At 44.6% G+C, this 54596-nt stretch carries 37 protein-coding genes, 1 tRNA gene and 1 pseudogene; 16 read left to right on the top strand and 23 right to left on the bottom strand.

All coding sequences use genetic code 11. The features are described 5' to 3' along the window. Positions 1-273: pseudogene (locus tag A3EU_RS34855) on the top strand (IS4 family transposase); the annotation flags it as partial. A gap of 14 nt (positions 274-287) precedes the next feature. Here the strand turns inward: A3EU_RS34855 and A3EU_RS0120285 are convergent. Beyond that, a complete protein-coding gene (locus tag A3EU_RS0120285) occupies positions 288-953 on the bottom strand; it encodes a hypothetical protein (protein WP_020538032.1) in 666 nt (221 codons plus the stop codon). Between the two features lie 413 nt (positions 954-1366). Continuing rightward, entirely contained in the window at positions 1367-4801 is a 3435-nt protein-coding gene (locus A3EU_RS0120290; protein ID WP_020538033.1) for a T9SS type A sorting domain-containing protein, read from the bottom strand. Positions 4802-4874: 73 nt separating this feature from the next. Between A3EU_RS0120290 and A3EU_RS33115 the strand changes: the two genes are divergently transcribed. From A3EU_RS33115 to A3EU_RS0120305, 3 genes are all read left to right on the top strand, one after another. Next, positions 4875-5789: a LuxR C-terminal-related transcriptional regulator gene (locus A3EU_RS33115; RefSeq protein WP_020538034.1), complete on the top strand. Its 915-nt coding sequence runs from the start codon at positions 4875-4877 to the stop codon at positions 5787-5789. A 106-nt stretch (positions 5790-5895) separates the two neighbouring features. Continuing rightward, entirely contained in the window at positions 5896-6591 is a 696-nt protein-coding gene (locus A3EU_RS0120300) for an SDR family NAD(P)-dependent oxidoreductase (RefSeq protein ID WP_020538035.1), read from the top strand. Positions 6592-6797: 206 nt separating this feature from the next. Beyond that, positions 6798-7856: an S-adenosylmethionine:tRNA ribosyltransferase-isomerase gene (locus A3EU_RS0120305; RefSeq protein ID WP_020538036.1), complete on the top strand. Its 1059-nt coding sequence runs from the start codon at positions 6798-6800 to the stop codon at positions 7854-7856. A gap of 46 nt (positions 7857-7902) precedes the next feature. On the opposite strand, the gene rbfA is transcribed toward A3EU_RS0120305, so the two are convergent. The 3 genes from rbfA to A3EU_RS31210 form a co-directional block, all read right to left on the bottom strand. Continuing rightward, positions 7903-8304: a 30S ribosome-binding factor RbfA gene (rbfA, locus tag A3EU_RS0120310; protein ID WP_020538037.1), complete on the bottom strand. Its 402-nt coding sequence runs from the start codon at positions 8302-8304 to the stop codon at positions 7903-7905. Between the two features lie 134 nt (positions 8305-8438). Further along, positions 8439-10121 carry a hypothetical protein gene (locus A3EU_RS0120315; RefSeq protein ID WP_020538038.1) on the bottom strand — a complete coding sequence of 561 codons (1683 nt, stop codon included), beginning with the start codon at positions 10119-10121 and terminating at the stop codon, positions 8439-8441. 71 nt (positions 10122-10192) lie between these two features. Beyond that, entirely contained in the window at positions 10193-11278 is a 1086-nt protein-coding gene (locus A3EU_RS31210; protein ID WP_020538039.1) for a sterol desaturase family protein, read from the bottom strand. A 48-nt stretch (positions 11279-11326) separates the two neighbouring features. Between A3EU_RS31210 and A3EU_RS0120325 the strand changes: the two genes are divergently transcribed. Continuing rightward, positions 11327-12607 carry a D-arabinono-1,4-lactone oxidase gene (locus A3EU_RS0120325; RefSeq protein ID WP_044086260.1) on the top strand — a complete coding sequence of 427 codons (1281 nt, stop codon included), beginning with the start codon at positions 11327-11329 and terminating at the stop codon, positions 12605-12607. A gap of 184 nt (positions 12608-12791) precedes the next feature. Here A3EU_RS0120325 and A3EU_RS0120335 read toward each other — a convergent pair whose 3' ends face one another. Next, the gene (locus A3EU_RS0120335) at positions 12792-13757 is read right to left on the bottom strand and encodes a hypothetical protein (protein WP_020538042.1); all 966 of its coding nucleotides are present in this window, start codon (positions 13755-13757) and stop codon (positions 12792-12794) included. 365 nt (positions 13758-14122) lie between these two features. Here A3EU_RS0120335 and A3EU_RS0120340 point away from each other — a divergent pair, with 365 nt between their 5' ends. Next, positions 14123-17272, top strand: a complete 3150-nt coding sequence (locus A3EU_RS0120340) for a CHAT domain-containing protein (protein ID WP_020538043.1) — start codon at positions 14123-14125, stop codon at positions 17270-17272. Here the strand turns inward: A3EU_RS0120340 and A3EU_RS0120345 are convergent, their stop codons facing one another. The 11 genes from A3EU_RS0120345 to A3EU_RS0120400 all read right to left on the bottom strand — a co-directional run bounded on the left by A3EU_RS0120345 (position 17273) and on the right by A3EU_RS0120400 (position 27158). Further along, positions 17273-18556, bottom strand: a complete 1284-nt coding sequence (locus A3EU_RS0120345; RefSeq protein ID WP_020538044.1) for a hypothetical protein — start codon at positions 18554-18556, stop codon at positions 17273-17275. Positions 18557-18854: 298 nt separating this feature from the next. Next, positions 18855-19505: a hypothetical protein gene (locus tag A3EU_RS0120350; protein ID WP_020538045.1), complete on the bottom strand. Its 651-nt coding sequence runs from the start codon at positions 19503-19505 to the stop codon at positions 18855-18857. Positions 19506-19509: 4 nt separating this feature from the next. Then, positions 19510-20124, bottom strand: coding sequence for a hypothetical protein (locus tag A3EU_RS0120355; protein ID WP_020538046.1), 615 nt, complete (start codon positions 20122-20124; stop codon positions 19510-19512). A gap of 57 nt (positions 20125-20181) precedes the next feature. After that, a complete protein-coding gene (locus A3EU_RS0120360) occupies positions 20182-20529 on the bottom strand; it encodes a hypothetical protein (RefSeq protein WP_020538047.1) in 348 nt (115 codons plus the stop codon). 472 nt (positions 20530-21001) lie between these two features. Then, positions 21002-21466: a GNAT family N-acetyltransferase gene (locus A3EU_RS0120370; protein ID WP_020538049.1), complete on the bottom strand. Its 465-nt coding sequence runs from the start codon at positions 21464-21466 to the stop codon at positions 21002-21004. An 8-nt stretch (positions 21467-21474) separates the two neighbouring features. Then, positions 21475-22128 (bottom strand): SCO family protein, encoded by a 654-nt coding sequence (locus A3EU_RS0120375; RefSeq protein WP_156825848.1) that lies wholly within the window; start codon positions 22126-22128, stop codon positions 21475-21477. Then, positions 22118-22744 carry a toxin-antitoxin system YwqK family antitoxin gene (locus A3EU_RS0120380; protein WP_020538051.1) on the bottom strand — a complete coding sequence of 209 codons (627 nt, stop codon included), beginning with the start codon at positions 22742-22744 and terminating at the stop codon, positions 22118-22120. Before A3EU_RS0120380 ends, A3EU_RS0120375 begins: the two co-directional genes overlap by 11 nt. Before the next feature lie 175 nt (positions 22745-22919). Beyond that, positions 22920-23801 carry a YHYH protein gene (locus tag A3EU_RS0120385; RefSeq protein WP_020538052.1) on the bottom strand — a complete coding sequence of 294 codons (882 nt, stop codon included), beginning with the start codon at positions 23799-23801 and terminating at the stop codon, positions 22920-22922. A gap of 306 nt (positions 23802-24107) precedes the next feature. Continuing rightward, positions 24108-24380 carry a hypothetical protein gene (locus tag A3EU_RS0120390; protein WP_020538053.1) on the bottom strand — a complete coding sequence of 91 codons (273 nt, stop codon included), beginning with the start codon at positions 24378-24380 and terminating at the stop codon, positions 24108-24110. Between the two features lie 50 nt (positions 24381-24430). Then, positions 24431-25300 (bottom strand): alpha/beta fold hydrolase, encoded by an 870-nt coding sequence (locus A3EU_RS0120395; RefSeq protein WP_020538054.1) that lies wholly within the window; start codon positions 25298-25300, stop codon positions 24431-24433. A gap of 469 nt (positions 25301-25769) precedes the next feature. After that, positions 25770-27158 carry a Gfo/Idh/MocA family protein gene (locus tag A3EU_RS0120400; protein WP_020538055.1) on the bottom strand — a complete coding sequence of 463 codons (1389 nt, stop codon included), beginning with the start codon at positions 27156-27158 and terminating at the stop codon, positions 25770-25772. A 513-nt stretch (positions 27159-27671) separates the two neighbouring features. Here A3EU_RS0120400 and A3EU_RS31215 point away from each other — a divergent pair. From A3EU_RS31215 to A3EU_RS0120425, 4 genes are all read left to right on the top strand, one after another. Continuing rightward, positions 27672-28877, top strand: a complete 1206-nt coding sequence (locus A3EU_RS31215) for an alanine racemase (protein ID WP_020538057.1) — start codon at positions 27672-27674, stop codon at positions 28875-28877. A 225-nt stretch (positions 28878-29102) separates the two neighbouring features. Beyond that, a complete protein-coding gene (locus A3EU_RS33120; protein WP_169433382.1) occupies positions 29103-31031 on the top strand; it encodes a sensor histidine kinase in 1929 nt (642 codons plus the stop codon). Continuing rightward, positions 31031-31780, top strand: coding sequence for a LytR/AlgR family response regulator transcription factor (locus A3EU_RS0120420; RefSeq protein WP_026211497.1), 750 nt, complete (start codon positions 31031-31033; stop codon positions 31778-31780). The genes A3EU_RS33120 and A3EU_RS0120420 overlap by 1 nt, the downstream gene beginning before the upstream one ends. Positions 31781-31931: 151 nt before the next feature. Next, positions 31932-33965, top strand: a complete 2034-nt coding sequence (locus tag A3EU_RS0120425; RefSeq protein WP_020538060.1) for a Link domain-containing protein — start codon at positions 31932-31934, stop codon at positions 33963-33965. A 243-nt stretch (positions 33966-34208) separates the two neighbouring features. On the opposite strand, the gene A3EU_RS0120430 is transcribed toward A3EU_RS0120425, so the two are convergent. Both A3EU_RS0120430 and A3EU_RS0120435 read right to left on the bottom strand, forming a co-directional pair. Then, complete coding sequence (locus A3EU_RS0120430; RefSeq protein WP_020538061.1) at positions 34209-37733, bottom strand: DEAD/DEAH box helicase; 3525 nt, start codon at positions 37731-37733, stop codon at positions 34209-34211. Positions 37734-37752: 19 nt separating this feature from the next. After that, positions 37753-38112: a DUF1304 domain-containing protein gene (locus A3EU_RS0120435; RefSeq protein ID WP_020538062.1), complete on the bottom strand. Its 360-nt coding sequence runs from the start codon at positions 38110-38112 to the stop codon at positions 37753-37755. Positions 38113-38218: 106 nt separating this feature from the next. Here A3EU_RS0120435 and recG point away from each other — a divergent pair, with 106 nt between their 5' ends. Continuing rightward, on the top strand, positions 38219-40339 hold the full coding sequence (gene recG, locus A3EU_RS0120440) for an ATP-dependent DNA helicase RecG (protein WP_020538063.1): 2121 nt from the start codon (positions 38219-38221) through the stop codon (positions 40337-40339). Between the two features lie 244 nt (positions 40340-40583). On the opposite strand, the gene A3EU_RS0120445 is transcribed toward recG, so the two are convergent. Both A3EU_RS0120445 and A3EU_RS0120450 read right to left on the bottom strand, forming a co-directional pair. Further along, a complete protein-coding gene (locus A3EU_RS0120445) occupies positions 40584-42677 on the bottom strand; it encodes a WG repeat-containing protein (RefSeq protein WP_020538064.1) in 2094 nt (697 codons plus the stop codon). 145 nt (positions 42678-42822) lie between these two features. Next, on the bottom strand, positions 42823-44898 hold the full coding sequence (locus A3EU_RS0120450) for a WG repeat-containing protein (protein ID WP_020538065.1): 2076 nt from the start codon (positions 44896-44898) through the stop codon (positions 42823-42825). Between the two features lie 169 nt (positions 44899-45067). On the opposite strand from A3EU_RS0120450, the gene A3EU_RS0120455 reads away from it, so the two are divergent. Continuing rightward, positions 45068-47053, top strand: a complete 1986-nt coding sequence (locus tag A3EU_RS0120455) for a WG repeat-containing protein (RefSeq protein ID WP_020538066.1) — start codon at positions 45068-45070, stop codon at positions 47051-47053. A 79-nt stretch (positions 47054-47132) separates the two neighbouring features. On the opposite strand, the gene rfbC is transcribed toward A3EU_RS0120455, so the two are convergent. Then, positions 47133-47663 carry a dTDP-4-dehydrorhamnose 3,5-epimerase gene (gene rfbC / locus A3EU_RS0120460; RefSeq protein ID WP_020538067.1) on the bottom strand — a complete coding sequence of 177 codons (531 nt, stop codon included), beginning with the start codon at positions 47661-47663 and terminating at the stop codon, positions 47133-47135. Between the two features lie 109 nt (positions 47664-47772). Between rfbC and A3EU_RS0120465 the strand changes: the two genes are divergently transcribed. Then, positions 47773-49587: a vWA domain-containing protein gene (locus tag A3EU_RS0120465; protein WP_020538068.1), complete on the top strand. Its 1815-nt coding sequence runs from the start codon at positions 47773-47775 to the stop codon at positions 49585-49587. A 470-nt stretch (positions 49588-50057) separates the two neighbouring features. Further along, complete coding sequence (locus A3EU_RS33125; RefSeq protein WP_020538070.1) at positions 50058-52229, top strand: carboxypeptidase-like regulatory domain-containing protein; 2172 nt, start codon at positions 50058-50060, stop codon at positions 52227-52229. A 55-nt stretch (positions 52230-52284) separates the two neighbouring features. On the opposite strand, the gene A3EU_RS0120480 is transcribed toward A3EU_RS33125, so the two are convergent. Continuing rightward, positions 52285-52764 (bottom strand): regulatory protein RecX, encoded by a 480-nt coding sequence (locus A3EU_RS0120480; RefSeq protein WP_020538071.1) that lies wholly within the window; start codon positions 52762-52764, stop codon positions 52285-52287. Positions 52765-53071: 307 nt separating this feature from the next. Here A3EU_RS0120480 and A3EU_RS0120490 point away from each other — a divergent pair, with 307 nt between their 5' ends. Both A3EU_RS0120490 and A3EU_RS0120495 read left to right on the top strand, forming a co-directional pair. After that, a complete protein-coding gene (locus tag A3EU_RS0120490) occupies positions 53072-53881 on the top strand; it encodes a mechanosensitive ion channel family protein (protein ID WP_020538073.1) in 810 nt (269 codons plus the stop codon). A 176-nt stretch (positions 53882-54057) separates the two neighbouring features. Then, a tRNA-Ile gene (locus tag A3EU_RS0120495) sits at positions 54058-54131 on the top strand. The last annotated feature ends 465 nt before the right edge of the window (positions 54132-54596 follow it).

Consider the following 54596-nt stretch of genomic DNA (forward strand, 5'->3'; position numbering starts at 1 on the left):
TTCAAGTGGATCAAGCAGCACTTGCGCATCAAGAAGTTCTGGGGAGAAAGCCCCAACGCTGTCAAAACCCAAATCTGGATCGCGGTCTGCACCTTTGTGCTGGTCGCTATTCTGAAGTATAGGCTGAAAAGTCTACACTCTTTGAACGAAATTTTACAAATAATGAGCGTTTCTGCTTTTGACAAAACGCCTGTAAATCAGTTGATTATGAAAATTGAATCCAAAAACCAGAACCCCGGAAGTCATAACCAATTGAATATCTTTGACTTATAACCGGACACTACTGACTAGGGATAGTAAGTTAACTGCTGCTCATTTTTCTTTAGCCAATAGTCCGTTACTGACTGTAAACGGGCTTTGAATTCCGCAAAATTTTCTTCTTCAAAATTCCGGCTATCGATGGTGATTTTTTGATTGTAGAAGGAGAAAATGTAGCTCTTTTTCTCGTTATAAATGCAGTTCCTCAAATCCTTCATCAGGATCGTTTTTTCTTGATTAGGTGCTTCAAACAATAGGAGTCTATCTTCTAGAAGAACTAGTCTAATCTGCGGCCTTTTTTTCGTTGAAAGAAACTCTAATACTCCATTAAGCAACCAATAGATTCCCAAGATCAATATTAATACTCTCAAGTTCATAGGATTGGTTGAGGCTACTACTCCATTAAAGAGGAGTGCTAGGCCAGCAAAAAGAGACATCCTAAACCACTTTTTTCGTTTATACTTTCCTCCTCTTAATTCGACTACAATACCCTCTATTGGCTGCGCTAATTTTGCGTCAAAGGCCTCTTTTCTGTTATTGTCCAATAAATGAGTTAACACCATCCAAATCAACATAAGCACCACTAGCCACCCCAGAGAAATATCTTCACATTTCAAATATAAAGTTGTAATGGCTACTATGTTGAGCACAGAAATCATAGTAGAAAACCATTTAGAGCGCGCTTGTTTTTCCATTCCTAATGTCAATTACAAGAGTAAGATAGGTACTATTTAAGAATCGCTCATGTTAGTTCTCAAACTAACATGTTATATCCCGCTGGTCTCCCGACCAGCAATCAGTATTAGTCCATTTTACGCTGGTCAGGAGACCAGAAAGATATAGTCCCGACCAAGAAGGTCGGGATAGTCTGGGGACTACGACGAGCCGACATAATTTAAATGTACCCCAATCGCAGGCCCAGTCTACACTTAGACATCAAAAAAACGGGTTTTCGCTTACCCTTTACGGTAAACAAAAACCCGCGAGTGCAACGAGCACCTCCCGCGACCCGATTTATCGGGAGAGCACCACCACCATTCCGATGCAATCGGAATGGTACCCCCGCAAGTGCAACGAGCACACNCACGAGTGAAGCGAGTACCCTACCCTACGGCATCACCACCAATTCCTTGCTATACACCTTCCCATCCAGCTGCACCTTTACGATGTACATGCCGGCAGGCAGGCTGCGTGTATCTAATTGCTCTAACTGCTCGGCACTGCCAACGATGGTTTGGCCCGTTTGGAAAACCCGACCAGTCATGTCCACAATTTGCCATTCTACCTGCTCGCCGGAGAAGCCAGTAAGTTCTAGGGTCGTACTTTCCCGAGCGGGGTTGGGATAAAGGCTGAAACGACGTGGGTTCTCGAGTTCTTCTTCTGTTCCTACAGCTTGAGGAATGATAAAATCATAGTGCAGATCACCACCGAAATCAGGATTGAAGGTTTGCACAGAAGCGAAAAACGTCTGGGTCAACTGGCGTCTTAGGCTTACGTTGCCCGTACCTACATTTTGGCCTACAGCAGCCCAGTACCAGAAGTCGAGGCCATCACCGCCATCATCTTCTACCGTCAGGCTATAACAACCTGGTGGTAGCATGATCTCGTCGCGGTACGTCGTTGCTGTACTCATATTGCTACGCTCCAATACCACATCACCGCTGCTGTTTTTGATCGTGTAACGGTTTTCACCCGGGCGGTTATTGGTTTTAATCTGAATAAAGAGACTTTCGTAGTCCATGATATCCGCAGGCGTGAAGGCCGAGCGCATCATGTTGTTGGCGGCGTACTCATCCTCGCCTTCGTTGGGGCCAAAGACGTCTACGATGAACTGAGGATTTTCGTCAGACGTTTCCCAAAAGAGGTAATCGTCTACCGGTAGTTCAATCTCTACGGTTTCGCCGAAAGGCAAATTACCTGACCAATTGTAAGTGGTCGTATTGCCATTCACAACGCCATAATTAATCCCTAAAGAAGTGATGGTCGTTGTACCATTGTTTTTAACCACTACGATAGGCTGCTGACAAGCCGGATTAAAACGCTCATATTCGACCTTCTGGCTGGGGCGCATAACATCTACAACTGCTGCGTCGAGCGTAAAGTTAGGAGCACCATAACTTACCAACTGAGCCGCTACAAGATAATTGGCTTCTGCCATAAAGGCGCCGTTTACACCATAGTCTACTTCAATGGTTTCGCCAGCGTCTTCTGGCACCATAAACTCGTGAACATCGGTAGCCATGCCTGGGCACCAGCCTGCACGGTCGAAGATCCAGGTACCGCCTTGAGGGTAGATCGGGTTTTCGCCACAAGCTTTCCATACATCAAAACGAAAATCCTGGCTACCACCATTGACGTTGAGGTAGTGCTCACGAGAAACAAATTCTCCATTCTGGCCGTGCCCGGTGACACTAGCCCGCAACTTATAGGTGTCCGCATCAGGGTTGAGGCGTAGTGTGCGTGGCTCGAAAACGTTATTTGCCTGAATAGCATCAAACCACCCGCGCGCGAAAGGCCATACATTTTCAATCGACAACACATCGCGCGTAGGAGTACCAGTGATAAACAGAAACTCAATGTCCATTTCCTCCTGATTTTGGCCACCCATTTCCATACTCAAGAAGCGTTCTCCTTTCAGGATGGGACTAAAGTCCGTAATATCAAAAGTAAAGGTCTTTCCTGCCGCTCCCAAGCTCAGGCCGTTGCCGTAAGGGGTGACCAAGGACAGAATCTCAAATTTCGCGGGGCGTTTAATGTGGTAGGTGAGCTCCTCAATATTGATCGTTCCTTCTGGAGTCAGCGGGTAGGTTTCGAGGATATTACCGTCTTCGTCGTAGAGGTAAGTCCCTGTAGCTGGATAAGTTTCGTAAGTATTGGCTACTACGAGGTTATTCCCACTGTCTACAGCATACTCCACGACCGTGCTAGGATACACCAAGCTAGAATCTATGGCCGGTACTGTTTCGTTGACAGTCGTATGCACGCCTTGCTCAAAGCGAGCAGAGAAACGGTAGTTGATGCTCGTCCAATCGTAGTAGAGTTCTGCACCTCGGTAGGTTTGCCAATTTGGGCCAACCAAGCTGGCGTCAAAACCGTTGGCAACATCTTGTGCCACTAAACCGGTTCCTTCATTGAAGGGGTAATGTGCAATCAACGAAGCAATGGCTGGATGGCTACCAGGGATGTCTTCGGTGTACATAATGGCTTGAATCTCTTCGGCAGTCAGGGCACGTTGCCACATACTGAGGTTATCCAGGTTGCCAGGATAAACATTAGCACCATTAATATTTGATCCTACTTTCATGCGAGTTGCCATAATGGGGCGATTCATACCCGTACCGCTGTGCCATAATTCTCCATTGAGGTAGATAGCCATAGTGCCGGCGGTTGCATCTTTGGTAAATGCCCAGTGGTTCCAGCGACCTTCAAAATCAGCCGTATTCGCTGGTTTTTCTATCCGGTCATATCCGCTACCATCGTTGCCACAATCCCAGTAGATAGTGCCATTGCTCCAAGGTAAGTGTACGTTCATCTGGCGGCGGTTAGCACCATCTACTGCCTCAAAAACAGAGGTATTTGCAGGCAGTGCCTCTTCCAGGCCGTAAGACCAGAAAGCGACGGTTACGCCTTGTGTCATTCCCAATGCTGCTGTTGGTATATCTACTTGCCCGGTGCCTCGCAAGCCCAGGTAGTATTGATCTACGGGGGTAGCGCCAAGTCCCGTAAGGTTGGTCGTTTCAGTTCCTGCAAAACGCAATAGTGGTGCTGAATTTTGGCCGGTCTGACTCACATCCAGCAATACATCACTGGTGCCATCCCATTCAAAAGCCTGATAGAAAGGCAGGCTAGTCCACCCCGTTTCGGTAAAAGTCGTAGACTGAAAATAAACTTCCGTAAAATCATCAATGGCAGGAGAAGTCGCGTCGAGGTTATCCTGATCCACCGCTTTCATTCGCAAGCGCAAAAAGGGCAGGGTTCCACCTGTTTCAAGCACCTCCAACTGTAGCGCCGTGATGGGGCCAGCGCTCAGACCAGCGGCCGATAATTCTTCGGCGCCGTAGAGGTACTGCGCACGGGCACGGTCTTCCAGTGTTCCTATGTTGAGTGGCGCAACCCCTTCTCCTATCTGCCCCACTGTGAGGCTGGTCGTATCCGAAAAGGTCGTTTGTTGCTGGCCATATTGCGTGTAGGTATAAAAAGGTTGGCTTGTAAAGGGAAAGTCTTCTCCAGCAAACCCACTGACCAGATGAGAAGGATGGCGACTCAGGGAAGAGTCTTGGAGCGTAGGGTCGGTAATGAAAGTATTACAGCTATAATCCCATTCCCGGCAGCCTACATTGCCACTACCTACGGCGTTGTCATGACAGCGCATATTGTAGCGCATGAGAATCTTTTCGTAAGTCTGTGTTGCATCATCAGGAAATTGGAAAAATCCGGAGCGAGCATCATCTGCCCAAGTCAGGGTTTGTACCCGAACAGTATCCTGTGCATTGAGGCTGCAAAAGGTAAAAAATAGAAAGCTTAAGAGTAGAAATTGCTTCATTGATCGTTGTTTTGCTCTCAAGATAGGGCTTATCTCTTTTTCTTTAAATTTGGGTCTCAAATTCGTCCATCCCATGACCGAAAAAAAATACTTCCAACCCCTTTACGAGATTGCCCGCCACCTAAACCAAGAGTTTACGTTGGAAGCTGCTTTGCGCAAAGCACTAGAAAAAACGGTGGAGGTCCTTGACTTGGAAGGTGGATGGATATGGCTGGTACAAGCCGATAAAAAGAATGTTTACCTAGCTGCCTCTCATCAATTGCCTAAAGCCTTGAGTCAGCACCCAGAACGCCTTTCTGGCTGGTGTTACTGTATCGACAAGTACCTTTCCAGTAGCCTAAACCAGCCTAGCAACATCAGTGAAATTGCTTGCTCCCGACTCAAAAATCTCGCTGAAGTAGAGGATGGACTCAAATTTCACGCTTCGATACCTATCAGTTCTAATGCCGAAAAAATTGGCATTCTCAATGTATTGCACCAACAAAATCAACAACTTGATCAGGGGCAATTACAATTATTACAAACCATTAGTGAACTCTTGGCCATTGCCGTACAACGCACCCGGGCGCAATCCTTGGCAGACAACAGTAGCTCCCAAAGCAATGGCGAACAAAAAGTGCTCCAACAATTAGTACAGCCTGCATTGGTAAAAATACAGCGCCAGCTCAATGAAGAATCCAATGTTGACCTAACCGCCCTGAAAAAGGATTTAGCGGCCTTGCAGAAACAACTCAGTACAGTGCAGAAGGAGCTCCCTGAAATGGATGCGCCTTCCTCTGAGATACATTACCCCAACTCTCCACTCACTCCCCGAGAAAGGGAAGTATTGGTGTTGGTCAAACAAGGGCTCACCAATCCACAAATCGCCAGCCAGCTATTTATTAGCGAGCGGACCGTCAAATTCCACCTTAGCTCTATTCTTGCGAAATTGGATGCTCAAACCCGAACAGAAGCTGTTTTGGTGGGTACTCAACGGGGTTTATTCTGATTTAAACGGCTTCTTACCTGTACCATCGTCCAGGCACCAATCGGGCCAATAGGTCGTGGTTTTAGCAGGGCAGTCCCCTGATCTTTGTTCTAACAAAACAGAGATTATGAAAAATAACAAAACAGCACTGATCACAGGTGCTTCTCGCGGATTAGGTTATGCTTTAGCACTGGCTTTGGCCAAAAATGGTTGGCAATTACTTATCAATGGTCGTAATGCAGAGACCTTACTGAAAGCCCACAACGAGCTATCCAAACACACCAAAGTAGTCGCCATTTCGGGTGATGTACGCGATGAAATTCACTTACTCCAATTACGCAATACACTTCGCGACCAGCAATGGCAACTTGATCTGGTAGTCAATAACGCTTCTGCCTTAGGGGTATCTCCATTGGCTTCTTTACTTGAGCATCCGGTGGATAATTTACACAAAGTCCTTCACACCAACCTCATTGCGCCTGTTTCCCTTTTGCAAAAAGTACAAGCTCACTTTACAGACCAACCTACAATCATCAATATCAGTAGCGATGCGGCAGTAGCGGCTTACCCAACTTGGGGGGCCTATAGCAGCAGCAAAGCAGGGCTCGATCACCTCAGCGCTATTCTTGCGCAAGAGCACCCCCAATGGAAAGTGTATGCTTTTGATCCTGGCGATATGCGTACACAAATGCATCAAGCAGCCTTTCCTGGCGAAGACATTACGGATCGGCCATTACCTGAGGAAGCTGCGTTACCTGCTTTACTTAGACTTTTGCGAGCGGAGGCACCTAGTGGTAGGTATACCATTGATGCAGTAGCGTAGTTTCCCTAACCTCCCCCCTCTTTCCAGGTGGCGTTGGATTGGTTCTACAACTTTACCCAAAGAACTACCACCCAAGTCCAAGTCAAAATAATTTCACCTTCGTAATCAGTGGTGTTATTGCTACTAGCACCATCAAAATGTGTCCCTTTGGAGGGACCGATCCTCAGGATCGAGGGAGGGTAGCTCTAAACACAAACCTATTTATTATGACAATGACAACCTCCCCCATTCATTTTGAGCTACCACAACAACTCTCCTGCCCATTACCGACAGAAGAAAGAGGCGTTGCACGCGACGAAGTGCGCCTACTCGTAAGTAACCATAATGGTGAGGATATTCAGCATCGAAAATTCAAGGCCCTGACGGATTATTTGACGAAAGGTGATGTCTTGGTGGTCAACAACTCGGCCACCGTGGCGGCTGCGCTACCCATCATCTTAGAGAGTGGCCAAGCAGCCCGCCTCCATCTAAGCACCCAATTGGATGATCTTCACTGGCTCGCCGAAATCAGAGCCGTTCATAGCAACCAAAGTGAACGCTGGCGGAATGGTACTGCTGGGCAGGCTTTCAATCTACCAGAAGGCGGCTTGGCAACTTTAATCACCCCGTTCTATCAAAATGCTCAACAACTGCACCTATGGAAAATCAGCTTAAAATTGCCTTTGCCCTGGCAGGAATATTTGCACCAGTACGGCTCACCCATAAAGTACCAAAATCTGGATCAGGGCTATCCGCTAAATTACTACCAGACCTTTTTCAGCAGCGTTCCTGGTAGTGCTGAAATGCCTTCCGCCGCAAGAGGATTTACACCGGGGATAATCGAAGGACTCCTACAAAAAGGGGTGCAAATCATACCCATCACCTTACACACCGGTGTATCAAGCCTGGAAACCGGAGAAATGCCCTACCCTGAATCTGTTATCGTTTCGCCCTTAAATGCGGCGCGGATCAACCTGGCGAAAGCGAAGGGGAAACACATTATTGCGGTAGGCACCACAGCCGTCAGAGCTATAGAAACCGCCACAAACGCTCAAGGTCTAGTGACCGCCTTTAACAGTCAAAGCGAGCTATATATCCAGCCGGGCTATCAAATGAAAATTATCGACGGACTCCTCACCGGTTTTCATGAGCCAGAGGCCTCTCATTTGTATATGCTTCAGGCTTTAGCTAGCAAAAAGCATCTGCGTAAAGCCTACGAGGCAGCCATTCAGCAGGGGTACTACTGGCACGAGTTTGGTGATTTACACCTCATCCTTAATCATTAGGCAAAAAAAAATCAGAAGCTAAGCTTCTGATTTTTTTGCGAGTAGATCAGCTCTCTTCCTCCTCTTTATTCTCATCCTCTGCTTTCCCCATTTGATCTTCTTCGTGGAGGCGGTTAAACAGCGTTTCTACGCGATACATTTCGTCGATGGTTTCATCTTCATAGATGCCTATATTCGGTATACGGCGTACGTGTCGCTTGAGGCGATTCGCCAAGGCTGTACGCAGTCGAGGGGCTTCTTCTTCCAACTGGAGTAACACTGCCTGCTTGTTATCCGTATTCCAGATACTGAGGTAGATTTTGGCCAAGCCCAAATCTGAAGACATTTTCACTTCCGTAACCGTAACCAAAGGCTGGCTACCGTAGATATAGACGCCAATTTCCTGCAACACTATGCTAAAATTCCGCTTCACGAGTTCGGCAACTTGCCGTTGGCGCTTCGTTTCCATTCTTTGTTATTTTTATAAAGATATAGGTATAGTCTGCTAAGTCAGAATTTACAAACCCTGCCTTGGAAGACTATAGACGCCTAAAAGTACTTTCAGCCGCCTACTAATACACAAAGGAACTGAAAAAAGTTCGCTTATTCGCAATCATTGCTATTGTACAAACGGATAGCATCTTTCATCCGCCGTTCATTCCGTTTATACTCCCCTGCCCTGATTTGCTCTTGTAATGCTTCACAGTCGGGAAAGTAAGCAGCAAAGGATTTACGCCAGTTCGTAAACGACAGGTTGAATAAACTCAGTGGTTCTGGCTTTTCGCCTGTTTTATGAATAACAAGAACAGCGTCCGGCTCGTTTTCTTTGTTTTCATTTACACGAAAGGGGTAGTAACGGTAGAGGCTTAACTTTGCTCCTCCTTCCAGCACTTCCATGATATTCTTTTTTGTCCCCAAAGCAAGCAGGGGAGAATAATCAATGACAATAAAAGTACGCCCTTGAAATCCTGCTTTCGTGGTTTTGTCAGGGTCAAAAAACAGGCTTTGGGTCTTTCCATCTTGTTCGTAAACAAAGATCGTATTTCCCGATTCATAAAAACTTGGCTCGCGGAATTCGCCGTCTGAAAAAACAAAATTCCCCGTAAGTGAATCACCACTATTGGTAATGATATAACCTTCATATTGAACGGCACGATCCCGGCGGCCATTGATCTTAATATACTGTGTATAATCAACTCCCTCAGGGCCGACGGCATCGCTCAAATCAATCACAAAATGCCGTGATGGTCGTTCGTTTTCCACTAAACTGGCTTCGATATCGTCTAAAGTACCGGTTAGCTGATTGGTCATTCTATTGTTCTCTCCTAATGCTTCACAAGCGGCCAGATAGGTACGCGCTTCGTCAAACTGTTCCAGATGAGTGCTTACCAAGGCCAGATTGTACAAACAAGCGTAGTGTACTTTTCTTAAGCGTTTGTTATCAGTAGGCAGTAAAGGAAGTTGTGCTTCCCAAAAAGCCTTCACGGGTGCCATTTCCTCTTGCAAAGGCGCCAATGCGCCGTCGGCTGTCATTTTACTCAGGATACTCGCAGCCGTAGCAATATTAGCATCATGCTCGTCGCCATTTGGTATCTTCTTGCCCTTGGGCCACTGGAGGTCTATTTTTTCTGTGGCAACGCGGGTATCAAAGTTTGCTATCAATAATTCCTGATACTTTCCAAAAGTTCGGGGGATCAAGTGTTCACGAAATCCATTCAGGACGTCTTCCTTTTTCTTTTCCCAACTGGCGTCTAGCTCTTTGATCGTGGGAAAATAGCTGGCTTTGTTTTTTTTGAATTCGTACACCATCCCGTTGGAACCATTGTTTTCAACTTTTCGCAGTAACACTTCCCCTGAAGGGGCTAGTACCTGAAGGGTGATAGGATATCGGTAGACCACTTTTTTGTAATAACTGATGGTTGTCGTCTTGACGCTGTCTTTGGTCGTAGTGGTTTTGCGTTCTTCATTCGTCAGTTGAGTAATGTTCAGTTCACCGATCTGAACATTAATATGAAAATGCCCGCCTGCAATCAATTGCCGAAAAGATTCAAGCTGCAAATATTTTTCAATTAGCAACTGCGGAGAAGTTTCTGGTTTTAACTTACTCAAATCCTGATCACCAAGCACGTTCACAGATACTGAATATGTATTGGAGGTTAAAGGAAAAGGCTGTTCCGGCAACCCACGATAAGTAATCCTTACCGATTCGTTGTTGACGCGCTGAGCATTAAGGCTAAAGCCTATCAAGAGTATCGACAGGCAGATGATGGAGCTTTTAAAATTCATTAATAGGGGTGTTATTTGAAATAAAGATACTGTTTTTCACTACCACTAAAAAAGACTTACCAAGCCGGCGTTTAGCTGTTCTTCAAATGGGAATCATCACAAAAAGGAGCTGCACTGGTACGCTTGCAATTACAAAGTCGGACCGGGCCGCTCCGCTGGGCAGTAAAAAGTAAGGGCTTCGACTTCGTTCCATGATGCGAGCCGTCACAAAAAGGTTGATTTTGACTCCTGCCGCATTGGCAAAACAGGTAGCGTTCTCCTTCCTTTAGATTCATCATGGCAGGCTCATTCGTTCGAGTATCTTTTTTTGTAAACCCTCGGGATATTTCCGAGCGAGGGTCATCTGACGCTACCAACGGATAAAGGTAAGCTGCTGTCCAAGGTTCCTTGGGGTCATTTTCGAGGCCGTACAAGGTTGGAAATTCACGACTATAATGAGCTGTTCCGAACAATTGATCCCAGATAGAAAACATATTACCAAAATTGCCATTGGGGTCGCTGATCCCATCGCGGCGGCTTTTGCCATGATGTGCGTGATGAAAGGCCGGGGTAATAAAAATGCGCTCCCAAACACTCGCCAAGGGCTGCAAAAACTTGTTACGGTAAAGCACTTTATCGTAAGGAATAGTGCTGTGTGAACTGATGATCACAAGCTGTTTCAGCACCAAGCCCAAAGCCACCGCTTTTGCTCCTCCCAGAAAAGTAAAGAGGCCAATCCACCAGATATTTGGCATAAACAGGTAGTAAATGGCCGCATTGCGATAAGACACAAAAAAGCCCATTTCTTCTGCCTGATGATGAGGGCGGTGGAGCTTCCACAGAAACTCATATTCATGAGCAAAACGGTGGTACCAATATTGCAGAAAGTCATCAACAAACAGAAATATCAACAAACTCCTCCACAGCGGCAATTCCGCTAAAAGTGCCTGTTGATCAGGAAAAAACTGACTCCCCAAAAACAACACCAATAACACCAGCGCTGGCTTCGTGAGCAATGATAGTACCATAAAAGCACCAAACTCCTGTATCCAATCACTGTTTGTACGTTGCGTTTTTTGCCAATAGCCACCAATGACTTCCAGTACAATAAAAAAGACGAGTATCCCCATTATCAGGTAAACATCCATGTTAGGAACACCGAAAAGAGCATTATTCATAAGATGAGAATGTTTGTAATCAGACTGAATATAGTAATTTTAGGGATTATGAAGAACTGGTCAAACTACCATCAATGGACACCTGCGGAAATCGCCACCCCTCGCAGCGAAGAAGAAATACAGCAGCTTGTTCGCCAAGCCTGCGAGCAAGGTAAGAAGGTCCGTATTATCGGCAGTGCGCACTCTTTTATGCCACTTTGGACCACCAAGCAAACACTGATCAACCTGGATCAATACCAGGGCATCGTATCCATTGACCATGGGTTACAGCAGGCTACCGTACGGTCAGGCACCAAACTCTACACCCTCGGAGATGCGCTATTTGCCCACGGCTTGGCCATGGAAAACCTAGGAGATATCGACCGACAATCCCTTGGGGGCACCATCGGGACAGGGACGCACGGGACCGGTTTGCAATTTGGCTCCATCAGTACGCAGGTCGTAAAATTGCGTATGGTAAATGGCCTTGGCGAGGTCATAGAATGTTCTCCTACCCGGAATGCCTCGCTCTTTAAAGCTGCGCANGTATCGCTGGGTGCGCTGGGCATTATCACGGAGATCACGCTGCAATGTGTACCCGCCTACCGGCTGGCGTTGCAAAACCTCAAAGAGCCACTAGACACCGTATTGCAAGAATTAGAAGACCGCTATCGGCAGGAACGAAATTTTGAATTCTACTGGTTTCCTTACACTGATTCCGCCTGGACGAAGACCTCAAATATTGTTACCGACCAGGCGGACAAGGTATCCTGGCTCAATCATTTTACGGAGTATGTTTTGGAGAACTATGCGTTTAAGGTTTTGTGTGAAGCGGCGTATCACTTTCCTAAACTGAACGAAAATGTGGCCAAGCTCTCTGCGGCGGCCATTGCGCCGGTGCGTAAGGTTTTTGCCAGCCATAAGGTTTACGCCACGCAGCGGCTGGTGAAGTTCAACGAGATGGAATACAGCGTTCCCATTGCTGCGCAGCGCGAGGTACTTCATGACATTCGTAGGCTCTTTGCGCGCAAGCGGTTTCCGATTCATTTCCCGATCGAAAACAGGGTAGTCAAGCAAGACGATATTTATCTCAGTCCGGCACAAGGCCGTGATTCGGCCTATATCGCCTGCCATGCTTATGCGAAAAAAGACCCACTGCCCTATTTTTCTGCACTAGAAGAAATCTTCCAGGCATACGAAGGGCGACCGCACTGGGGCAAGATGAATACCTTTACCAGTGAACAGGCTACGGAGGCTTATCCTTACTTTAATAATTTCTTACGCCACCGGAAAGAGCAAGATCCGGAAGAGGTTTTTCTTAATGACTATCTGGCAAAATTATTGCCCTAGTCATACTTAGGCTTCTTCGATCTCTTTTCTGCCTTCTTTTCTTTAGGTGTTTTAACAGGTTCTTTTTTCACTGCTTTCTTTGAATCCTTACTCTTTGCCATAACTAATTGGTGTTTGGTTAATTAAGCTGTCTCAAATGTACAATCATCCAAGACAACAATAGCTAATTAATAATAGTATTTTCTTATTCCCAAAGGGCGCGTAATCCTCTTAGTCCCATATCCACGACCTTTTCACTTTGGCTACTATTCGAGGCATCAATATCCCATTCATCATTGCCGTTGGTATCGATCCACTCAAAGCTGCCATTGGTGGAAAACGACAAGGTCATGTACACATCTTCCTGCTCTTCCCATGATACCTTCAACGGAATATCAAAACTCCCCGCTACCACGCAAGAACCTCTGGGGATAGGAGCATTCGCAAAAGGATTGACGACCGTGGTAGCATCGGCAGGTGCTTGCCCCGTAACAATTTGGTTATAACTGCTGTACGGCTCCGACAACTTGGTCTCAAAGCCCCAAAACCCCTGAAGTTTGGGTGCATTAACAGCGACCTCTAGTTCATCCACCTGCAAACTATTGATGTACGTATTGTACCCCACAAACGAAGCTATTGTTCCGGATTGTTGGGGCAAGGAGTTGATGACAGGAACGTTGTTCAAATTATACAGCACCTCATAATTTTGATAAGCAACCGACACTCGAATATGATGATAAATACCGGTATCAATAGCTGACAAAGGAATCTCTAGAAACACTTCCTCTTCGGCAGTCACCAATGCTTTATCAAAATCAATGGCCGTGGTAAAGCCATAAGTGTTTGTGTTATTTGCCGATACTTCTTCGCCTTTATAGAGAAATGCCCCTTGCTGGTAAGGCGTAAACTCATCGCCCACCAATTCAATAAAATGAGCACTCATCGTATTGAAGCTGGGCGTCTGTGTAGCATTGGCCGCTGGCACAACCGAGGGATTACCAAAGCTATCCAGCCGCGCTTGATCGGGGTCAAATCGAACCCTTATTTTGAGCATTTTATCGGTGATACCGGAAGGCGGTAGGTCTTCTTTGTTGCAGGTGGTGAGGACCGTGGCAAGTAAAAACCAAAGGAGTACCGCTCCGCTATAGATGAATGCTTTCCCGTTTTTCATAGGTAGTTTTGTGTATATACTCTATACGAAGTCATTTGTATATCACTTCAAATATAGGGTCTTGCAAACAGTTATATTATTAATTATTGTTCTCTTCAANAAGAAAAAATAAGTACTACCATAAGCGCTTTTTTCGATAAATTATTTGACTATTCGTTCAGTTTTTATGTGTATATATCGTTTCTTTGCGAATAACGCAATTTACTACAACCAACATAAAACATTTAAAAACATAGTTTTTTGATTGCGTACATCGTCCCCTACTTTAGAAGAAAGGCTAATTTTCTTTTCAAGCTGAAATTTATTATTTGTGTGAGCATCTGGGTTAGACACTGTCTAATTCACGAAATGGAGTAAGCTACAGTATGAAGGCGTTCAACGAATACTTTAGAGAAAACAGGTTTAGGGAAGCAAGGGATGATTTCCGCTCTCGCTTTGGTGCCCCTCCTACGGGCTTCAAGGAGGTAGGACAACTAACGGAGGAAAAATTGAACGCTTTTAACCGATGGAGTGAAGCCTGCTTGTATTTAGGTGAAGAAAACTCGGGGTTCCAGGCCCTCAAACGTTTTGTTGAAGACCTGGAGAAGAACAGCCATAAAAACTGGGCTTGGTTAAAAAACCTAAATGAGAGACTGGCAATTGAAATCACCGAGTCCGTTATCCACCTTTCTAATTTCTACTTCTACTTTGGTAAATATGCGAAATCCTTAGACCTTGCCGAACTTAGCCAAAAATTAAAACAAGAGGTCCTCAATATCAAAAGTGATGCCCGCAACGCTAGGCCATTGGCTAGAACTAGTGTCGTGATGGGGAAAGCATACTGGAAACTAGGAAATTTTTATGATGCGATCCTTTCCTTTTTGAGATCAATCGAGTATTTGATCATTGCAAACACCTATAACAATGACGAAGAAGGGTATATGGTAGGCCGTTGTTTTTGCCTCCTGGGAGAAGTATACCTTGATTTAAACAGCCTTGATCTCGCAGAAGATTTCCTAAAGAGTAGCCTCAACATTATGGAGAAGCGTTCTCAATTAGTTGACAATCACTTATATGTAGGCATCGCAAATAATGTATTAGGCAGAATACTTGCAAGAAAGGGGAAAGTAGAGCTAGATTCCGCGAAAGCAGAAGGCCTCTTTTCAGAAGCCAGGGATAGGCTTTATGACGCTAAGTACTACCTCAGTGAGACATTTAAGGATGCTCCATTCCATCGTTACAAGGCAAATAACCTTTGCAATATAGCCATGAGGGATTGGTATTGTTTTTACCGTCTGACCGAACCTGAAATCCATTTTTCTCCTCCCAAAACCACGGAATTTGACAAGGTCGTAGCTAATTTCAAAGATGAAATAGAGCATCGTGAAAAATGTTTCGACAGGGCCAACAAATACCATAGCAGTAAGGCAAATGCCCATATAAACCTTGCTAAGGTCTATCTACTTTCCAATTTATTAGAAAAAGCCAAAGCGTCTTCTCTATCAGCAATAAAGGTTCTTGCTCCTGAATTAGGGCAAGACCAGTGGGCTCTTCCGAAGAACAGCGAAGGGAGGAGAATGGAAGACATCTCCTGGATTACACTATTCAAAGCCCTGGAGGTTCACCTAAAAATACTATGGGCGGAGTTTTCAGTGTCATTGAGTAAAGACTGTCAAGTGCTAACCCCTTCCCAGCAGTCTCTTTATGACCAAGGTATGAATGTAAGTCGCCTTTGTCTTGATATCTATAACAATGTTTTAAATAATGGTAATTCCCCCTTAAAAGTCAAAGATCCAGGCATTGTAAGAATGCTTTATTCACGACAGGCCAGTTTGATCATTGAATTGAGATTAAAATTTCTCTATAGGCAATACCAGTGCCACGATCGAAGCAACGGAGATAGCGATGAATTAAACGATAAAATTTTTCAGAGTTTCCGTACCCAAAGGAACATATTCCTGTCTTCGGTTAATGAACGGGGGATGGCTAATAACGAAGACGATACCAATAGCTTGTTCAATAAGACAGAAAAAAGCATCGTTGATATGCTCGAGGGGCTCACTGGTAAAGAGCAAACAAATAAGGCTCAGAGAGAACGTATTATTTTAGACACTATTCAATATGTTCACAATGAACAGATAAAGTTAAAAAAACAGATTAAAATCAGGTCAGAGTTTGTTGCCTCATTGAGGACACAAGAGTCTTCGGAAGAAGGCGGGAAAAGCAAAACTGATAACTTTAACTTAAGTTCTATTCACAGCCATTTTGAAAAAACAAGAGAGGGTAAAATTCTCTCCTATGTTTTAGGAGAGGATAGCTTGTTTGTAATGATCATAAGTAATAAAGATAATGCCTTTGATTTTAAAAACCTGCTAACCGAACACCCCAACCCCAAACAGGCCATTGATGAAATCAAAAGCAGTACTCATAGAGTTGAGGAGATCATCAATAACACAATATGGGAAACAGGTAGACTTAGCATAAACAGGCCTGCCAACAAACAGTATGCAGATCTTGAACCTGAAATCAACACGCTCAACACTAATGACCTGAATGTTGAATTGTACCACCACTTAATTAAACTTAACAGCCTTCTAATTGCCCCTTTAAATTTAAGTGAGGATAAGAGAATTTATGTCATTCCAGATGGGGAGCTTAATTTTTTAAACTTCGGACTCCTAACACCTGATATAATTGAAAGCAAAAAGCTGTTTCCTAGCGATGGTGAAGATGATAATGATTTTGGCACTTTTAAATTTAGTGACTTAGCATTCTTAGACCGTAGGATAGAAGTAAGTTATGCCATTTCATCCGAGAGCCTTTACAGCAATCATGTTCACGAGACTGCCGTAGCTCCTATGCCAATAAATGGAGCATTGAGCATGGTAGTAACAGGAAGGGTAAATAATCAACAAAAATTTGAACGAACGGCAGAGTCTGATATTTTTGTAAAAACGTATAATACAATTGCAAAACTAGCTCCCAATCAACATACTACTTTTGATAGTACTCAACCCTATAAAAGAGAGGATTTTTACCAAGCCTATGAGAATGCTGAAATGGCTTATCTTCACGTACACTCCAGAAAACAGGATTTCGAAGACAATGAACATTTGCTGGGTCTAATTATTAACAACAGTAAAATTGAAGAAGAAAATCTTTTAACACAAGAACACATTCTCGAGCACTTGCAGTCTAATACTCAACTATTACTCGTTCTTAATGCGTGCCGAGCAAAATGGGGTCGCATGGAAAGAACAGGAAGTATTTCCTCTCTATTGAATGCTTTTATAAAAAATGGCAGCAAAAATATATTATCAAATATTTATCGTATTGATGGTGCTACTGCCGAGAATATTTCAATCGATTTTTTGCGGAAGCTAATTAAAGGACACACAATGGGAGAAGCATTACATTTGGTCAAGCGTAAAATGATCGAAAAGGGTATTTTTAGCCATCCTACTTATTGGGGAGCAAGCGTATTTTTTGGTAATGCTCAGTTGAAAATTCAACCTACCCGAGAAGAGGAAGAATAATTATCCTGTGAGTTCATCAAAAAGAGATATCGGATCTATTTCTTCCCTGCTATAATTTAATGGATTAATATCTCCTAAAATCGTGAATACTTGCCATGCAGGCTGAAAGCCTTCTGCTTCTACTGATAAATAGTATCGCCCGGGAAGTAAAGTCGTTTCTTCGACGATGTCTATTTTTATTTCCTTCAATCCTTTCTCTATATTCATATATTTATCACCACTGTCATATTCATCAAGCTCTTGCCTTTCTTGATGATGAAGTGCTGGAAATATTCGAATTCTTACTTTTCTTAAATTTAAAGAAAACTTTAAACATATAAACTCAGAAAAATCTAATACTTTAAATGGCTCTGCCTCCCATAACAAAGGCACAGTATCTAGTTTTTCTTCAGCCTTGTTATTATTATTTATTTTACTAAAATATTTTTCATATTGTTGTTCTATTACCCTCACAGGTAACTCTCCGGTTCTGCTTAATAGATTCCTAGCACCACTAACTGCTACCTCCAATGTAGACGCCACCTGCCTTTCCATAACTCCGGACATAGCAAAGCGATCTTTCAACTCACTTAATTTCTTATCAATATTTTTAATAGAAAGGTCTTTCGTAAATATATCTTCTAGTATTTCAATTTTATCAAATAGCCTACTGACACTTTTGGGGGTGTGCTTGTTCCCTAAAGATGTTTTTATTTTTTGACTTGTCATTTTTTCTGCCAGCTCTGATAACGTATAATCATTATCCTTTGATTCTTTTAATAAAAATTCAATAGCAGTAATATTATTAGCCTTAAAATAAGTTTTCTGAATACGTTTTCGAACCTTCAGTGCCTGATGGTCTTTATCCCGAAGATGTAATCCTTGCTTACTTGCTTTAACTTTTCTTTCCTTAGGCCTAGCCTTTGTTTTGCTATGGATAAAAATAAAATGAGGAAATGCTTGTTCTGAAACAGAGGGAGAGTCTAAAAATCTAACTTTTAGATTGCTATCAATTAAATTTTGTAACCACGGAATACTTTCTACTTCAGTGAAAGGCGTAAAATGAGAAATAAATAAAGGTTTGTTTCTTTTTTTTGCTAACGCAATGGCCAAATTTAATTGTTCTGTAAAGTTCTTTTTATAAAAATTAAAATTAGCTATACTCTGAGTAATTTCAAAAGTATTTTCTTTAGATATATGAATTCCCTTTGAGAAAAATTGTTCTAGTTCTTTAAAATCTTTATCGCTACCTAAACTACTGAGTTTTAGATAAACAACCGTACTTCGATTTATATAGGAGTTCATAATAGGATTAGTTGTTGAAGTCAGACTTTCTTTTCAAATTCAAAAAAACAACGACAATTTAGAAAGGTTGTCCTTCAGAAAAATACATAGTTTGGGTTTCTATTCCTACGTACTAGATACTTAAAAAGTTCCACAAAGGTAGGACAAGAGATATTAATGACAAAGAAATATGTTATTTTTTTGACAAAAAACATTACTCTTATTAGTCAACGCTATTGCCCAGTATATGTTTGACTTTAAGGCCATTATATTCTCTGGAAAGTAAAATAGGTAATTATTTTGACAATTTTCAAAATAATTAATTACACCAATCATCTTCATTGGCGATAACCTCTGAAAGGTTACGAAAATAAACGTCGCCCTTATTAATAACTAAAGAAAATTCTACAAATAATTTATCTAACTCGCAAGGGTCTATTCTATATTTACTTTGTGCTAAATAATGGTAAACACTCAGCTGCCTTTCCAATTCAGAGAGGTACTTATCTAAAACGGATAACCAATCTGCTAATTGCTTCCTTTGACCTTCGAGATTACTTATTTGAGTGAAATGTTTTTGGGTAATAACCCTATTAGGGAACGCTATTTCCCCATAGAGGTTAGTCAACTTTCTTCTGTTTTTTTCTATTCTTTTACATAAAAGTGGGATTTCTGTCATATACCCCGTAACTTCTTTAACTTGACCAACAACTCGCTTCTCCCAATCTTCAATAGTGAGACGAGTACACACAGAATCATCTTCGCTTTTTGAATAATGAACCGCATTTAGTACCCATGCATTTACCGTCACCGGATAAACATAAGTAAACAGCCCTACAACAACAGCCACGTAGATAAACAATAGGTGTACCCACTCAACACCAGGAATAAGCAAGAGCAGAATCGGCACCCCAAATAAAAGCCATTCGGGCCCCTTCAAGCTATCGTCAAAATAGTCAACTGGTTTCATAGTCTTAGCGTTTTTTTTGTTGGCTAAAAAACCAAGCAGAAGCAACAAGTATCAATATCGCAAAGGCAATACGAAAAACAACTGGCGTTTTGGCAACTTGCTGCTGAATTTTACTTATCGAGACAATGGATGCCTGACTTTCATTGGGTACAATATGATTGTCCTCTAGGTTTGCAAACGCCTTACCGTCAGAAGATAATTCAACGTGAAAATTGGTAAACTTCTCTTCCCAAGTCGCTTCAATACTTTTTACTGATTTGGCAACCGCCAACTTCGTTCGATCCGGCTCTTCGGAAATAATACCTTCTAGCTCATCTATTTCGGCTGTTAAAATATTGACACGATCTTTTAGTAAACTTATATACGCATCTTGCTCCTTTTTTTTAGAGCGATGCAGGCTATCATTTTTTTGATAGTAATCATTTTCTGATAAAATTTCCTTAGCAACTCCACCAAGCGAATCAAGTGAAAATTCCATATTGGTGTTCTGTATACTTAGCCTATCGTTTTGAGCATTTAAAGCGTCCATCTTTTTGCTCATATTGTAAATTATGATTCCAGCGGCCCCTACTGAAAAACTCAAGACCACTACTATTGAATACCTGATTAGCTCTTTCATTTTCATTAATTTTTTCAAACATTGTCAAATACTATCATAGGCTTCAAATTAGATCACCTAAGGCCCCTCAGTTAAAGAATCCCATGTTTCAGAAAACCAATTTTTTACCTTCGATGTACTTCGACAAATAAGGTAACTCGCTCGAACCTCTTTTACTTTCTTGATTTCAGCACTAGATAGCTCTTCGTATACCGTTGCATAATCACTGATGATCCTTAGATACTCTGTATCTCTTGCTTCTACCTCAGCTGAAGAATACGATCCACAGCCTATCTCTATTCCATCTCCGAAGGCCGAAATATTTTTCATAAAAATATCTTTCTCGCTTGGAGCAAATTGACATGCTCCGGCAAAAAGTAGCGATAACATAAAAGCGAAAATGGAAAATTTGTTAGTTCTCATCATGATTCTATTAATTGATCTAATTCATTACATTGTCATAAAGCTACAATATATTTATGTAATTGACAAATAAATAATAATATTGACAAAAAAATATTACAACAACGAATCCACTTTAATCATTCGTTTCAATTAAGGTGACGATCTAAAGAGTTGATTTCTGTTGATCAGAAAAGCCAGGAAAAACTTCATTTATTTGTTGACTTAGTCGAAAAAACGGGCAAAGAGGGAGTGCTATTGACCAACTCGTCTGTCCGTATGGTAGGAATGAAGCAAAAGCGAAGCATGATATTAGCTGCAAGGTTATTTCCTCTACCCACCTCCCAATACAAGCGCGAGGCTTATAAAGAAGTTGTATAAGGCCGATCTAGGGAGATTGCACTTATAGGGCAGATAAGCATCAATGCCCCGTTTTGCGCTTACGCGCTCACTGCTGAATCCAGGGAGTTTTACGTTGTTTGATGCTAAAGTAAGATCACTCTAACTTTTGACTCTTATAAAAAATATCGTCCAACGGATTATAGGGAAAGTCTAAAGGCAAATTAGCCCTCTCAATTCTTGTGAAATTATTTTTCTCGTAAAATCTATGCGCCGCTTTAAATTGGTTCATTGTCCCCAGAAAAATAGAGGTGATCTTTTCTTCCCTACACCAATTCCGAGCTGTTTGAAAAAGCAATTGAGAAACGCCATAATGTTTCCCTCGATAGGCCTTACTTACAAACATCATTTTCAAGACGCCACTTCTATTTTCGAGTACGATTATTGCTACTGTTCCAATTACTTTACTATTATGAGTAGCCACCCAATATTTGTCAGCAATCCTTTTTTTTGCCACCGCAGCCGATGAAAAAATTGGTTCCTTATACTCATTTCCAATCTCCTTGACCAGAGAATCAATTTCTTCTTGCATATCCTCTTCAAAAGGAACAACTTTTATCATACTTACCGTTATCTTTCCTGTTTCAATGCTTTTATATCAACAATTAATTGGTTGATTGAGGCCTTTTTCAAACCATTGTAAATTCCTCTAATATGCCTGTTTTCATCAATTAATACAAAATTTTCGGTGTGCAAGAATTCGCCCTCTTCTTTATTTAAACCTAAATCTTCTTCAACAAAATAATCCTTCCTTCCTAGTTTATAAATTTCTTGTTGCGTTCCAGTAGCTAAATGCCACTTATGAGACATAATACCTTTATCTTCTGCATATTTTTTCAGAACGGAGACGGAATCTCTTTCAGGAGTAACAGAATGCGATAATAACAAAACATCATCATCGTTTAAAAACTCATCCTGCAATTCTATCATATTATCAGTCATCTTAGGGCAAATTCCAGGACAAATAGTAAAGAAAAAATCTACTACATATATTTTGCCTTCAAAGGTTTTTTCTGTGATAATGTCTCCTTCCTGGTTCGTAAGCTTAAAAGGCGAGATCTGGTGAAACGTATCCAATATACCGTCATTAGGAGAAATCCAATGGGGTGTAAAGGTAGCTTCATCATAAAAAGGGAGCGTTTCAACGCTGCTTTTGTTTTGCTGTGATTCATTACATCCAACCAAGCTAGCCAGTGATAAAAAAAGAATTATCTTATTTTTCATATTGAATATTTTCATTTTCCAAACCAAAACAAAGTGCTGCTTTTTTTAATCCAAAAATCCTACCCTCCTTCGCTTCATAGTTAGCAAACAAAGCCCCATTTTTTCTAAATGCTTGTTGAATGCCCTCTTCTCTCCCCATGTTGAGATTTAATTTCTTGAAAAGCTCCCCAGTTGGGTACCATTTTTTTTGTTCGCCATGTGCTTTCCCAGCATTATAATTCAGTTGAGCAATTAGCACATGAGCCGGTTCGGAAGACCACACCTTCTTCTCTCCATCTAATCTTCCTTTATGATAATTTGCCGTTTGTTTATAATGGCCATCAGGATACCATTGAATAGCTTGGTTTTGCTTTTTCCCACCTAAGATGCCAATTTTCTCCTTTAGATTGCCATCTTGGTAATAACTCACAGCATAGCCTGAATATAGCTGGTCGTTCAAACTCCAAAGTGACTTATTATTATCATAATGAAGTTCTGAATTATCAATAATTATATTCGGTATTTCTAGCAAAGCCTTAGTAAAAACAAGCGTATCCGAGCGTTTTACGTCTCTCTTCTCAGTACAACTTGTAAAAAATACACCTAATGAAAATAGTGCAAAAATAATGTACTTCATCTTGTGGATTTTGTAAAAAGAGATTACACCAAATCAAGAAATTATAATACTCAGTAATTTATTGCAATCTGAAAAATTGTCAGAGAATCAAATTGAATAGACCTCATACATAAAGATGGTGTATGCGCATGAACGTGATTCATAGCACTTCCCGGTGTGTGAGGTCTATTTTTAATTAAAAAATGGTGTTTGGCGTCCCTTGCAAATCTCCTCCAAACAGTAGAATATAAGAATTGATATAAAACTCATTGATAATGTGATAGTGATAGAACTCTTCTCCATCACTATGCTGAGTTGAGGAAGTGTGTCCTCCTGACTCATCTAAATCAGCGGGATGGTCACCAATAGCATTACATTTTCTGCCGTAAATTAAAAAACCATCGGCCATAATACCCACCAATTGCTCATCATCAAAGGATAATATTGTGTTTTCAGGTACATCAGAAGACTCAATGTGATAATGGTATCCAGATGGACCATTATGCCCCCCTGCATAATCAAATCCTAAAGCTGTAGCTTCATCCAAAGGTCGATTTGGCCCTTCTTCGTCATTGAAAATAGGTGCACCAGTTACAGAAATTCCAATGGCACCCAACCCCGTAGCTGAACTAGAGGTCGCTAATTGTGGATCAAGCGGAAGAGTAACAGTGAAGCTCCCACTGTTAATTCGACCAGGAGTCAGATGGTCACCTACCACCTGCTCGATATGCAAAGGATGTGTATCTTCCCAATAGGGTGATGTGTGATTTGGAAGTCCATTAGATTCTATTGTCACCTCATTTCCATCAAAGGAAAATGTTACTGCTTCAGGATTAAAATCGTCGAACGCAGACAAAGGTGTACCGCTACCACCTGCATCGTTGGTATCAGAATTATCTGTCACGTAGCCATCCGGTTGTTCACATGAGAACTGGCTGACATCTGGATTACCTAATCCATCATCATCTGCATCTTCATACCAAACCGTTTCAATACAAGTTTCTTCATCATCTTTACAGGAAGAAATAGAAAAAACTACTCCTAACAGAAGTAAAATTGAGACTTTTAAATATTCCATTTTATATTTTTTGTTAAGGAAAAAATCATGCCTTTTCTTTTAGACACGTTGTCTTGACAATTTCCTTCGGCCATTGTCTACTTTTCTAAGACAACCTTAGAAGAAAAAGACCTACCTCCAATTATGTTTTTTTTTAACCTTACTAAGGTTCTTGGCGGTTTTTTCGGCATGGAATAGCCTCATGTACACACGGTGATTCAAGCTTTCATGTTGAAGTGAGAATTTCTGGATTGATAGCCATGCTGCAAAAAGCTTATCTCGGGACGTTGTTTGAGGTTATTGAGTAGGAATAAGCATCAACAACCTTTATTTTCCTTCAAAATTTTCCGCCGAAAGGCTTCCTATAATATCATCAATCGTATGCTTCATTTGATCCAACCTGTCCGCCCTATCAAAGCTATAAAAGGCATAAAAATCATTTCCCAATTGGACGATTCTCAAATCGTAGGCTAATTCAACCTCTTCTTCCATATATTTAAACGCCTGAGACGAAAATGATACCTCTCCAACCTCACCTAACTGCAACGCTTCCACATCATACCCATTAAACGACTCGACATACGAGTCAAATTTCAACATGTGCATAGAGCGAAGTGTCTCTTCTTTATCTATTTGAGGTGATCCGTATCTTAGACAAAGGTACCATCCTCCGTAATCATCGCTTCAATCCTGCTATTATCTCCCCTATTCTGAACATGCTTGGAGTCCTCAAGCAGTACCGTTTCCTTTAGCGACGAAAATAACTTCGAAGCTCGCCGAAGCATTTTCTCACCAGGAAACATAATGTCCTTCTTGGCCGCGATCAAGGTGATGGGCGTTTTTATTCCCTTCGCCTCGGCCTTCGTGATCACCGGCACCGGCGTGAAATCCATATCAAAATGGAGAAAAACCTTCGACAGATACTTTATCGCAAATTCATCTCTATCGGTAAACACCTCCGATAGAAATTTTTCTACAAATTTCAGCTTCCCTGTTTTCATATACCTTTTCATTGGTATAAACACCTTAAACAATGCCTTCAGTGGGTTGCCATTTACGATGTAGGCAGGCGCGGCTAAATACACTTCCTTGATTTTATCTTCCTTGTTGATGAGTGTCTTCAAAATCACTAACCCGCCAAAGGAAAACCCTACTAGCGTCACGTTCTCTAATCCTAGCGAGCCTATGATTTCATTCAGCCACTTGCCATACGAATCGTCTTTCATACTTAACCTTGTCTCCGCACTTTTATTAGGCTGCGCAAGAACATCAATGGCAAACACCTGAAATTTAGTCGCTAACTGTGGATATGTTTCCAGGCTAATTGGTGCACAACCATTCGACCCATGTACAATCATCAAAGGTGGATTCGAAGGCGAACCTGTTACGATAATATTCGTCTTTCCGAAACTGGAATCAATGACTTGATACTCATAATCAATATTCAATTCACTGAGCTTCTCATTATAAAGACTAAGGATTTCCTCTTTTCCTGCTGCTGACTTAAAAAGTGATGGCATAATGTTTCTTGTTTTTCTTCTCAACGGTTAATCTGTCTTTGAAAAAGGATGCCTTACCTTCAAGTAATCCCCTATAGCACTACAGCATAAAAGTAATCATCAGGCTTACTCTGCTGGGTCAGGTGGGTGGGACAACCACGCGGTAGTCGCGAGCCTGTCTACCTCTCCGGTGACCAGACGGGCCCGACACAGCCAGGTAGAGCAAATTACGACTTTTCATTCGCAAACTGTCCTTCCAAATATCACTGCACTGGGGATCCGGCGAATAATAAGTTCCCTATTTCAGGCTAGCAATTTTGGTGCAGAGCCCCCTTCTATACTTCGGCAACCCTAAACAAAAAGTAAATGGCACTTTGATATAACACCAATTTGAGGTTGCCCCCCCCTATACCCTATACGAAGTACCTAGTACTGTGAAATTCACCTAGCTCTCCTCCACCTTTAGGGATACAAAAAGGTGAATTTAACATCACTCCACAATCCCCAACGGCACCGTCTCCTTCCAATTCCCACGCGTAAAATCAGGAAAAGCCTGTGGCATCCCATCCTGGGCTACCGATAGCTCACTTAGTGGTGCTACCGCGCTCCAGTAGCAACCTTCGTAAACGTTTTGGTCCAGCGGCAATCCTTTTTGCAGGCACTCTACGATGCGGTACATCATCATACCATCCATGCCGCCGTGGCCACTGTCTTTGGTGGCATGGTTCAGGCGTTTGTACAGTGGGTGATCATATTTTTCATACAGCATTTCCAGCTGCTCGCCCTGCGCCCAGCCGTGGTGGTTGTCAGTCAAGCCCTCTATCCCGCCTTCCAGCGCTACCCTCGTCGGGAAGCCCGCCAAGGTGCCTTTCGTGCCCTGTATCAGGTTATGCCGCGAATAAGGCCGCGGACTCGTCTCGTCCCACTGCACCATCACGGTACGGCCCAGTTCGGTCTTTATAATCGTGGTATTCAGGTCACCTCCTTGGTAATCCAGCTGATTCCACTTGTGGTCAGCGGGGTAGTTTTTTTCGGCGTAAGCCTGCCTGCCCAGCGCAGGCGTCGAGAAGGATACCAGCCGCTTGAAGTTGTCTTCCTGCCGCGCCAGATTCATATACTGCGCTACCGGCCCCAGCCCATGCGTAGGGTACAGATTACCGTTGCGCTTCGCGTAGTGCAGTGTCCGCCACGAGCCCGTCCCGCGTTCTTGCTCCTCCATTTGCCAACGCAATTCGTGGATGTAGGCCGCTTCCGCATGCAACAATTGCCCCACTACGCCCTGCCGACACATATTCAAAAACATCAACTCATCCCGGCTATAATTCACGTTTTCCATCATCATACAATGCTTGCGAGTACGCTCCGACGTGTCCACAATCGCCCACATCTCTTCCAAGGTCACCGCTATCGGTACCTCCACAAAGGCGTGCGCGCCCTGCTCCATCGCTGCTATCGCCATCGGCGCATGGTTGTGCCAGTTGGTCGCAATAAACACCACATCCGGCTTCACCTCCTCCAGCATCACCCTCCAGCGCTCCTCATCACCATGGTAGCCAGCCACGGCTTTATGCCGCTCCCCCGCACCTATCTCATTGGCCACTTTTTGCCATTTTTGCACATTATCTTCATACAAATCACTGATGGCCACCACTTCCGTCCCTTCCAGCGAAGCAAAAAACGTAAGATGGTCACCCCCACGAGCCCCCACACCTATAAACGCCGCCCTAATCATCGCCAAAGGCTCCGCCGCATAACCGCCCATATATTGAGCGTCCGCCAAGCGATCAGAAGCGATTCCTGTACGTCCTTCCAATTGAGTTCCCGCCGCGATAGCCGCAGTTGAGAGTGCAATTTTTTCTAAAAATTTCCTTCTTTGCATGATGTTTGATTTTGCGTTTTCTTTAATACCAGAGTGCTTTCTCCAAGCTTTTGGGGCCTCCCTTCGGGCGCTACGTTACGCAGCTCACTATTCGTTCGGCCCTGGCTAAGGCCAGGTCTGCCCTTCCTTCGTCAGGCCACTACTCCACATCGCTAGGCCAAAAGAGAAACGGCTGCCCCCCCTCTTTCAGGGAAAACTTGCTAGTAGCGTATTCTTAGACACGAAAACACCAAAGCACTAAAATTCACAAAAAAGACTTCCGTGTAATTTTGTACCTCCGTGTCTCTGTGGCTAGTTTAAGCCTACCCCTTCACCACCAGCAGGCAGTTTTCCAAGGTTTAAGATAAGTCTTTGTCCCGAAACCACCTGCTCATAAGTAGTAGTCGAAATCGCAAGCGGGCCATCCAATCGATACTATTTGATGTTTCCCTATAAAACTACAAAAAAGGCAGTCTTGCTTAATAGAAATCGCTAATTTGGCTTGCTTTACAATCATTTTTCACCACCTCCGCAATGGACAACACCATTTCCTTCACTTATTTCACAAAGCTAAACCAAGGCCTCCGTGCTCAAGAAAGAGCTATCCCTTCTTTGTTGATTGATTTGGACAAACTAGATCACAACATTGCCCTTGTCCAGCAACAACTTAAAACCGGGGCCGACCTCCGACTGGTGGTCAAGTCGCTGCCTTCGCCCGATTTATTGCATTACGTGATGGAGCGTACGGGTTCCCGTAAGTTGATGGTATTTCACGAGCCTTTTCTCAGCGATTTGGTCCAATATTTTGATGAATCGGTAGATGTTCTTTTAGGAAAGCCCATGCCGCAGCGTACAGTTCGCTATTTCTACCAGCATTTCCCAACAAACGCCCAATTTGATCCTTATCAGCAAATCCAATGGCTCGCCGACACGCCCAAACGTTTGCAGGAATACGCACTACTGTCCGCAGAGTTGGGCCAAAAGCTACGTATCAACCTGGAAATAGACGTGGGTTTACACCGGGGTGGTCTTGCCACTCCTGTCGACCTAAGAGCAGCCCTACAAATACTCGTCCAGCAGCAAAGTTCGCTGGTACTGAGTGGCCTCATGGGCTATGACCCACAAGTCGTAAAACTCCCACGCTGGCTAAGCTCACCAGCGAAAGCATTGGCCAAGGCTAACCAAATATACCGAGCGTTCATCAGGATTATCAAGGAAGAATTCCCCGCACTTTGGCGGGATGATTTGACGTTCAACGGTGCAGGCAGCCCCACCTTTGGTTTGCACCAAAACGACGATTCTCCTTTAAATGATCTAGCTATTGGTTCCGCTTTCGTCAAACCTACCACATTTGATATTCCTACGCTCGCCGATTTTCAAGCTGCTTGCTGGATAGCTACGCCCGTCTTGAAAAAAATGCAAGGAACGAAGCTGCCGGGCATCGGGCAACTCCCCCATTGGTTAAAGGTTGTCTTTCCCGTTCTAGGGGAATCGTATTTCATCTACGGCGGCTACTGGAAGGCCGATTATTGCTATCCCCCGGATATACGTATTAACCCCTTATTTGGTGCATCGACCAATCAGAGTATGCTCAATGCCTCGGGGCGATACCTGCTAGAGGTGGATGACTTTGTGTTCCTCCGGCCTTGGCAAAGTGAGTTTGTCTTCCTCCAATTTGGCCGCATCCTGACGGTACGAGATGGGGAGGTGTGTGGGGAGTGGGGGTTGTTAAGGCAATAGGTTTATTGTACTTAATTGCCTCATTAAGATAGCTGCTACCAATTTCTTACATATTTTTAGAGACAGAACCGCAAGAGGTTCCCTCCTTAAGTATTGCGCAGTACTCGTTCCCATTTCTGGAGCAAATACCAAAACCCAATCTTATTAAGTATGGCTTCTGATGACAAGTTTTTTTTGCAAGCCTTTTTTATCCAGCTTACCCTACCTAGACAAAAAAACAAAATCTTGCAGATTGTTTGCTGTCTATTGCTTCACCTACCGTTACTTCCGCTTTTTGCTCAGGAAGAATTCATCGACGTCCTAAGTATAAAATCGTTCCAGGATTCTCCGCTAGACTCTTCTTTTGCCTGGATTGAAAACTATCAATATCAAGACAGCAAGACCTATAATCTCAAGGCTCATGAGGTCTGCTTACAAGCTATTAGTAGATCTTACCTTACGAACGATGATGCTACCATCGCGAAGGCGCATCGGCTGCTTAGAGACTGGCATGATGCTACTAAAGTTTTCACGTTTGACTCTATTATCTATCACGACCTAAAAGCAATTGAGTATTATACTAAAATCAATGACCTGGAAGCAGTAGCCCAGCTAAATAATACTTTGGCTATGGATTATTTAGGTAGGAGTGAATTCAAAAAGGGAGAAGAGGCCTTGTTCCGCGCACTAGCTATTTTCGAAACGTTGGGAGACGAAGCGGGAATAGCGAGGGCTTATCAAAGTCTTTCTCTTTTTTCTCTTTATATGCAAGAACCGGAACGATCCATTCAATATGCAGACCAAGCTATGGCTTTATTCAAAAAGGCAGACGATTATATTGCCATGGCAATGACTTATTTGAGATACATAAAAAGTTATACCCTACTTGAGCAATACGACAAGGCCTACCAAGCAGCAACCGCATGTATTGAACTGTGCGAAACCAAAGTCCCCGCTGATGCTTTGGAGCGCGGTTTTTCAGGAAGAGATATAGCCGGCAGAGCTTACTCTTTTCGTGGCAACCTATCTATTGCGACACAGCATTATGAACTTGCTTTGGAAGATTACACCAAAACTTGGAAAATGAGCGTAGAGGACTACGGCGAGGATATATCAGCCGGTTGGCGGGGCGAAATGGGTATCGCCTGTCGGTATTTAGGAAGATACGAGGAAGCCCTGGAACATCTGCTCGCCGCGACTCAATTAATAGAATCATTGGATCAGCAGAGTGCAAACATTATTGATTATTACCAGGAAATTGCAATATGCTATAAGGCATTAGGTAATCATAAAGAAGCATTGGCATACCAGGAAAAAGCAATGGCCCTGAAAGATAAAGTCTACGCCGAAAAGGTAGCTACCCTGGAAAAAGAAACGTTTGCCAAATATGAGACAGGAAAAAAAGATCAGCTCCTTGCTTCTCAGGAAGCGGATTTGGCGCAAAAAGCATATACCCAAAAGCTGACGATTGTTGGAACCAGTGTAATGGCAATGCTACTATTGACCTTATTCTATTTTTTTAGAAAAAATCAGCAAACAAATACCGAACTCAGCATAAAGAACCAGGAAAACGAACTTTTACTGAAAGAAGTCCATCACCGGGTAAAGAACAACCTTGAAATGGTTTCCAGCCTTTTAAAACTTCAGTCGGTCAAGACCAATAATGATGCTGCTAAAGATGTGATGTTGGCCAGTCAAAGCAGGGTTCAGTCGATGGGGATTATCCATCAGAAATTGTATCAAGGCAAAAACCTGGCTGCTATTGAAATGTTGGACTACTTTAAAAACCTTGGCGAAAATAGCTTAGATGCCTTTGGGCTAAATGAGGAGGTAGAAATTATTTACAACATGAACCCTGTAGAGCTGGACATAGACACCGCCGTCCCCATTGGACTGATCGTTAATGAGTTACTAACCAATTCGCTAAAATATGCCTTCCCGGAAGGAGATAAAGGGATCATAACTTTGAGCTTGAAAGAAATCGACAACAAGCAGTTACAACTCGTCGTTGCTGACAATGGCATTGGTAAACCCCAAAACACTGCGCCGAGGGGCACAGGGTTTGGTACGCAGTTGGTTGAATTGCTGACCAGCCAATTACAGGGAACCGCAAAAAGTGACTATCAGCATGGCACACAATGGTCCTTCTATTTGGAGAAAGCAAATCTAAACTAATGGAAAGTCCGATTAAAGTGTTGATCGTTGAAGACGAAATGGTGATTGCCGCCAGGATTTCGGTAGAACTCGACGAACTGGGCTACGAAGTGACGGGCATGGTAAGCAGAGCAGAACAAGCACTTATCCATTGCCAACAAACGCCTCCTGATATCGTACTTTTGGATATCAACCTCAAGGGAGAAATGGATGGGGTGGAGCTGGCACATCTCCTGAATGAAGAGGCAAGCATCCCCATTATATTCCTTACCGCCAATGCTGATGAAGCTACCTTCAATCGAGCAAAAGACACCCTGCCTTATGCCTTTCTGACCAAGCCCTATAAAAAACTAGATTTACAAAGAGCATTGGAGTTGGTAGTGAGTCGACTGAATACCGAGAAAAGTCAAACAAAAACAGAAAAAAGTACAGACCCCTCTTATATTCTCAGCGATCGGATCTTTGTGCGTTATAAGGATCGGATGGTTAAAGTGGTGATTGAAGATATTTTATTTGTAAAAGCGGATGGTAGTTACTGTTTAATCACGACGCCAGATAAAGAATACATCTTAACGGTACCACTAAAAACCCTGGAGGCCAGTCTGCCAGGTAATACTTTTATGCGCACTCATCGTTCTTACGTGGTGAATCTCCATAAAATTGAAGCACTAGACGATAATCAGGAAACACTCAGCATGGGCAGCAACAAGCACATCCCCGTCAGTCGTCGTTTCAAGGCGGAATTACTAAGGCGATTTCGGCTTTTTTAGTGAGGCAACGGATAGTTTACGCCGCTTAGGCGCCAAAACTCACCACTCAGAAAGTATAGCCCACCGCTTAGAGGCTAGCCTGGGTAACCACTGGTGGCGCCCCTTAGTTTTGTAGCGTTCATTTAATTGAAAATTACAAAATCAAGGTACTATGCAAACGAACATCAATCACGCCCCCTATTCTGCGCTGACCCAGCTCATGGTGCTGCTCCCACTATTTTTCCTAGGCAACCTAAATCTTACCGCTCAAGAAGCCTATGCTTTCGAAGATATCTGGCCCGCCGCCAAGGAAGGCTTAGATAATGATTACCCGAACACGCTTATCCTCTGGGACTGGTATGGCCACAATGATTATCCTATGGCCTATATCGAGTTAGCACCTGGTGCTAAGAAAGAGATTCCCAACCTTAATAACCTGAATCCAGCTATGGGGGATAAAGCGCACGCAATGTACGTCCCCAAGGGCTATTACGTAGAGCTATATCAGTCGAAAGGATATCAAGGCAAGAAATATGTATTTACCGAAGGGCTTTACGTTAACCTGTGGCACGCCAAGGACATGGCATCTTCCATAAAAATCATTCCGATGCCTAATTACAATCCAGACAAGGGGCTGGAGAACTGCGCCTACTTCTACGGTTCTAAGGATAACAAAGAATCTGTTTATCAATCGTATGAAGGCTTGAGGTATGGAGAGTACTCCTCCACCCAAGAGCTAAGCGCTGCGGACTCTTATAACTACCTGTTTGTCAAAGGGGATATCCTTGTTTATGTATGGGATGGGCCTGGCTTTAGCGGCAAGAACAACTTCGACAATGGAACGGTATTTTATGACAAAAATGAAGGCCGCGGTACCATTTGGAACCTGAACGATTACGGATTTGGAAAGAATATCAGCTCGGTTAAGGTGTTGGAAACCCAATGGGCTTTGGAGGAAATAGTGATCGATGAAATTGAATCGATGGGGAAAAGCACAAGTGAAACGACAAAACGGCAAGCAGTTGGAGCAAAAGTAACAAGTTCCGGTCCAGTTCCTACTAACACTGCATTAGAGGTCAGCACATCCTATAACCGATCCGTTACCGAAAGCCAAAGCAGTAGTAGTACCGTTGGTCTTACCATCAAGAATTCTTTTGAAACAACACAAAAGATTTTTGCTACTGATGTGAAATATTTACTTGAGATATCTGCAATGATAGAAAGTACAATAACAACAGGGAAGACGGTTACAGAAAATGTTGAGAATGCGTTTAAGACAACAAACTCCGTAGATAGGCCTGCTCATTGTACTGTCGAAATGCAAGTGTTTGCCATACCCCAAACCAAATTCTACAAGCTAACAAAAACATACATTAAGATAGATTCTATCACTGCCGACGGCAAATTAGTGCCGGTACTATTTGATGGAAAGCCTAAAAGAGAAATAGTTGAAAGCAAGCTGACCGTAGAAGACTTTTATGACTTTACGGTTGAAACCAACTATCTGGCCGGTGACCCCGATTGCCCCCATGTAGCATCAGTTGCGCAAAGTAGTGGAGAAACAACAAGCAACAATTCCAATACAAGCGATGCGACAGCTGTCAAAGAAGTGTTATTCCATGCTCAGAATAGCTTATCCCTGGCGGAGGCTCAGGCCATGGCTAAGCAGAACGGCTGGGAACTAGCATCCAGCTCAGAGGTGGAAGCTGCTTTTCAGCAAAAAGCGCTTAACGTTTGGGCTTACGGAAGGATGGCAGACGGGCGATTTGCAGTGCCTGTTCAGCAGGATCAATCCAACTTTAGAAAAGGTCCTAACATTGGTGCTACCGGAGGAAATCAAGGTTTCTTTTACACCACCTCAGCGCCCCCTGTTTCCACCATTACAAGCGACGTTCGAGTAGAGGCAGGGTATGATGATTCCACTAACAACCGTATCACAGTCGTAGAATGTGTCGATAATAACGGAACCCTAGTGGGCTACTTTTTGGACCTAGAAGATGGTACCAACAATTGGATAGAAACAGATACGGAGGGTGAAACCAAGTTCACCTACGAGGAAATTAAAAAAGAGGAGGATGCCATTCATCTATACGACTCGAGCCGTAAAGTAGCTATTTGCCTGGAGCTGAATAGCCAACAAGTCCTTTACAATGACGCTAACAATACGTCGCCATTTTCGATATACACGATTTCTAAAGCGCATTAGCCCAAAATACAAACGACCTTTAGTACATCAAGGTGCTAAGATAAATTTAGTACCATTTTTGAATAGCTGTTCTGCCGAAGGTGGAGCAGCTATTTTCACTTGCGGCAGTAAACAAAGGAGTGCTTTTATGAAATTTCGACTCGAACCATATAAGCTAATTTAAGAACATATAAGCACCTGTTTTAAAACACTTAAATGACCTTAAATTCCTTATATGGTTCAATAGACTAGTACTTGCTATTTTTAATCCAATTTCACCAAATCCCGCAATTCGTCATTAGAATACTCTCCAATCCACTTCTCGCCCGTGGAGACCGTCAGATTGGCGAGTTCTTTCTTTTCTTGCAAAAGCATATTGATCTTTTCTTCAAAAGTATGCTCCGTAATGAAGCGGTGTACCATCACATTTCGCTTTTGGCCAATGCGGTAAGCACGGTCGGTAGCTTGCGCCTCTACGGCGGGGTTCCACCAAAGATCGTAGTGAATGACATTGCTGGCCGCCGTAAGGTTGAGCCCCGTACCGCCCGCTTTGAGCGACAGGATCATGATGCGGGTCGCGCGGTCGTTTTGGAACCGGTCTACCATCTCATCACGCCCTTTACGGGAAACGCCGCCGTGCAGAAAGGGAATGGTGAGGTTAAATTCCGCTTCCAGCATTTCTACCAGCAGGTTCCCCATTTCCTGGTATTGGGTAAAGATGAGCGTCTTCTCTCCATTTTGCTGGATTTCGTGCAGGAGGTTAAACAACATCAGGGCCTTGCCGGAATCCGCAGGAGACGAATCACCTTTTTTCAGAAACTGCCGCGGATGGTTACACACTTGCTTTAGTGCGGTAATTAATTTCAAAACCAAGCCTTTGCGTTCGATGCCATCACTGGTTTCAATGGTTTTCATCGTAGTGTCCACCACATTTTTGTAGAGCGCCGTTTGTACAGGACTAAGCTGGCAAAATTGGTCTTTCTCTACTTTCTCCGGCAGGTCCTTGATGATGGAGCGATCCGATTTCAGTCGCCTCAAAATAAAAGGCGCGGTGACTTTGCGAAACTTCTCCAGCTTCTCACGGTCCCGATCAACTTCGATGGGTTTGGCAAATTCTGCTTTGAAATTTTTTAAACTATTCAAATAGCCTTTATTCGAGAAATCGAAAATACTCCAGTATTCACTCAGTCGGTTTTCTACCGGTGTACCACTCATCGCGATCTTTACGGGTGCTTTGATTTTTTTGATGGCCTTGGTCTGCGAGGTAGTCGGATTTTTGATGTTCTGCGCTTCGTCGATGACCAGTATCAACCACTTTTTCTTTTGCAAAACGGCGGTTTCACTACGAGCTACGCCGTAAGTGGTAATCAATACGTCCGCCTGTTCCAACGGCTCCAAACTCCGATTACTGCCGTGATAAATATGGGTATTTAAACTCGGTGCAAATCGGGCAATTTCTTTTTCCCAATTGGTCAACAAGGTAGTCGGTACAATGACCAACGCCTTTTGCTTCGCCAGTTCTCCGTCCTCTTTCAAGCGCAATAAAACAGCAATGACTTGCAGGGTTTTCCCTAGCCCCATATCATCTGCGATCAGGCTACCAAATCCGATCCGAGTATTTTTGTACATCCACTCGTAGCCACTGAGTTGATAAGGGCGCAATTGGGCCTGTAGGCCTTTGGGCACATCTACCTCTTCCCCTTCCAGCAGGCGTTTCATCAACTGCTGGGTCTTCTGATCCAAAGCTACTTTGGCGCCTTCATAATCTTCCGTGAGTGCTATTTGCAACAACTGATTGCTGTTCAATACGGGTGGGTTTTCCAACTTATTGATCAACGATTTGATCTCATTTTCATCAAAGAAAACATACTGGTCGTTGAGTTTAACGATACCTGAAAGTTGCTTGACCAGCTTTTTAAATTCCGCTATACTTACCTGCTGATCGCCAAGTGCAATTTGCCATTGAAAGGACAGCATTTCCTCTATATTCAACAAGGTACTTTTCGCCACTACTCCCGATTCCTCTTCCGAGGTAACAATCATCGACATCTGCGGCCGAAATAGTTTGCGCAGCGCCTTGGGTAATAACACCTTGATGCCAAACAAACGGATCGTGGGCAGTACTTTGAAGAGCACCTCCACAAAAGCTTCCGCATCAAAAAACAGAGGTTCTTCCCCACGGTTAGCTACCAGTGTATTGATTTGCGGAAAATAATCGGCGAGCATAGCCAAATCGCGCAGTACCTCCATTCGCAAAACCTGGTATTGCTTTTGGGCCAGTATTTTCGGTAGCGGAATCGGTGCACTCAGGCGGGCAGACTGCTTCTGGATGGCAATATTTACCAGAAAACCTTCCCCTTCTTCCTCATCAATTTGAATGACGGGGATAAAATCTTTCTCTACCAGAAAAAACTTATTCAGCCACAGCTGGATAGCCACAGGATACTCCCGGTCTTCGTAAGTGGAGAAGCCCAGCACCGCGCCGTTAAAAAAAAGATGTCCAATCTCGTGTTCCGCAAAACGGCGCTCCAAACGATGGTTTTCCTTGACCAAAGCCCCGATAAAAAAACCGAGCAAAGCCTGTGTATTATCGGCCGCAATAGGTTCGTAAATCGCTTTTCCCTTACGGTAAAACAAAAGGTCTTTGTCTACAATAGAGCGCACCCCTGAGAAGAGACTTTGCACCACAGGATTGAGCAAAGCCGGCAACCACCGAATCTGATACTGCTCGGTATCCGCTACCTGCAGCAACTGCGGTACGTAGGCCGATTGCCGCACCAACTTATGCGCAAACTGGTACAGAAGCACCAGGCTTTTCAATACCGGAGCGCAATTGGTCAAAGCACTCGCTGGCAACTGCCATAGCCAAGTCACCAAGGCAGTTTGTTCATCGAAAACCAATACCGTTTCTCCATCGCTATCGCCCATAGATGCCGTTAGGAAATCACGCGATTCACCGAGCAGGATTTCAATATGCTCAATCCTGTCCATCAAGGCCACTGCTACCTCGTCATCAACATCTTGAAGTGGTTTATTGATGTTTTTTGCGACCGCCGTATAGGCCATCTTCATGATACTCCTAAAATCTCCTCTGGGATAGAAAACCGGATTTTCAGAAAGAATAGTGAGCAAGTCCTCTTTTAGGTCTGGAATGCTGGAAAAGTCCAGTTGCTGATACACTTCATCGAGCCATTCCGTAGCTTGATAGTCGGTATTGAAAGGCTGCTCCAGACTCGTTGTCGACACGATAGTGATTTCCTGCTGCCCTTCGGCAGTGTAACCTACCTCCGCGAGGCTTTGGAAGAGGTCAAAATTATGGAGTTGAAAAACAAGGAACGGATTCTTGTCAATCTCATTTGCGATGAGATAAAGAACGGCAGCCATGTGCTTACAGGGCACAGCCCAATCGGGACAAGAACAACTGCCTTTCAAGTCTTGCCAAGTAGCTGGAAAAAGTTGGATATTTTTTTGGTCGCAAAGTGTCTTCAATTCTGGCGGCAACACCCGATTGAGGAGTCGAGAAAGGTGTAACGGATTGTCTGTAACCAGATCAATCAGTCCTTGTTTTTCTTTAGCAGAAAAGGCAGGAACAGTATAACTAACCTTGTATGGTCGCGGGCGAGAGCCCTGTACCTGGGCCGTGATTTTATTGCCGTTGATAACAATATCACGAGCCAGTCCCTTGTTCGCATAAGTTCGCCCGCGCGGCAATCGGTTGGAGTAATCAATATTGGCAAGCGCATTGAGCCATTGCTGGCCCCACCAGGTATTTCCGTAGGTTTTTCTCACTTCCTTTTAGTTCGGAGTTTTACACCAATATCAACACAATCCCTACCAAAGCCGGAATAGCCTGCACGTAGAGAATCTTCTTGGACGCCGTCATCGCTCCATAGATACCAGCAATAGCCACGCACCCCAGAAAAAACAAGGCTACGTTCGACTGCCAAATTTCATCTTTGATCAATAAAGACCAAATGAGCCCGGCGGCTAGAAAGCCATTGTACAAGCCTTGGTTAGCAGCCATCACCTTGGTTTGAGGAAAGAGTTCCTTCGGAAATTGGCTAAAAACTTTGCGTCCCTTAGTCTCCCAGGCAAACATCTCGAAGTAGAGGATATAGAGGTGAAACAGCGCAATGAGCGCGACAAGGATGATAGTTGGTATAGACATTATTTTGCGGTATTATTCGACCTCAAATTAAAACATTCATTCGGTTTTCTTTTAAAAACCAACCAATTTATTGATAACTTTGCCAACTACCCATTGTTAATATTTCATGCAACCCGGTAAAAGTCAACTGCTACAGCAAGCCATTGAATACCTGAAGGGCGTAGGCCCTGCCCGGGGCGAGCTCCTCCGCAAAGAATTGGCGATCCATACGCTGGGTGACCTGTTGTTTCAGTTTCCTTTTCGTTATGTTGATAAAACCCAGTTTCACCGTATCGGGGAACTGATGCCCGATAGTGGCACTGTACAATTGAAAGGCATCCTCAGACGCCTCACCACGGCGGGTGAAGGCCGCAAAAGCAGGCTCCAAGGCGTGCTTCGTGATGAAAGTGGCAAAATTGACCTCGTCTGGTTCAAAGGTGTCCATTGGTTGCAGAAAAACCTGGTGGNAGGCAAAGAGTACATCATTTACGGCAAGGTCACCGATTTTCGGGGCACACTCAATATGTCGCACCCGGAGATGGAAGCCGCTGATGCGCAAAACGAAAAAGAAGCCGTCTCCTTTGCGCCCGTCTACCCGAGTACGGAAAAGCTCAACACCAAAGGGCTCGACAGCAAAGTACGCGGCCGGATGATGCAGGTACTCTTTGAGAAGCTCAGTCCGGCAGATGTACCAGAGATTCTGCCAGAGTATGTCGTCAAAAAACTGCGCTTGCTTTCTCGTTTTGATGCCCTGAAAGCCATTCACTTCCCCACCAATGCGGAAGAACTAAAAGCGGCACGCAATCGCCTGAAATTCGAAGAACTTTTCCTCTTGCAGTTGCGGTTAATACAACTCAAAAAACGCCGTAAAGGGGCCGTAAAAGGATACGCATTCACAACCATTGGCGACTATTTTAATACCTTTTTCAAAGAAAAACTCCCCTTTGAACTTACCGGTGCCCAAAAGCGGGTACTCCGGGAAATTCGCCAGGATATGGGCCGCCCCATCCAGATGAACAGGCTCTTGCAGGGAGATGTCGGTAGCGGAAAAACCATGGTAGGCCTGATGAGTATGCTGATGGCCATCGACAATGGTTACCAAGCCTGCATGCTCGCCCCGACGGAAATCCTGGCCCAGCAACATTATGACGGCATTCAGGAATACGTGGAAGGTCTGGGACTGAAAGTCGGCTACCTCACGGGCAGTATTCGTGGCAAAAAGCGCAAAGCACTCCTGGAAGAACTCGCCGCCGGAGAAATTCACATCCTTGTGGGTACACACGCCATTCTGGAGCCTCCGGTAATCTTCAAAAACCTAGGGCTAGCCATCACTGATGAGCAGCACCGCTTTGGCGTAAAGCAAAGGGCCAAATTGTGGAAGAAAAACACTCCCTACCCGCCTCACGTGCTCGTGATGACCGCCACGCCCATCCCACGCACCCTGGCCATGACCCTCTACGGTGACCTCGATGTTTCTGTCATCGACGAACTACCGCCAGGACGGAAACCCGTGACAACAGAACACAAAAACGAATACCAACGCCGCCGCGTCATCGGCTTCATGAAAGAACAAATCGCGCTGGGCCGACAGGTTTACGTGGTTTACCCCTTGATTGAAGAAAACGAAAAATTAGACCTCCAAGCCCTGGAAGCAGGCTACGAACAACTGCTCCTTGACTTCCCTATGCCGGAGTTTCAGATCAGCGTCGTTCACGGCCGCATGAAATCTGAAGAAAAGGACTTTGAGATGCAACGCTTCAAGGAAGGTATCACCCAAATCATGGTCGCTACCACCGTGATTGAAGTAGGCGTAAATATCCCCAACGCCAGCGTAATGGTCATCGAAAACACTGAACGCTTCGGCCTTTCGCAGTTGCATCAACTTAGAGGCCGAGTAGGTCGTGGAGCGGATCAATCTTACTGCTTGCTCTTATCGAGCTTCAAACTCAGTAAAGAAGGCAAAGAACGCATTGCGACCATGGTACGTACCAATAACGGTTTCGAAATTGCCGAAGCCGACCTCAAGCTCCGCGGCCCTGGCAACATAGAAGGCACCCAGCAAAGCGGCATCCTCAACCTACGCATCGCCGACCTCGCTCAAGATGGTCGCATCCTCCAAACCGCCCGCGAAATTGCCCACCGCATCCTCGATGATGACCCCAAACTGGAAAAGGAGCATCATCGTCCGCTAGGCGCACATCTAGAACAGCATTACAAGCATCTGAAAGGCTGGGCGCGGATATCGTAAGGTAAAGATTGCCTTTGTTTATGGTGTAAGGGTTGGAAAAGTGTAAACGTTCGCACCTCGCACACCTATGTGACTATGTGTCAAAAAACTATGTGCCTCATGTGATAAAAACCTCGCACCAAAAAGGTGTAAAGGTTGGAAAAGTGTAAAGGTGTAAAGGTTCGCAAACCGCACCCTCCTATGTGACTATGTGTCAAAAAACTATGTGCCTATGTGATAAAAACCTCGCACACCGCACCCAACCTCACTCCATCGGTAATACCTTACCCGCATAATCATAGGCCGTGTATACACCCTGCCGGTCCGAGCTTATGATAAACCCTCTATCCAGATAAGCATTCTCGTAAACAGCAGGCACGACTATCGTACCATCACGGCGACCAATACCCCATTGGCGATTTTTATAAATGCGAAAAAGTCCATCGCGGGCATATTCTACTCGCTCGTATTCACCGCCAAACAGTAGCTCACCCTCCGCATCCAGATATTGTTTCTGCCCTTCGTACTCAAAGGAAATCAAGCCCAATTCGGGATGAAAGAATAAATTTTCAAAAATCGGAGGAATGATCACCTCTGCCTTATCATTGATCACCCCCTTTCGGTCTTTATCATTGAACATGACATAGTGGCCCTCTCCAAAAGACCAGCCATGCAGAGACCATTTTTCCGTAGCAGGTACCGCCTCTCCGCTTGGCAACTGAAATACGCGTTCACCATTTGCTTTATGCTGGAAGATAAAATTGTCATCAAGTACAATTTCCTGGTGTTGCCCGACAGCTTTGTACAATCGATTACCCTGGCAATCAACAACCTCATCTTCACTAAAGGTTCTCCCGTCTTGTACTCTTTTTCTTTTAACCGTAAAGGTCTTTCCACCTGCATTTTCCATTACAAAACCAGCAGGTTCGTTCAGCAAAGGTTCATCATTGCCGTTAATCAACATATGACCGTCGACATTTAGTGCTTTATAAATGGTATCTATACCGCAATTCCCCACAGGCGACCTTTTCCAATAGCCCAGTTCTTCCAGCGGCGTAATCTCTCCGGTGTGAATATTCAACAACTCCCCATATTTATCCTGTCCTTCTTTCCACAATACCTTCAGATGCTCGCCATCCGGTTCCAACCCAAAATGGAAATATTGACGATGGGGAATCGGTTCTTCCCCTGTCAAACTTACCAAGCCAAATTCCTTATAACTTTGGGTCAGTTGCAGGTATTTCCCGGCGTATAATTTTTGCTCCAGCAAATTGTAGCGGGCAGGTACCGTCCATTCTCCTGCTTCGTTGATCACGCCCGAGAGGATGCGTTGCGTAATATCCGGATCGTAATCTTCTACGTAGCCTACTACAAAATGCCCCGTCGGCAGGTAACCATCTACTTTCGCAAAAGCCATTTCGCTGATCAGTTGGCCTTCCGGGTTTACGATGTAGTTGACCAACGGATCACTAGCACGAGATACCGACAAGTAACCTCGCTCGGCATCTAGTAATTTCACCGTCAGCTTATCGCCGCAAAACACACTTTTACCCTCTTGCAAATCCACAAGGTGCTGTCCATCGATGATCACATAACGGTCTCCAAAGAAGTTTAACCCAAAGTAATTATTCTGAAAATAGGTCTTCTGACCATTGAGCAAGTTAAGCCAGTAGTATTTTTCATCCTCATAAGTAACTTTAAGAAAAGGAGCATCCCCCTTGAGCGTGGAAATTCTCATTTGCACCGGAGGCACCAGCACCTCCCCTTGCTCTCCTAAAAGACCGAAACCTTTTGGGGTCAAAACAATGAAAGCATCCTGCGCCAATGGCTGAATGTGTAGGTAATCTTCTTTCAAATAAGCTTTGCCTTTTTCAAAATAGTAATTACAACGCCCGTCTTCGTACCCTACAAACCCCTGGTGTTCAGGATCGGCAATAATCGCATCAAACCGAGGCTTAATGGCCTGCTTGCCATTGCTTTTTCGTAGTCCCCATTTACCATTTTCAAGAAAAAAAACAAGCCCATCCCGCCATTCCAAACGCCCTTCCAGAAAACCTTCATCAGCATTCTCCACATAAGTACTCAACATTGCTATGGCCGCTGCTGCTTGAGGGTATTCTACAGGAGCCTCCGCTTCTTCTTCCGCTTCAAACACCCATTCATCGGGCACTTCTTCCATGAGCCACTCTTCCTCTCCCGACAAAGTTTGCGCTGCTGCCAGCGTACATCCGTTGGGGTCCAGGTCAAAGACCTCAAAGATGGTAGCCTGTGCGGGCAACTCCATTGCAAAAAGGAGAAAACCGCCCAACAAGGGCAACGGTAAAAACTTAAGAGATATCTTCCAGGTTTCGATTTTCATTGTTCTAATTTTAGTGCTTTGGAGCCTCCCTTCGGGCGCTACGTTACGCAGTTCGTTATTCACTCAGCCCTAAGGGGCCTACCCGTTCCGGGTAGCTGCTTCACATCGCTAGGCCAAGGGGTTGCTGTAAATTCCAGATAGTGCCTTAATTTGAAAGAGCTTGGCCCAATAAGTCAAAGAACAAGGTCGTCCTGGAACCTGGTTTAGCCCCTTTTATCACACCATCATTTACGTATAAATAACTGTATTCAGGCGCCAACAAAACCTCACCATCCAGGGATACAAGGCCCCATTTACCGTTCTTCTTCACTCGAAAAGAGCCCATTTTCGTATTGCTTATGTCTTCGTATGCGCTATCAAACAAGTGGCTGCCATCAGGTTTAAGGTATCGAGTCTTATTCTCTTCAAATGAATACCGTACAAGCCCCACACTCCTATCGATGTAAAGGGTTTCGAAAACAGGGGGGATAAGAACAACTCCATCCTTACCAATCAATCCATATTTATAAGCGCCATCCGTCAACGCATAGTCTTCGCCAAAACGGCCAGAATTTCTTGCCCAACCATTGGCGTCAGCAATGGCATCACCATTCGTCAGCAAAAAATGACCATTTTCCCAATCCTCTCGGACAAAATAAAAATCTTCATCAATCAGGAAAAAATCATTAAAAGTCGACACCGGATTACCGTTTACTTCAAAAGTATGCACCTCTCCCTCACAATTGATCCATTGCCGCTTACGCACCTGTTTTCCATCTACATTACTCGTAGAAAGGGTATAATACGTTTCGGATTTGGGCCCTTTAAAAATTCGCCCAGCAGGTTTTTCAAGAATGGGTTTCCCCTTGGCAGTAAGCAGCATTTCACCAGCATTGCTGTAGGCGAGGTAAATCGTATCGGCGCCACAGGTCCCAAAAGGTTTTTTGCCCCAATAACCGGGGTCTTCCATAGTAGTTATATTGCCTGATTTCAGGTTCAATAAGATGGCTTTTTTAACCTTGTCTTCTTCGTAAACACACTTCAATTGTTTACCGTTGTTGGTAAATTCAAAATCCCGGTACGCCCGAAAAGGCAAAAGGGTATCTCCCTCAAAATTCACCAAACTGATCTCGTAATAGGATTTATAAATCCTAATATATTTCCCATCTAACAAATCATTGATCGGACTCTGGTACCGGGGGGCTACCACCCACGCTCCGTCTTCATCAAGGATACCATAGTTCATCTTTTTCTGGCTTCCTGGTTCGTAAGGTTGCGGCTGAGCAGCAACTATCATCCCGTTAGGTAACTTTGGCCCCAAAGCAGAAAATTTCTCCTCACTGATCAAGTTGCCTGCTATATCAATCAAGTGGTACTCTTCCGGAGCATCATTCCGGGCGATCTTAAACAAGGTCCACTCATTATCAATGGGGCTAATTCGCAAGCCTGGTTCACAAAACACCAATCGATTTTCTTGCAAATCAATCAAGGCGCCGTCTCCCGCCTGGGCATAACGTTCATTCAAAAACGACCACTGATACCTGTCTGCCGCGTAAAAAGTTTTCAGCCCCGTTTTGATATGATAGATAAAAGATTGCTTATTATCAATGTAAACATGGGCATAGGGCAGCTTACCATCGGCCACAATACGAATAAGGTCATAGCTTGGCAATAATACTTCTGTCCCCTGCTCATCGAGAAGTCCGTAGCCTTTCGCACTACGAATGATAAACATAGGCCAAGCCGTAGGTTCAATATGCAAATAAGAGGTAGAAAACTTAGCCTGCCCGGTGGTGTCGTAGTAATTACATTGCTCCTTGGTGTAGCCCACAAAACCCGACCAGTCTTTATTCGCTACCACATGATCAAAGCGTGGAGTAATGGCCACATCTTCTCCTACCTTCAATCCCCATTTACCATTCTCCCGAAAGAAATAACGGTCTTCCGTCCAGTTGATCCGGCAGCTCAAAAAATCGGCATCTTGTTCTTGTTGGTAGAGGATTCGCTCTCCTAAGAGCGTTGCAACTTCCTCCAGCGAAGTAAACCCAGGTGGGATAGGTGGCGGTGGCGGCGCCCAATCATCCATTTCAACAGCTTCGTTTCCATTGCGACTAGGTACTTCTCCTTGCTTATCCAGTGAACAGCCTTCTGGGGCCAAACCCCATAAATCAAAGATTGTCTTTTGAGCAGGCAGGCTTGTAATCGTTCCTATAAAAAAGGCAAACAGGATAAACTTTCTCATCTTTGTCTTGAATAGTTTGATGCGCTGATAAGGTTAATGTAATCTGTTATTACTCTATTACATTAAGACTAAAAAGGTGAGCAAAAGTAGCATGCTGCTGCTTACTTTTACTACCCTGAAAGCAATAGACTACTGAGAACCATCTACAATTTCACTTTATTTTTACAATATGTCTCCCTATTTACGCCTTCTTTTACTCTTGATTCTGACTCTCCTTGGGGCATCTCTTATCAATGCTCAATCGGTATTCCGCCTACAACCGGCACAAAGCAGCCTCATCTCTGCGCCACTAAAAGGCGATGCAGCATTCTTCTACGAAACTATCCATCAAGTCCAAGATCAAATGGGAGAGTGGAATTTCCGCCTTAGCAAAAGAGAACGCGCCAGCGTAAACATCCTCAACGAGGAAGGCAACTACCAGGAGATTATCCTTTTCATGGAAGATGACGACGTTTTTTCTTTTATAAAATTCAGCTACCAAGAAAATGGGCAGCTCAAGCAGATTGAAGAAAAGAACCAAATGTTCGGCATCACTTTCCAACTCAACTATGGTTTCGATGCACGAGGCAGGACCAGCACCATCATTTGTACCAACAATGGCGCACCGCATACCGAAATGGCCTTTACTACAAAAAGGCGCTCTCAGCTATCCGAAAGGCTCGTCGTGAACCGCAATAACATACAAGTCCTCACCGAATATGAAGATGGTCTCCCCCAACAACGAGAGGTGTACGATACCAGCAACACCCTTGTTTCCCGCGAGGTCTTTAGCTATAACAAGGAAGGTCTGATTACTAAAACCGAGAGCACTTTCACTGCCACCACCAAAGGCAATGGCGTGTCCATTTTCACGTACCGATACGACGACCATGGTAATTGGATCAACAGGCTGGAGCACAACCAAGCTACTGGTAATTACACCCTAACGACACGTAACATTGTTTACCGAGACCAAGTACCCACCAGCCCGGAACAGCCAACAGGCCATTGGAATTGTACCATTAATGACTTAGTATTAGAAGTAAATGACGATGGTACTTTTGACCTGATTGACACCAAGGAAAGAGATGTTTTACACGGCAATTGGAGCAGCCTGGGTTGGGGACGTTACCAATTCAAAGTTCGTCACCAAGACCATTTTGGCAGCCGACGCCCCTTCCGTTCCAACCAAGGCCTGACAGTAGAACTCCGCGACGGGCGATTGATCATGTACGACAAGGATCACCACTTTGATTTTATGGCAGAACAAATAAAGCCAACTCCTGAGTGGATCAGAACCGCACAAGCACACACCATCTGGGAAGCCAGTTTATGGGAAAGCCCCGGTAAACGAAGAGATGATGCCGTACCCGCTGATATAAAAGCTGCTTTTGACAATGCTTACCCCGCTGCTCCGAATGTTTTCCGGGTTTTCCTCGACAGCTTATGCGGTATCGTTGACGGGACGGGCACAGTTCTTTTTCCTTTTGCTTATGAATACGTTACACTAGCCGGCACAGATAAATACCTCGTCAAGAAAGATGGGAAAACAGGTTTAGTCGATCAATATGGAGGAGAAATATTGCCCCCTGTCTATGATCGCATCTGGTTTGAATTTAAAATCGGCCCCACTATTCTCGGTACTCGAAAAAATGGAAAACGTTACTATTACGACCTAGAGAAAGGCGACTTCTTACCTTATGAAAAAGACGATATCATGGGCTTTAATGATAAGCGCATGATCGTCCGAAAAGACCGATCCTGGTTATTGACAGATCGAGGCTTTAATCCAATCACCGAAGAAGGGGCTTATTATACGATCAAAGCCTTGAGCGCAAACCGTTATCTTGCCTCCGAACAAAGCCAATACGTTATCCTTGATGCCGATGGAAATCAACTCGCAGCACTCCCCGGCTTCCGCAATATCAGAATGACCATCTTTGGCTACCTGGAGGCACAAGCAGAAGAAAATCGCTTGTATGCGCTACTCGATCAAAATGGCAAGCAACTTACTGCCCCCATTTATGAGCAACTTACCTTTTGCCGCAACGAGAAAGAACAAAGCGACCTTTATTACGAACTCCGCAAGCACAACGCCGTCGCAAAGTACCGCAAGCCCGATGAAGAGGAGGGGTATTTGACAGGGTTGGGAGAGGAAGTTCGAAGTCGGAATTGATGTGTGTGTGTGTGTGATTCCTTCATTTAGTGACCTAAACCTTTACACAATTCCAACCCTTACACCTTATAAACCGTCTTTAGACCAGCCTTCCCCAAACCGCGTCTTTTTCCGAAAGCTGATAAGGGACATCAAGCTCGGGCCAATCCACTCCGATAGCGGGATCATTATACAACACACCGCCTTCGGCTTCCTTATTATAAAGATTATCGCATTTATAGTTGAATACAGCAGTCTCACTCGTGACCAGGTAGCCATGCCCAAAACCACGAGGCACTAGCAATTGTCGTTTATTATCTGCCGACAAGTAGGTTCCAAACCACTGTAGATAAGTAGGTGACCCTGCGCGCAAATCTACGGCGACGTCGAATACCTCTCCTTGGGTAACCCGCACCAACTTAGCTTGGGCGGCAGCACCCTTCTGAAAATGCAATCCCCTCAGTACACCTTTGGACGATTTTGCTTCATTGTCTTGAATAAAGGTGTAGTCGAGGCCATGTTTTGCAAAAGTTGCCTGATTGTAGCTTTCAAAAAAATAGCCGCGTTCATCCTCCCACACCTGGGGCTCAAAAAGAAAAAGATCAGCAATCGACGTCTCCAAAAAAGGCATAATGTTAGTTTTATTCGATCCAAAGATAGGCCGATCTTAGAAAAAATCATTCCTCTTTGTGCAAAAGGTGCCCCCTTTGCATCTAGCTACCGGACTCAAAAAAAAGCCTATGAAAACCTGGTTAATCTCTCTATTCGCTATTTGCCTTTTCGCTATTTCAAGCGAAAAGGATTATACCTTTAAAGGAACCGTTACAGCTGCCGATAGCGGCGAACCCCTTATTGGAGCCTCTATCCTTATTAAAGGCACTAGCCGTGGAACCGTCACCGACATTGACGGTATTTTTTCTTTAGCAGGAACAGACTCCTGCCATACACTGGTGATCTCGTACACCGGATTTCAAACTACCGAAGTAGAAGCCTGTTATAACCTCCCTATCAAGGTAGGTTTAAAAACAGGAGTAGCTTTAGACGAAGTGGTGGTAATAGGTTCTAGTGTTGAACAAAAAAGAGAGTTGAGAGGTAGAGCTGATCGCAAAGTGTCTGCTGAATATGCTCGCGCACCAGTAAGTATGATGGCCCCGCCATCACCCACCATGGCAGGAGGTTATGCTCCTTTTCCAGAACCCGCTAGTGGCGACAACTACGCCACCATCAACGAAAACGGTTTCATTCCTACCGCCACCGAGAACATCTCCACCTTTGCCATTGATGTCGATGCGGCCAGCTACAGTAATGTCCGTCGTTTTTTGAATGAAGGTCAGCTACCACCTCCGGATGCTGTACGCAGCGAGGAGATGATCAACTACTTTCAGTACAATTATCCACCACCCGTAAAAGGAGAGCACCCTTTCGCAATCAGTACCGAACTGGCCAGCTGCCCTTGGAACAATAATAATCAACTGTTGCTGGTAGGGATGCGCGCAGAAGAGATCGCCAAAGAGGACCTGCCAGCCACCAATTTTGTATTCCTCCTAGATGTATCCGGAAGCATGAACCGGCCGGATGCCCTCCCGCTCTTGGTAGAAAGTATGAAAATACTCACCGACAACCTACGCCCCGAAGACCGGGTAGCGATTGTAGTTTACGCCGGAGCTTCGGGCTTGGTACTGGAATCAACCCCGGGTGATAACAAAACCAAGATCAAAGAGGCACTTACACAACTGAGGGCTGGTGGCTCTACCGCCGGAGCAGCCGGTATTCAGCAGGCCTATCAGATAGCACGAGAAAACTTTATCCAAGACGGCAACAACCGCGTCATTCTAGCTACCGATGGCGACTTCAACGTAGGCATCAGCGATAACAGTAGCCTGGAAACCCTCATTGAAAAAGAACGCGAAAGCGGCATCTTCCTTTCCGTCCTCGGCTTTGGTCGTGGCAACTTGCAAGACGATAAGATGCAGCTCCTTGCCGACAAGGGCAACGGCAACCACGCCTACATTGACCAACTGAGTGAAGCACAAAAAGTACTAGTCAACGAATTTGGCGGCACCCTCTTTACTGTTGCCAAAGACGTAAAAATACAAGTAGAATTTAACCCCAACTACGTCGCTTCGTACCGATTGATTGGGTATGAAAACAGACTGATGGCCAACGAAGATTTCCGTAACGATGCCAAAGACGCCGGTGAACTAGGCGCAGGACACACCATCACCGCCCTCTACGAAATAACACCTAGCCTAACGGCAGCAGCGACAGATGCAGCAGCCATTGTACGCCTACGCTACAAGCAACCTACCGCCAGTACCGCCTCGGAGTTGGCCTACAATGTAGACGCCCGCAGCAGTATGTTCGGACAAAGTAGCGGCAATTTGCGCTGGGCAGCCAGCGTTGCAGAATTTGCGATGCTACTACGAAACAGCGAACACAAAGGCACTGCCAACTATGAACACTGTGAGATGATGGCCCGCCAATCCGCTGGTCGCGACCCGTTTGGGTACAGGAAAGAGATGATTGGATTGATTGGGAAGGCGAAATCGTTGTAGGTTAGATGGTTGATGGTTGATGGAAAAATCTGACATCTGAAATTTTACATTTTAAATCTGAAACACCCAATGGAATGCCTTCGGATAAATCCCTAAAGAATGGGTGGACCTACCCAAACAACCACGCGCGCCAAGCCTCCCTTCCCCTGCAATACACATCCCGAAACGACGCCATTTTTGACAATGGGAAGGGCCGGGGATGGGGCCAAGGATCGGTTAATGGTTTGTTCGTTGGATAGTTTCGCTGCTGCGGTGCGTCGCTACGACAGGACAAAACAGGATACAAGTACACCAACCAGTCGCGGAGGGCAGGGCCCGGAGCGCGCCGCATTCCGATCTTCCATCGGAAGGAGGAGGACCAAGGATGGGCGGACCACAGGGACAGACAGCCTGGTGCCGATCCCGTCCCGACTAGAAAAGTCGGGACGGGAGCAGGCAGGGCCCATGAAAGCATAAAAATTAAAAAAAATATGAAAACGAATATTATCCTTTTAGTATTTCTGATGACTTGTAGCTTGAGTTGGAGTGCATTCTCTGCTCGTAAGGCCAATGCTATTAGTGGGTGTGTAGTCAATGAAGCCGGGCAAGCCATGCTTTATGTAGACGTGAAAGACGAAAGTGGCAAAGTGCTGACACAAACGGATGTCAATGGTTGTTTTGTAATGGAAGGAGAAGATATCTCTGGTTCGTTGACCCTTCACTTTCCAGGTTATGAAGTGATCACCATTGATGCAACAGCGGCTAAAGCGACGACTTATACGCTGCCGATCATCAAACATTTGCCTGCGGTTTATACCCCCAGTGGTAGCACCATACACCCTACCGAAAGCCGGGGCGACCACGAAATAAAAGGCAAAGTGCAGGATGAAGACAAAGAGGCCCTGATCGGAGCAACCGTATTGGTAAAAGGCACAACCCTGGGAACAGTAGTTGATTTTGATGGCAATTTTACCTTGATGGCTTCTTCTCCATGTGTAGACCTTACCGTTCACTATACCGGTTACGAGACGCTGGAAATAAAAGAAGTTTGTACAGGAAAAGACCACACCTTTACGTTGAAAGGGGCGACAAGCCTTGACGAGGTAGTGGTAACCGGTATGGGACGCCGGAGAGGAGAAAAAAGAAAGCATTCAGCAATGACTACTCGTACTTTTGCCGATAGCGAAGTGGCAATGTCAGTGCCAACCTCTCCAGCGCCTCCGCCACCAGCAGCGGTGTTTGAAGAAATGCCTATTTCTCGATCAGAAGTATACGAAGCTGACAAAATGGTGCCTTCAGACGACGCAAGAGGTGGTGGTAAAGATGTCGTGACCAAAGGTGCTGACCTCCCCTCGGCAGGCCAACTTACCGCAGGAGAAATCAATGACTTTAGCAAATGGGATATGTGGGCCGACATCAGTCAGGAAGACCTGGGGCAATACCGCAGCCAGTGGCAGCAATTTGCCGACCACCGCTACACGGTGCAACTAACCACACAAAATGGCGCTGCTGTAGTGAATGCGATCGCTACCCTGGAAGATAGCCAAGGGAATGCCTTGTGGCAAGCACGTACGGATGCGCAGGGGCGGGCCGAACTATGGGCGCACTACTTTCGGGATGTCGCTACCCCTGACAATGGCCTAACCATCTTGATCAACTACGAAGGACAGAAAAAGCGCATTGGCAATGCCAAGCCATTTAATGAAGGCATCAACTTTGAGACCATCCGCACAGACTGCCGCGAAGACGCCATGGTAGACATCGCCTTTGTGGTAGACGCCACGGGGTCGATGGGAGATGAAATCAACTATCTACAAGCCGAATTACTGGATGTTATTCGCCGGGTACGAGAAGGCCTGCCGGGCGTAGACTTGCAAATGGGCAGCGTATTCTATCGCGATAAAAATGAGGAATACCTAACACGGGTGCAGGCTTTCACCAAGGAGTCGAGCACGGCGGTATCTTTTGTAGAGCAGCAGCAAGCACAAGGCGGTGGTGATTATCCGGAAGCCGTAGAAGCAGCCCTGGAAAGTGCGCTGGATTCGCTGCAATGGCGTGATCAAGCCAGTACGCGTTTGTTATTCCTGGTATTGGATGCTCCACCTCATCAGGAAGAAGAAAATATAAAGCGACTACAAGTAGCTATTACCAAGGCGGCCCAGCGCGGCATTCAGATCATTCCGGTAAGCTGTAGTGGCGTTGATAAAAACACCGAATTCTTGCTGCGAAGTATGGCGCTGGCCACCAATGGCACCTATACCTTTATTACCGACCACAGCGGCATTGGCAATGGCCATATTGAGCCTTCTACCGATAGCTACGAAGTAGAATACCTCAATGACGTATTAGCTCGCTTGAGCATTGATCGTAGCAGGCTCAGCACTTGTGCTACCCCAGTAGCAGAGACTCCCACCAACGAACCTGCCGACCGGGGATGGACCTACTACCCCAACCCTACCAGCGGGCCGATCAGCTTAAACTTTACAGATACTCCTGGCACCCTCTATTTGGCGGATGCGCAAGGAAAACTACTATTGCAACAAAATGCTCAGGACCAGTTGGAAATGGATTTGGGCAAGTACCCTGCCGGCACTTATTGGCTACGCCACGAAGCCCAAGACGGTACCTGGACGCAGGGGCAGGTGTTGTTGTTGAGACGCTAGATGTTGTTAGATAGTTGATGGTTGATGGTTGATGGTAACTTTCAACCTACAACCATCAACTATCAACCCTTATCTCCCTAAGTATCTCCCAGATCAGGGGATATTCGTAGCCTCGCCCATTGGCGTAGACGGCAGCCTTCTGGTGAGAGATAAAATCATTGTCCTTACGTGAATATTCTTTGATTTTTTTCTCGAGGATGGTCCGCAAGCAGGCGAGGTAATCTTCCTCTTCGATTTCTTCCAATCCTTTTTTGGTACAGTAAGCCGAGATTTTACGCCGCCGCAATTCCTGTTTGATGCGGATACGCCCCCATTTCTTGACACGAAATTTGCCCCCAACATAGGAGCGAGCAAAACGTTCCTCATCCAGAAAACGATCAATAATCAGTTCGGCCATCACTTCTTCCAAGGTATCGCCATATACCCCCAATTCGATCAATTTACTGCGCACCTCCGAATGGCAACGATCCTGATAAGCACAATAGCGCTGGAGTTTTTTTAAAGCCTGGGCCTTGGTGAGGTACTTTTTCTGCATAAACTTTTGCTACTTTTGGAGGAGCGTACTGTTACTTGTTTATTTTTGTGCGTCTTATACTCGTCCCATCAGATACAATAAACATTGCGCAAAAAATAAGTTAAGCCTTCTCTATGGTTTTTCAAAAAGGCGACACGCTTAAATTGAACCGCTTGGCCATCTTTTTGAAAACCGAAGGCTCAAATTATTTTTGTACTGTTCTTAACAGCTATTAATTAGTTCTGGCTACCGCCGAACAGCTACACTATTGTTGCTATAGGAAGATGAATTGTAATTACACCCATTTATATAAAAACCGAAAATAATTATGGACTTTTTTGACTTAGAAAAATTATCAGAATTAGTAACCGCCTACGGTACAAAAGTAATAGGCGCGGTACTCACCCTGATTATTGGATTCTGGATTGTTGGTCGGATTACCTCTGCAATGGACAAAGGTATGATGAAAAAAGGTATTGATGAAACCATCCGTCCTTTCCTCTCTTCGCTAGTAAGTGTTGGCCTCAAAGTAATGCTATTGTTAGCTGCGGCGAGCATGTTTGGTATAGAGACCACCTCCTTCATTGCTATCTTTAGTGCATTAGCCTTCGCTGTAGGCCTAGCACTACAGGGCAGCCTTGGGCATTTTGCCAGTGGGGTACTACTGCTCACTTTCCGTCCTTACAAAGTAGGAGACTTGGTGACCATTGGTGGCGGCGAAACAGGTACTGTGAAAGGTATTCAGATTTTCAATACTGTTTTAGTGACACTTGACAACAAGCACATCATAGTACCCAACGGTGTAGTGACCAGCAATGTGATCACCAACATTTCCGGACAGGGAATTATTGGGGTAGAACTCACCTTTGGTATTGGCTACGGAGACAGTATCGACAAAGCCCGGGAAATCATTCTGGCCGTGGGTAAAGAATGTCCTTGGATCTTGGATGATCCTGCACAAGGGGTTGTCGTTGGTGAACTGGCTGGCAGCTCTGTCAACCTCAACACTCGCCCGTTCTGTAATAGCGAACACTACTGGGACACCTTCTTCTACATGCAGGAACACGTGAAGAAAGGATTCGATGCCGGTGGCGTAAGCATTCCATTCCCACAAATGGATGTACATATGGACAAATAAAATCAGCCTAAGGGATGCCTTCGGCAAAACAGGAGGTAAAAAGTCGGAAGTAACAACCATATTACTTCCGACTTTTCGTTTTTCAATTATTATTTAAAGGAACTTTTTTACGTTTCTAAGCATTTTTCTTTGCGCAAAGGCGCGGGTATCCGTATCTTTGGCGCGCTTAATAGCAAGGGCCTATAGCTCAGCTGGTTAGAGCAACGGACTCATAATCCGTAGGTCGTAGGTTCAAGCCCTACTGGGCCCACTTGTTTAAAAGCCTGTTCTCTTTTGAGGACAGGCTTTTTGCGTTATACCTCTTTTCTGATTTAGGGGCCGTGCCTTTATTAGCGTTGCAATGCAAACGCTAATACGCCACCAGGCTGTTCGCTCTTTCCGCTCCTTAGGGGCGGGTTTAAAACCCGACCCTAAGGAGTAGAGCGGCTACCATCCTCGTATGTTTGTGACATGATCATTCCTTTTTTAGGTTTAGCGGCCTAAAACAGTGATCTTACTTCTAGCTTGATGTAGTTCGTACCATCCTAAAGCGGTATTCGAGAGGATATCAGCTACTGACGAAGGTTGAACACTCAGGCTAGAAGGCTTTTCGAGTCACGATAGCACTTAACTCGGTAGCTTCTATGCTATCAGAGACGATAAGCTTACGAGGAAAGACGACGGAAGTTCTTCGCTACTTTCACTAATTAATTTGATGGGTTATGAGCATGATTAA

Origin of the sequence: Lewinella cohaerens DSM 23179 (assembly GCF_000379805.1) — a bacterium.
Classification (GTDB): domain Bacteria; phylum Bacteroidota; class Bacteroidia; order Chitinophagales; family Saprospiraceae; genus Lewinella; species Lewinella cohaerens.

Excerpts from the sequence above, each read along its gene's own strand:
- A3EU_RS33125 (WP_020538070.1), top strand. The coding sequence starts at position 50,058 with ATGAAAACGAATATTATCCTTTTAGTATTTCTGATGACTTGTAGCTTG.
- A3EU_RS0120435 (WP_020538062.1), bottom strand. The coding sequence starts at position 38,112 with ATGTCTATACCAACTATCATCCTTGTCGCGCTCATTGCGCTGTTTCAC.
- A3EU_RS0120480 (WP_020538071.1), bottom strand. The coding sequence starts at position 52,764 with ATGCAGAAAAAGTACCTCACCAAGGCCCAGGCTTTAAAAAAACTCCAG.
- A3EU_RS0120390 (WP_020538053.1), bottom strand. The coding sequence starts at position 24,380 with ATGTTGAAATTTGACTCGTATGTCGAGTCGTTTAATGGGTATGATGTG.
- A3EU_RS31210 (WP_020538039.1), bottom strand. The coding sequence starts at position 11,278 with ATGAATAATGCTCTTTTCGGTGTTCCTAACATGGATGTTTACCTGATA.
- A3EU_RS0120455 (WP_020538066.1), top strand. The coding sequence starts at position 45,068 with ATGTCTCCCTATTTACGCCTTCTTTTACTCTTGATTCTGACTCTCCTT.
- A3EU_RS0120395 (WP_020538054.1), bottom strand. The coding sequence starts at position 25,300 with ATGCCATCACTTTTTAAGTCAGCAGCAGGAAAAGAGGAAATCCTTAGT.
- A3EU_RS0120305 (WP_020538036.1), top strand. The coding sequence starts at position 6,798 with ATGACAATGACAACCTCCCCCATTCATTTTGAGCTACCACAACAACTC.
- A3EU_RS0120445 (WP_020538064.1), bottom strand. The coding sequence starts at position 42,677 with ATGAAAATCGAAACCTGGAAGATATCTCTTAAGTTTTTACCGTTGCCC.
- A3EU_RS0120360 (WP_020538047.1), bottom strand. The coding sequence starts at position 20,529 with ATGATGAGAACTAACAAATTTTCCATTTTCGCTTTTATGTTATCGCTA.
- A3EU_RS0120335 (WP_020538042.1), bottom strand. The coding sequence starts at position 13,757 with ATGAAAAACGGGAAAGCATTCATCTATAGCGGAGCGGTACTCCTTTGG.
- A3EU_RS0120345 (WP_020538044.1), bottom strand. The coding sequence starts at position 18,556 with ATGAACTCCTATATAAATCGAAGTACGGTTGTTTATCTAAAACTCAGT.
- A3EU_RS0120490 (WP_020538073.1), top strand. The coding sequence starts at position 53,072 with ATGGACTTTTTTGACTTAGAAAAATTATCAGAATTAGTAACCGCCTAC.
- A3EU_RS33115 (WP_020538034.1), top strand. The coding sequence starts at position 4,875 with ATGACCGAAAAAAAATACTTCCAACCCCTTTACGAGATTGCCCGCCAC.
- A3EU_RS0120290 (WP_020538033.1), bottom strand. The coding sequence starts at position 4,801 with ATGAAGCAATTTCTACTCTTAAGCTTTCTATTTTTTACCTTTTGCAGC.
- A3EU_RS0120355 (WP_020538046.1), bottom strand. The coding sequence starts at position 20,124 with ATGAAAGAGCTAATCAGGTATTCAATAGTAGTGGTCTTGAGTTTTTCA.
- A3EU_RS0120385 (WP_020538052.1), bottom strand. The coding sequence starts at position 23,801 with ATGGAATATTTAAAAGTCTCAATTTTACTTCTGTTAGGAGTAGTTTTT.
- A3EU_RS0120380 (WP_020538051.1), bottom strand. The coding sequence starts at position 22,744 with ATGAAGTACATTATTTTTGCACTATTTTCATTAGGTGTATTTTTTACA.
- A3EU_RS0120370 (WP_020538049.1), bottom strand. The coding sequence starts at position 21,466 with ATGATAAAAGTTGTTCCTTTTGAAGAGGATATGCAAGAAGAAATTGAT.
- A3EU_RS0120315 (WP_020538038.1), bottom strand. The coding sequence starts at position 10,121 with ATGAATTTTAAAAGCTCCATCATCTGCCTGTCGATACTCTTGATAGGC.
- rfbC (WP_020538067.1), bottom strand. The coding sequence starts at position 47,663 with ATGCCTTTTTTGGAGACGTCGATTGCTGATCTTTTTCTTTTTGAGCCC.
- A3EU_RS0120350 (WP_020538045.1), bottom strand. The coding sequence starts at position 19,505 with ATGAAACCAGTTGACTATTTTGACGATAGCTTGAAGGGGCCCGAATGG.
- A3EU_RS0120375 (WP_156825848.1), bottom strand. The coding sequence starts at position 22,128 with ATGAAAAATAAGATAATTCTTTTTTTATCACTGGCTAGCTTGGTTGGA.
- A3EU_RS0120465 (WP_020538068.1), top strand. The coding sequence starts at position 47,773 with ATGAAAACCTGGTTAATCTCTCTATTCGCTATTTGCCTTTTCGCTATT.
- A3EU_RS0120425 (WP_020538060.1), top strand. The coding sequence starts at position 31,932 with ATGCAAACGAACATCAATCACGCCCCCTATTCTGCGCTGACCCAGCTC.
- A3EU_RS0120420 (WP_026211497.1), top strand. The coding sequence starts at position 31,031 with ATGGAAAGTCCGATTAAAGTGTTGATCGTTGAAGACGAAATGGTGATT.
- A3EU_RS0120450 (WP_020538065.1), bottom strand. The coding sequence starts at position 44,898 with ATGAGAAAGTTTATCCTGTTTGCCTTTTTTATAGGAACGATTACAAGC.
- A3EU_RS0120285 (WP_020538032.1), bottom strand. The coding sequence starts at position 953 with ATGGAAAAACAAGCGCGCTCTAAATGGTTTTCTACTATGATTTCTGTG.
- A3EU_RS0120340 (WP_020538043.1), top strand. The coding sequence starts at position 14,123 with ATGAAGGCGTTCAACGAATACTTTAGAGAAAACAGGTTTAGGGAAGCA.
- rbfA (WP_020538037.1), bottom strand. The coding sequence starts at position 8,304 with ATGGAAACGAAGCGCCAACGGCAAGTTGCCGAACTCGTGAAGCGGAAT.
- A3EU_RS0120400 (WP_020538055.1), bottom strand. The coding sequence starts at position 27,158 with ATGCAAAGAAGGAAATTTTTAGAAAAAATTGCACTCTCAACTGCGGCT.
- A3EU_RS31215 (WP_020538057.1), top strand. The coding sequence starts at position 27,672 with ATGGACAACACCATTTCCTTCACTTATTTCACAAAGCTAAACCAAGGC.
- A3EU_RS0120300 (WP_020538035.1), top strand. The coding sequence starts at position 5,896 with ATGAAAAATAACAAAACAGCACTGATCACAGGTGCTTCTCGCGGATTA.